General features: G+C 64.6%; 55 protein-coding genes, 1 tRNA gene, 1 pseudogene and 1 riboswitch (2 of these 58 only partly in view). Of the genes and pseudogenes, 35 read left to right on the top strand and 22 right to left on the bottom strand.

Annotated elements, in window-relative coordinates:
- On the bottom strand, positions 1–830 hold the 5' portion of the coding sequence (locus tag RPS27_RS12265) for a helix-turn-helix transcriptional regulator (RefSeq protein ID WP_211415534.1). 79 nt of this gene lie to the left of the window's left edge; only the first 830 of its 909 coding nucleotides appear in the window; it begins with the start codon at positions 828–830; its stop codon lies beyond the left edge, outside the window.
- Between the two features lie 137 nt (positions 831–967).
- On the opposite strand from RPS27_RS12265, the gene RPS27_RS12260 reads away from it, so the two are divergent.
- The 5 genes from RPS27_RS12260 to boxB all read left to right on the top strand — a co-directional run bounded on the left by RPS27_RS12260 (position 968) and on the right by boxB (position 7,375).
- On the top strand, positions 968–2,509 hold the full coding sequence (locus tag RPS27_RS12260) for a benzoate-CoA ligase family protein (RefSeq protein ID WP_212065067.1): 1,542 nt from the start codon (positions 968–970) through the stop codon (positions 2,507–2,509).
- A 95-nt stretch (positions 2,510–2,604) separates the two neighbouring features.
- Positions 2,605–3,423, top strand: a complete 819-nt coding sequence (locus RPS27_RS12255; protein ID WP_212065068.1) for an alpha/beta fold hydrolase — start codon at positions 2,605–2,607, stop codon at positions 3,421–3,423.
- Positions 3,424–3,441: 18 nt separating this feature from the next.
- The gene (locus RPS27_RS12250) at positions 3,442–3,966 is read left to right on the top strand and encodes a DUF309 domain-containing protein (protein WP_212065069.1); all 525 of its coding nucleotides are present in this window, start codon (positions 3,442–3,444) and stop codon (positions 3,964–3,966) included.
- Positions 3,967–4,084: 118 nt separating this feature from the next.
- Positions 4,085–5,773, top strand: coding sequence for a 2,3-epoxybenzoyl-CoA dihydrolase (gene boxC / locus RPS27_RS12245; RefSeq protein ID WP_212065070.1), 1,689 nt, complete (start codon positions 4,085–4,087; stop codon positions 5,771–5,773).
- A 150-nt stretch (positions 5,774–5,923) separates the two neighbouring features.
- Entirely contained in the window at positions 5,924–7,375 is a 1,452-nt protein-coding gene (gene boxB / locus RPS27_RS12240; RefSeq protein WP_212065071.1) for a benzoyl-CoA 2,3-epoxidase subunit BoxB, read from the top strand.
- A 76-nt stretch (positions 7,376–7,451) separates the two neighbouring features.
- Here boxB and RPS27_RS12235 read toward each other — a convergent pair whose 3' ends face one another.
- Positions 7,452–8,252, bottom strand: coding sequence for an SDR family NAD(P)-dependent oxidoreductase (locus tag RPS27_RS12235; protein WP_212065072.1), 801 nt, complete (start codon positions 8,250–8,252; stop codon positions 7,452–7,454).
- A 252-nt stretch (positions 8,253–8,504) separates the two neighbouring features.
- Positions 8,505–9,563, bottom strand: coding sequence for a polysaccharide deacetylase family protein (locus RPS27_RS12230; RefSeq protein ID WP_212065073.1), 1,059 nt, complete (start codon positions 9,561–9,563; stop codon positions 8,505–8,507).
- Positions 9,564–9,727: 164 nt separating this feature from the next.
- Between RPS27_RS12230 and RPS27_RS12225 the strand changes: the two genes are divergently transcribed.
- From RPS27_RS12225 to phoB, 13 genes are all read left to right on the top strand, one after another.
- On the top strand, positions 9,728–11,122 hold the full coding sequence (locus RPS27_RS12225) for an OmpA family protein (protein ID WP_211415541.1): 1,395 nt from the start codon (positions 9,728–9,730) through the stop codon (positions 11,120–11,122).
- Between the two features lie 2 nt (positions 11,123–11,124).
- The gene (locus tag RPS27_RS12220; RefSeq protein WP_194404881.1) at positions 11,125–11,421 is read left to right on the top strand and encodes a hypothetical protein; all 297 of its coding nucleotides are present in this window, start codon (positions 11,125–11,127) and stop codon (positions 11,419–11,421) included.
- 92 nt (positions 11,422–11,513) lie between these two features.
- Positions 11,514–12,104 (top strand): TetR/AcrR family transcriptional regulator, encoded by a 591-nt coding sequence (locus tag RPS27_RS12215; protein ID WP_211415542.1) that lies wholly within the window; start codon positions 11,514–11,516, stop codon positions 12,102–12,104.
- Positions 12,101–13,006 carry a haloalkane dehalogenase gene (locus RPS27_RS12210; RefSeq protein ID WP_212065074.1) on the top strand — a complete coding sequence of 302 codons (906 nt, stop codon included), beginning with the start codon at positions 12,101–12,103 and terminating at the stop codon, positions 13,004–13,006. Before RPS27_RS12215 ends, RPS27_RS12210 begins: the two co-directional genes overlap by 4 nt.
- A gap of 11 nt (positions 13,007–13,017) precedes the next feature.
- A complete protein-coding gene (locus RPS27_RS12205; protein ID WP_212065075.1) occupies positions 13,018–13,449 on the top strand; it encodes a GNAT family N-acetyltransferase in 432 nt (143 codons plus the stop codon).
- 425 nt (positions 13,450–13,874) lie between these two features.
- Positions 13,875–14,933, top strand: a complete 1,059-nt coding sequence (locus RPS27_RS12200) for a lysylphosphatidylglycerol synthase domain-containing protein (protein ID WP_194404877.1) — start codon at positions 13,875–13,877, stop codon at positions 14,931–14,933.
- A gap of 42 nt (positions 14,934–14,975) precedes the next feature.
- Positions 14,976–16,274 (top strand): ATP-binding protein, encoded by a 1,299-nt coding sequence (locus RPS27_RS12195; RefSeq protein ID WP_313754049.1) that lies wholly within the window; start codon positions 14,976–14,978, stop codon positions 16,272–16,274.
- Positions 16,275–16,419: 145 nt separating this feature from the next.
- Positions 16,420–17,433 (top strand): phosphate ABC transporter substrate-binding protein PstS, encoded by a 1,014-nt coding sequence (pstS, locus tag RPS27_RS12190; RefSeq protein WP_212065077.1) that lies wholly within the window; start codon positions 16,420–16,422, stop codon positions 17,431–17,433.
- Between the two features lie 170 nt (positions 17,434–17,603).
- A complete protein-coding gene (gene pstC / locus RPS27_RS12185; RefSeq protein WP_194408488.1) occupies positions 17,604–18,593 on the top strand; it encodes a phosphate ABC transporter permease subunit PstC in 990 nt (329 codons plus the stop codon).
- Positions 18,594–18,597: 4 nt separating this feature from the next.
- A complete protein-coding gene (gene pstA, locus RPS27_RS12180; RefSeq protein WP_194404874.1) occupies positions 18,598–19,443 on the top strand; it encodes a phosphate ABC transporter permease PstA in 846 nt (281 codons plus the stop codon).
- Positions 19,440–20,261: a phosphate ABC transporter ATP-binding protein PstB gene (gene pstB, locus RPS27_RS12175; RefSeq protein WP_211415548.1), complete on the top strand. Its 822-nt coding sequence runs from the start codon at positions 19,440–19,442 to the stop codon at positions 20,259–20,261. The genes pstA and pstB overlap by 4 nt, the downstream gene beginning before the upstream one ends.
- An 11-nt stretch (positions 20,262–20,272) precedes the next feature.
- On the top strand, positions 20,273–20,989 hold the full coding sequence (gene phoU / locus RPS27_RS12170; RefSeq protein WP_194404872.1) for a phosphate signaling complex protein PhoU: 717 nt from the start codon (positions 20,273–20,275) through the stop codon (positions 20,987–20,989).
- Positions 20,990–21,026: 37 nt separating this feature from the next.
- Entirely contained in the window at positions 21,027–21,734 is a 708-nt protein-coding gene (gene phoB / locus RPS27_RS12165) for a phosphate regulon transcriptional regulator PhoB (RefSeq protein ID WP_008143479.1), read from the top strand.
- Between the two features lie 72 nt (positions 21,735–21,806).
- Here the strand turns inward: phoB and RPS27_RS12160 are convergent, their stop codons facing one another.
- Positions 21,807–22,319, bottom strand: a complete 513-nt coding sequence (locus RPS27_RS12160; RefSeq protein WP_014491301.1) for a GcrA family cell cycle regulator — start codon at positions 22,317–22,319, stop codon at positions 21,807–21,809.
- 457 nt (positions 22,320–22,776) lie between these two features.
- Between RPS27_RS12160 and RPS27_RS12155 the strand changes: the two genes are divergently transcribed.
- The 3 genes from RPS27_RS12155 (at position 22,777) to RPS27_RS12145 (ending at position 26,088) form a co-directional block, all read left to right on the top strand.
- The gene (locus RPS27_RS12155) at positions 22,777–23,982 is read left to right on the top strand and encodes an aspartate aminotransferase family protein (RefSeq protein ID WP_211415549.1); all 1,206 of its coding nucleotides are present in this window, start codon (positions 22,777–22,779) and stop codon (positions 23,980–23,982) included.
- Positions 23,982–24,905 (top strand): ornithine carbamoyltransferase, encoded by a 924-nt coding sequence (gene argF, locus RPS27_RS12150; protein ID WP_194404870.1) that lies wholly within the window; start codon positions 23,982–23,984, stop codon positions 24,903–24,905. The genes RPS27_RS12155 and argF overlap by 1 nt, the downstream gene beginning before the upstream one ends.
- A 163-nt stretch (positions 24,906–25,068) precedes the next feature.
- On the top strand, positions 25,069–26,088 hold the full coding sequence (locus RPS27_RS12145) for an Hsp33 family molecular chaperone (protein WP_211415550.1): 1,020 nt from the start codon (positions 25,069–25,071) through the stop codon (positions 26,086–26,088).
- Between the two features lie 147 nt (positions 26,089–26,235).
- Here the strand turns inward: RPS27_RS12145 and apaG are convergent, their stop codons facing one another.
- A complete protein-coding gene (gene apaG, locus RPS27_RS12140) occupies positions 26,236–26,628 on the bottom strand; it encodes a Co2+/Mg2+ efflux protein ApaG (RefSeq protein WP_028138966.1) in 393 nt (130 codons plus the stop codon).
- Between the two features lie 236 nt (positions 26,629–26,864).
- On the opposite strand from apaG, the gene RPS27_RS12135 reads away from it, so the two are divergent.
- The 3 genes from RPS27_RS12135 to RPS27_RS12125 are packed head-to-tail and all read left to right on the top strand — an operon-like array spanning position 26,865 to position 29,911.
- Positions 26,865–28,130, top strand: coding sequence for an OpgC domain-containing protein (locus RPS27_RS12135; RefSeq protein ID WP_194404868.1), 1,266 nt, complete (start codon positions 26,865–26,867; stop codon positions 28,128–28,130).
- A complete protein-coding gene (locus RPS27_RS12130; protein ID WP_211415552.1) occupies positions 28,130–28,900 on the top strand; it encodes an SGNH/GDSL hydrolase family protein in 771 nt (256 codons plus the stop codon). The genes RPS27_RS12135 and RPS27_RS12130 overlap by 1 nt, the downstream gene beginning before the upstream one ends.
- A 12-nt stretch (positions 28,901–28,912) precedes the next feature.
- Positions 28,913–29,911, top strand: a complete 999-nt coding sequence (locus RPS27_RS12125; RefSeq protein WP_194404866.1) for an SGNH/GDSL hydrolase family protein — start codon at positions 28,913–28,915, stop codon at positions 29,909–29,911.
- 134 nt (positions 29,912–30,045) lie between these two features.
- Here the strand turns inward: RPS27_RS12125 and RPS27_RS12120 are convergent, their stop codons facing one another.
- Positions 30,046–31,233 (bottom strand): O-succinylhomoserine sulfhydrylase, encoded by a 1,188-nt coding sequence (locus RPS27_RS12120; protein ID WP_194408487.1) that lies wholly within the window; start codon positions 31,231–31,233, stop codon positions 30,046–30,048.
- Between the two features lie 74 nt (positions 31,234–31,307).
- Positions 31,308–31,387, bottom strand: a riboswitch (SAM riboswitch).
- Positions 31,388–31,467: 80 nt separating this feature from the next.
- Here RPS27_RS12120 and RPS27_RS12115 point away from each other — a divergent pair.
- The 4 genes and pseudogenes from RPS27_RS12115 (at position 31,468) to RPS27_RS12100 (ending at position 35,892) form a co-directional block, all read left to right on the top strand.
- Positions 31,468–32,604, top strand: a complete 1,137-nt coding sequence (locus tag RPS27_RS12115) for a 2'-deoxycytidine 5'-triphosphate deaminase (RefSeq protein ID WP_371746215.1) — start codon at positions 31,468–31,470, stop codon at positions 32,602–32,604.
- A gap of 106 nt (positions 32,605–32,710) precedes the next feature.
- Positions 32,711–33,127 carry a PAS domain S-box protein gene (locus RPS27_RS12110; protein ID WP_212065078.1) on the top strand — a complete coding sequence of 139 codons (417 nt, stop codon included), beginning with the start codon at positions 32,711–32,713 and terminating at the stop codon, positions 33,125–33,127.
- Positions 33,128–33,229: 102 nt separating this feature from the next.
- Positions 33,230–34,280: pseudogene (locus RPS27_RS12105) on the top strand (hypothetical protein).
- A gap of 166 nt (positions 34,281–34,446) precedes the next feature.
- On the top strand, positions 34,447–35,892 hold the full coding sequence (locus RPS27_RS12100; RefSeq protein ID WP_212065079.1) for an MATE family efflux transporter: 1,446 nt from the start codon (positions 34,447–34,449) through the stop codon (positions 35,890–35,892).
- Here the strand turns inward: RPS27_RS12100 and RPS27_RS12095 are convergent.
- The 6 genes from RPS27_RS12095 to RPS27_RS12070 all read right to left on the bottom strand — a co-directional run bounded on the left by RPS27_RS12095 (position 35,889) and on the right by RPS27_RS12070 (position 39,519).
- The gene (locus tag RPS27_RS12095) at positions 35,889–36,389 is read right to left on the bottom strand and encodes a hypothetical protein (protein ID WP_259217959.1); all 501 of its coding nucleotides are present in this window, start codon (positions 36,387–36,389) and stop codon (positions 35,889–35,891) included. The two genes, RPS27_RS12100 and RPS27_RS12095, sit on opposite strands and share 4 nt — an antisense overlap.
- A 113-nt stretch (positions 36,390–36,502) precedes the next feature.
- Positions 36,503–36,904 (bottom strand): SRPBCC family protein, encoded by a 402-nt coding sequence (locus tag RPS27_RS12090; protein ID WP_313754048.1) that lies wholly within the window; start codon positions 36,902–36,904, stop codon positions 36,503–36,505.
- A 146-nt stretch (positions 36,905–37,050) separates the two neighbouring features.
- The gene (locus RPS27_RS12085; protein WP_212065082.1) at positions 37,051–37,410 is read right to left on the bottom strand and encodes a VOC family protein; all 360 of its coding nucleotides are present in this window, start codon (positions 37,408–37,410) and stop codon (positions 37,051–37,053) included.
- Positions 37,411–37,514: 104 nt separating this feature from the next.
- The gene (locus RPS27_RS12080) at positions 37,515–37,874 is read right to left on the bottom strand and encodes a hypothetical protein (RefSeq protein ID WP_211415560.1); all 360 of its coding nucleotides are present in this window, start codon (positions 37,872–37,874) and stop codon (positions 37,515–37,517) included.
- Positions 37,875–38,004: 130 nt separating this feature from the next.
- On the bottom strand, positions 38,005–38,844 hold the full coding sequence (locus tag RPS27_RS12075; protein ID WP_212065083.1) for a helix-turn-helix transcriptional regulator: 840 nt from the start codon (positions 38,842–38,844) through the stop codon (positions 38,005–38,007).
- Between the two features lie 96 nt (positions 38,845–38,940).
- Positions 38,941–39,519, bottom strand: coding sequence for a methylated-DNA--[protein]-cysteine S-methyltransferase (locus tag RPS27_RS12070; RefSeq protein WP_212065084.1), 579 nt, complete (start codon positions 39,517–39,519; stop codon positions 38,941–38,943).
- Positions 39,520–39,693: 174 nt separating this feature from the next.
- Here RPS27_RS12070 and RPS27_RS12065 point away from each other — a divergent pair.
- Positions 39,694–39,767, top strand: a tRNA-Gly gene (locus RPS27_RS12065).
- A gap of 220 nt (positions 39,768–39,987) precedes the next feature.
- On the opposite strand, the gene RPS27_RS12060 is transcribed toward RPS27_RS12065, so the two are convergent.
- The 7 genes from RPS27_RS12060 to RPS27_RS12030 all read right to left on the bottom strand — a co-directional run bounded on the left by RPS27_RS12060 (position 39,988) and on the right by RPS27_RS12030 (position 44,033).
- Positions 39,988–40,164: a hypothetical protein gene (locus RPS27_RS12060; protein WP_313754047.1), complete on the bottom strand. Its 177-nt coding sequence runs from the start codon at positions 40,162–40,164 to the stop codon at positions 39,988–39,990.
- Positions 40,165–40,302: 138 nt separating this feature from the next.
- A complete protein-coding gene (locus RPS27_RS12055; protein WP_313754046.1) occupies positions 40,303–40,617 on the bottom strand; it encodes a hypothetical protein in 315 nt (104 codons plus the stop codon).
- 164 nt (positions 40,618–40,781) lie between these two features.
- Positions 40,782–41,399, bottom strand: coding sequence for a hypothetical protein (locus RPS27_RS12050; protein ID WP_313754045.1), 618 nt, complete (start codon positions 41,397–41,399; stop codon positions 40,782–40,784).
- A gap of 7 nt (positions 41,400–41,406) precedes the next feature.
- Entirely contained in the window at positions 41,407–41,757 is a 351-nt protein-coding gene (locus tag RPS27_RS12045) for a hypothetical protein (protein ID WP_313754044.1), read from the bottom strand.
- A 93-nt stretch (positions 41,758–41,850) separates the two neighbouring features.
- A complete protein-coding gene (locus RPS27_RS12040; RefSeq protein ID WP_313754043.1) occupies positions 41,851–41,982 on the bottom strand; it encodes a hypothetical protein in 132 nt (43 codons plus the stop codon).
- A 62-nt stretch (positions 41,983–42,044) separates the two neighbouring features.
- Positions 42,045–43,535 (bottom strand): Fic family protein, encoded by a 1,491-nt coding sequence (locus RPS27_RS12035; RefSeq protein ID WP_313754042.1) that lies wholly within the window; start codon positions 43,533–43,535, stop codon positions 42,045–42,047.
- 195 nt (positions 43,536–43,730) lie between these two features.
- The gene (locus tag RPS27_RS12030; protein ID WP_313754041.1) at positions 43,731–44,033 is read right to left on the bottom strand and encodes a hypothetical protein; all 303 of its coding nucleotides are present in this window, start codon (positions 44,031–44,033) and stop codon (positions 43,731–43,733) included.
- Positions 44,034–44,139: 106 nt separating this feature from the next.
- On the opposite strand from RPS27_RS12030, the gene RPS27_RS12025 reads away from it, so the two are divergent.
- The 6 genes from RPS27_RS12025 to RPS27_RS12000 all read left to right on the top strand — a co-directional run bounded on the left by RPS27_RS12025 (position 44,140) and on the right by RPS27_RS12000 (position 50,618).
- A complete protein-coding gene (locus tag RPS27_RS12025) occupies positions 44,140–44,355 on the top strand; it encodes a hypothetical protein (RefSeq protein ID WP_313754040.1) in 216 nt (71 codons plus the stop codon).
- A gap of 179 nt (positions 44,356–44,534) precedes the next feature.
- Entirely contained in the window at positions 44,535–45,068 is a 534-nt protein-coding gene (locus RPS27_RS12020; RefSeq protein WP_313754039.1) for a DUF3990 domain-containing protein, read from the top strand.
- The gene (locus RPS27_RS12015; protein WP_313754038.1) at positions 45,065–45,724 is read left to right on the top strand and encodes a hypothetical protein; all 660 of its coding nucleotides are present in this window, start codon (positions 45,065–45,067) and stop codon (positions 45,722–45,724) included. Before RPS27_RS12020 ends, RPS27_RS12015 begins: the two co-directional genes overlap by 4 nt.
- A gap of 181 nt (positions 45,725–45,905) precedes the next feature.
- Positions 45,906–47,252 (top strand): DUF4365 domain-containing protein, encoded by a 1,347-nt coding sequence (locus RPS27_RS12010; RefSeq protein ID WP_313754037.1) that lies wholly within the window; start codon positions 45,906–45,908, stop codon positions 47,250–47,252.
- On the top strand, positions 47,249–48,700 hold the full coding sequence (locus RPS27_RS12005; protein WP_313754036.1) for a hypothetical protein: 1,452 nt from the start codon (positions 47,249–47,251) through the stop codon (positions 48,698–48,700). Before RPS27_RS12010 ends, RPS27_RS12005 begins: the two co-directional genes overlap by 4 nt.
- 976 nt (positions 48,701–49,676) lie before the next feature.
- Positions 49,677–50,618, top strand: a complete 942-nt coding sequence (locus RPS27_RS12000) for an HNH endonuclease (RefSeq protein WP_313754035.1) — start codon at positions 49,677–49,679, stop codon at positions 50,616–50,618.
- Between the two features lie 117 nt (positions 50,619–50,735).
- Here the strand turns inward: RPS27_RS12000 and RPS27_RS11995 are convergent, their stop codons facing one another.
- The 3 genes from RPS27_RS11995 to RPS27_RS11985 all read right to left on the bottom strand — a co-directional run.
- A complete protein-coding gene (locus RPS27_RS11995) occupies positions 50,736–51,578 on the bottom strand; it encodes a hypothetical protein (RefSeq protein WP_313754034.1) in 843 nt (280 codons plus the stop codon).
- 276 nt (positions 51,579–51,854) lie between these two features.
- Positions 51,855–55,136: a UvrD-helicase domain-containing protein gene (locus tag RPS27_RS11990; RefSeq protein ID WP_313754033.1), complete on the bottom strand. Its 3,282-nt coding sequence runs from the start codon at positions 55,134–55,136 to the stop codon at positions 51,855–51,857.
- A protein-coding gene (locus tag RPS27_RS11985; protein ID WP_313754032.1) for a PD-(D/E)XK nuclease family protein crosses the window boundary here: on the bottom strand, positions 55,136–55,330 show its final stretch. The gene runs 2,448 nt beyond the window's last position; only the last 195 of its 2,643 coding nucleotides appear in the window; the start codon falls outside the window, past its right edge; the stop codon is at positions 55,136–55,138. Before RPS27_RS11985 ends, RPS27_RS11990 begins: the two co-directional genes overlap by 1 nt.

Here is a 55,330-nt window from a genome sequence, read left to right as displayed (position 1 = left end):
GCGGCCGCATCGACGGAAAGCCCCGCCGTATCCACCACCGCCGTCGCGCGCGAATACAGCGGCTCGCGGCTGAGCAAGATGTTGCGCAGCTCGGCCATGGCGGAGCGATCATCCGCCATCGGACGCAGATCGCCCTGGCGGCGGACGCGGGCCATGTGCTCTTCGGGCTCGGCCTTCAGCCAGATCGTGTAGAACGAGGTCAGGATCTGGTCGAAGGTCAGCGGCTCCGAGACGATGCCGCCGCCGGTTGCCAGCACCATCAGCTCGTTGCGCGCCAGCAGCTGCTGCAGCGCCGCCTGCTCCATGCGGCGAAAGCCTTCCTGGCCGTACAGCGCGATGATCTCGGCGACCGAGAGGCCGTTCTGCTGCTCGACCTCCTTGTTGAGCTCCACAAAACTCCAGCCCACCTTCTTCGCCAGCATCCGTCCGAGCGTCGACTTGCCGGCGCCGCGCAGGCCGATCAGCGCGATGCCGCAGAACGGCGCGCGGCGCGGCGCGGTTGCGCTGCCGCCTGCGAGCAAATCTTTCGCCTGCGCGATCTGCGCCGGCGTCGCCTTGCGCAGGAGATCGCGAAACATCTGCCAGTCCGGCGTCGGATCGGCTGACGGCAGCAGGTCTTCGAGATGCGCGCCCATCGCGTCGGAGACGCGGCGCAGCAGCACGATCGAGACATTGCCCTTGCCGCTTTCGAGCTGCGCGATGTAGCGCTCCGAGATTCCTGATACCTTGGCGAGCACCTTGCGCGACATGCCGCGCAACGCGCGCATGGTGCGCACGCGCTGGCCGAGTTGTTCGAGGAAGCGGGATTCGGCGTCGGGACTGTCGGTCATGAGCCTTCTTTAAAAGGTGTCTTCTTGAAGGTTGTCCTGCGGCGCAATTTAATGAAACATAATGCCTGCTAGCATTGACAGCAAGCCGCTGCGGTGTCTTTCTATGAATTATAATTCTAAATTCGGGGGAGAAGTCCGTGAGCGAGGGATCCTACAACGCGGTGACCTGGCTGCTCGACCGTAACGTCGCCGAAGGCCGGGGCGACAAGCTGGCCTTCGACGACACCGTCTCGCGGCTCACCTATGGCGAGCTCCAGCAGCAGACCTGCCGCGCCGCCAGCATGCTGCGCCGGCTCGGCGTCCGCCGCGAGGAGCGCGTGGCGATGATCATGCTGGATACGGTCGACTTTCCGGTCGTGTTCCTGGGTGCGATCCGCGCCGGCATCGTGCCGGTGCCGCTGAACACGCTGCTGACGGCGGATCAATACGCCTACATCCTCGCCGACTGCCGCGCCCGCGTGCTGTTCGTCTCCGAGGCGCTCTACCCCGTCATCAAGGACGTGGTCGGCCGCATGCCCGATCTCGAGCATGTCGTGGTCTCCGGCGCCAAGCAGAACGGCCACAAGCAGCTCGTGGAAGAGATCGCGGGCGAGAGCGATCAGTTCACCACGGCCGCGACGCATCCGGACGAGCCGGCATTCTGGCTCTACTCGTCGGGCTCGACCGGCATGCCCAAGGGCGTGCGCCACATCCATTCCAATCTGCAGGCGACCGCCGACACCTACGCAAAACAGGTGCTCGGCATCCGCGAGAGCGATGTGTGTCTCTCCGCGGCGAAGTTGTTTTTCGCCTATGGGCTCGGCAATGCGCTGACCTTCCCGATGTCGGTCGGCGCCAGCGTGATCCTCAACAGCGAGCGGCCGACGCCGGCGCGCATGTTCGATCTGATGAACCGCTACAACCCCTCGATCTTCTACGGCGTGCCGACCTTGTTCGCGGCGATGCTCAACGACGAGACCATGAAGAGCGAGCGTGGCGGCAAGGCGCTGCGCATCTGCACCTCCGCCGGCGAGGCGCTGCCGGAATCGGTCGGCCACAGCTGGAAGAAGCGCTTCGGCGTCGACATTCTCGACGGTGTCGGCTCGACCGAGCTCTTGCACATCTTTCTCTCGAACGCGCCCGGCGACATCAAATACGGCTCCTCCGGCAAGCCGGTGCCGGGCTATGCGGTGCGGCTGGTCAATGAAGCCGGGCAGAACGTCGCCGACGGCGAGGTCGGCGAGCTCCTGGTCGATGCGCCCTCCGCCGGCGAGGGCTACTGGAATCAGCGCCACAAGAGCCGCCGCACGTTCGAGGGACCCTGGACTCGCACCGGCGACAAATATGTCCGCGACGCCGACGGCCGCTACACCTTCTGCGGCCGCGCCGACGACATGTTCAAGGTCTCCGGCATCTGGGTCTCGCCGTTCGAGGTCGAGAGCGCGCTGATCACCCATCCCGCCGTGCTGGAAGCGGCTGTGGTGCCGGAAGCCGATCCGGAAGGCCTGTTGAAGCCGAAAGCCTTCGTCGTGCTGCGCCCCGGCGCGCCGACGGCAGAGCTGCAGGAGATGCTCAAGGAGCACGTCAAGCAGAAGATCGGCCCCTGGAAATATCCGCGCTGGATCGACGTGGTGGAGTCCTTGCCGAAGACGGCGACGGGCAAGATCCAGCGGTTCAAGCTGCGCGAAGGGGCGAATTGAAATCGCAGATGCCATGTCGGGCGGTCACCGCAAACTCCGCTGGACGACTGAGTGCGCCGAAGCGCCTTCTGCTCATTGCGAAGAAGAGTGACGCCATGACCAACCTTTCCCCCACCGGCTTCCTCAGCATCGACGGCGCCAGCCTCGAATATAAATGGCTCGCGCCGCAAGCCGCGGATGCACCCACCATCGTCATGCTGCATGAAGGCCTCGGCTCGGTCGGGCTCTGGGGCGATTTCCCGGAAAGACTTCAGCAAGCCACCGGCGCCGGCATCTTCGCCTATTCGCGCGCGGGCTATGGCCAGTCGAGCAAGGTCACGCTGCCGCGGCCGCTCGATTACATGCAGCGCGAGGCGCTCGACGTGTTGCCGAAAGTGCTCGACGCAATCGGCTTCAAGCGCGGCCTTCTGCTCGGCCATTCCGACGGCGCCTCGATCGCGGCGATCTATGCCGGTTCACACCAGGATCACCGCCTTCAGGGCGTCGCGCTGATCGCACCGCATTTCATCGTCGAGGACGTCTCGGTGACATCCATCGCGGCGATCAAGACGACGTTCGAGACCACCGACCTCAGGGCGAAACTGGCGCGCTGGCACAAGGACGTCGACAACGCCTTCTACGGCTGGAACGGCGCCTGGCTCGATCCGGAATTCCGCGGTTGGGACATCTCCGAATACCTCGCCTATATCCGCGTCCCCGTCCTGATCCTGCAGGGCGCGAACGACCAATATGGGACATTGCGCCAGCTCGAAATCGCCCGGGAAGAGTGCTATTGTCCGGTCGATATTAAAGTCATTTCAGAGGCGGGCCATTCCCCGCATCGTGAAGCGCCGGGGGCGACGCTTGACGCGATTGAGCAATTTGCAAAAGCGGCCCTGCGCGACGATCAGGGACTTCAGGTGCACGCCGCATGACCATGCGGAGGCACATCCATGAATGTGCCTTCACATGTGACCGGTCCGTTGCCATGGCCGCAATGGGCCCATGTGCCGGGCGAGCCCGGCGCGTCCGATGCCGATTCCGAGACGCTGGACATGGCCAAGGCGCTGGTGCCGTCGGCCTTCCGCGGCCACGTGCCGGCGCGGCATCCGGCGCTGCGCTACGGCCTCGCGCTCAACGACCGCGGCTATTTCTGGGAGGCGCAGGAGGTGCTCGAGGCGGTGTGGGCCGCGGCGCCCCAAGGCGGCCGCGAGCGCGTTCTGCTGCGCGCCTGCATCCACATCGCCAACGCGAATTTGCGGCTGCGCATGCAGAAGTCGCGTTCGGCGGCACGCCTGTTCGGCGATGCGCTGACGGAGCTGCGCAGCTTGAACTCGCGCAAGGCGGCCACGGGCGGCGACGGCTTCGTCGAGAGTTTTCCGGTCGTGGCGCTGATCGCGCAGCTGGCGGCCAAGCTCGACCGTCCAAGCCTCTCCAAGGCGGATTGGATCGCACTCGGAGCGACCGTGCGGTCTTAAACCCTCCATGAAACAAAATGCATGTGAGTCCCGTTAAGGGCTAGACGCGACCGAAAAGATGCACTATTGTGCATCTAACGCTACGGCGAAAATGCATAATCAAGCTCAGGGATGACCCATGGCCGGGGAAGATCGGCGCCTCGCAGGCGGCGCGACATTCATCGATTTCCAGACTGAACCGTCCCGCTACAAGCACTGGAAGCTGGCGGTCGATGGCGACGTCGCGACGCTGACCATGGACGTCGACGAGAATGGCGGCCTGTTCGAAGGCTATCTGCTCAAGCTCAACTCTTATGACCTCGGCGTCGACATCGAGCTGGCGGACGTGGTCCAGCGCCTGCGCTTCGAGCATCCCGAGGTGAAGGTCGTGGTGATGCGCTCGGCCAAGAACCGCGTGTTCTGCGCCGGCGCCAACATCCGCATGCTCGCGGGCTCCACGCATGCCCACAAGGTGAACTTCTGCAAGTTCACCAACGAGACCCGCAACGGCATGGAAGATTCGTCCGAGAATTCCGGCCAGCGCTTCATCACCGTGGTGAACGGCTCCGCCGCCGGTGGCGGCTATGAGCTGGCGCTCGCGACCGACCACATCATTCTCGCCGACGACGGCGCCTCTGCCGTCGCGCTGCCCGAGGTGCCGCTGCTCGCGGTGCTGCCGGGCACCGGCGGTCTCACCCGCGTCGTCGACAAGCGCAAGGTGCGTCGCGACCACGCCGACTTCTTCTGCACCATCGAGGAAGGCGTGAAGGGCAAGCGCGCCGTGCAGTGGCGCCTCGTCGACGAGATCGCGCCGAACTCCAAGCTCGAGGCCAGGATCGCCGAGCGTGCCAGGGAATTCGCGGGCCAATCCAAGCGCAAGGGCAGCGGCAAGGGTATCGCGTTGACGCCGCTCAAGCGCGTCATTGACGAAAACAGCATCCGTTACGGCTTCGTCACCGTCGACATCGACCGCGCCGCCCGCATCGCCACCGTCTCGATCAAGGCCTCCGAAGCCGCGCCGCCCGCCGACATCGACGGCATGATGGCGCAGGGCGCCTCGTTCTGGCCGCTGCAAGTGGCGCGCGAGCTCGACGATGCCATCCTGCATCTGCGCATCAACGAGCTCGAGATCGCCATGCTGGTGTTCAAGAGCCATGGCGACCGCGCTCATGTGCTCGCAGCCGATGCCTTCCTCGAAGCCAACAAGGCGCACTGGCTGGTCAACGAGATCAGGCACTACTGGAAGCGCGTGCTCAAGCGCATCGACGTCACCTCGCGCACGCTGGTGACGCTGGTCGAGCCGGGCTCCTGCTTTGCCGGCACGCTCGCCGAGCTCGTCTTCGCCGCCGACCGCTCCTACATGCTGATCGGCACGCGCCAGGGCGACAACCGTCCGCCGCCGTCGATCGAGCTCTCCGCGATGAATTTCGGCCCCTATCCGATGAGCCATGGCCTGACGCGGCTGCAATCGCGCTTCCAGGCCGATCCGTCCGACGTCGAGCGCGCGGAAGCCACGCTCGGCACCAGCCTCGACGCCGAACAGGCCGAGGAGCTCGGCCTCGTCACCTTCGCGCTCGACGACATCGACTGGGACGACGAGGTCCGCGTGTTCCTGGAGGAGCGCGCCAGCTTCTCGCCCGACAGCCTCACCGGCATGGAAGCAAGCCTGCGCTTCGTCGGCCCCGAGACCATGGAATCAAAGATCTTCGCGCGCCTCACGGCGTGGCAGAACTGGATCTTCCAGCGCCCCAACGCGGTCGGCGAGGAAGGCGCGCTGCGCCGCTACGGCAGCGGCCAGAAGCCGAAATTCGATATGACGCGGGTGTAACGACCTTCGTGTCCCGGGCGCGCTGCGGCACAAAGTGACGCTGCGCAGAACCGGGACCCATAGCGGACCAGACAATAGGTCCCGGCTCAGCAGTGCGGCACTTCGCGCCACACTGCGTCCGGGACACGAGACCGATCAAGGAGCACGGCCATGAACATGAACATCATGAACGTCGACTACTCGACCAAGATTCCCAACAACGTCAATCTCGCCGAAGACCGCCAGGTGCTCAAAGCGCTGGAAGGCTGGCATCCCGGCTACATGGACTGGTGGAGCGACATGGGGCCGGAAGGCTTCCAGGAATCGCTGGTTTACTTGCGCACCGCGTATTCGGTCGATCCGCGCGGTTGGGCCAAGTTCGACTATGTCCGCATGCCCGAATATCGCTGGGGCATTCTGCTTGCGCCGCAGGAAGAGAACCGCGTCGTTCCCTTCGGCGAGCATTATGGCGAGCCGGCCTGGCAGGAGGTCCCGGGCGAGCATCGCGCCATGCTGCGCCGCCTGATCGTGATCCAGGGCGACACCGAGCCGGCTTCGGTCGAGCAGCAGCGCCATCTCGGCAAGACCGCGCCCTCGCTCTACGACATGCGCAATCTGTTCCAGGTCAACGTCGAGGAAGGCCGCCATCTCTGGGCGATGGTCTATCTGCTGCAGAAATATTTCGGCCGCGACGGCCGCGAAGAAGCCGATGATCTCTTGCGTCGTCGCTCCGGCGACGCCGACGCGCCGCGCATGCTGGGCGCCTTCAACGAGGCGACGCCGGACTGGCTGTCCTTCTTCATGTTCACCTACTTCACCGACCGCGACGGCAAGATGCAGCTGCATTCGCTGGCGCAGTCCGGCTTCGATCCGCTGTCGCGCACCTGCCGCTTCATGCTGACCGAAGAAGCGCACCACATGTTCGTCGGCGAGACCGGCATCACCCGCGTCGTGCAGCGCACGTGCGATGCGATGCGCGAGGCCGGCATCACCGATCCCACCGACATCGCGAAGGTTCGCGCGCTCGGGGTGATCGACCTGCCGACCATCCAGAAGAAGCTGAACCTGCACTACACGCTGTCGCTCGATCTCTTCGGCTCGGAAGTCTCGACCAACGCGGCCAATGCCTTCAACGCCGGCATCAAGGGCCGCTATCACGAGACCCAGATCGAAGACGATCATCAGCTCAAGAACTCCACCTATCCGGTGCTCAAGCTGATCGACGGCGAGATCAAGCTGGTCGACGAGCCCGCGCTGACCGCGCTCAACATGCGCCTGCGCGACGATTACAGCCAGGACTGCGTCAAGGGCATGCTGCGCTGGAACAAGGTGATCTCGACCTCGGGGTATCAGTTCCAGCTCAAGCTGCCCAACGTCGCCTTCCACCGCCACATCGGCGAGTTCAAGGACGTGCATGCGACGCCCGACGGCATTTTGATCGACGACGCCACCTGGGCCAAGCGCAAGGACGAGTGGCTGCCCTCGACCGCCGACGGCGACTTCATCACCTCGCTGATGCAGCCCGTCACCGAGCAAGGCAAGTACGCCTCCTGGATCTCGCCGCCGAAAGTCGGCATCGACAACAAGCCGGGCGATTTCGAGTACGTGAAGATCGAGTCGTGAGGAGCGGCGAATGGTGAATGGCGAGTAGCGAATAGAGAACGAGTGTCTATTCGCTACTCGCCATTCGCATTCAAGCCTACCCCGCGATCTCCAGCCCCGCATTCGCATACACCACGCCGCCGTCGACCGCGATGGTGTTGCCGACCACGTAATCGCCGGCGCGCGAGGCGAGATAGATCGCCACCCCCGCCATGTCCTCGTCGCTTCCGATGCGCCGCGCCGGGATGCGCTTGGCGACTTCGTCGGCATGGTCGCGCGCGGCGCGGTTCATGTCCGACTTGAAGGCGCCCGGCGCGATCGCGGTGACGTTGATGTTGTCCTTGATCAGCTTGGTCGCCATGCGCCGCGTCAAATGGATCACCGCGGCCTTGCTGGCGGCGTAGGAATAGGTCTCGCTCGGATTGACGAAGATGCCGTCGACCGAGGCAATATTGATCACCTTCGCCGGACGTTCCGCGCTTGCGGCCGCGCGCAGCGGCTTCGCCAGCGCCTTGGTCAGGAAGAACAGCGACTTGACGTTGAGGTCCATCACCTTGTCCCAGCCGCTTTCGGGGAATTCGTCGAATTCCGCGCCCCAGGCCGCGCCCGCATTGTTGACGAGGATGTCGAGCTTCGGCTCCAGCTTGATGATCTCGGAGGCGAGCCTCTCGCAGCCCTCGATGGTGGAGATGTCGATCGGCAACGCGATGCATTCGCCGTCATATTGCGCGGTGAGCTCCTTTGCGGTCGCCTCGCACGGTCCGGCCTTGCGCGCGGTGATGTAGACCTTTGCGGCGCCGGCGCTGAGAAATCCCGCCGCGATCATCTTGCCGATGCCGCGCGAGCCGCCGGTCACCAGCGCGACGCGGCCTTTGAGCGAAAATAGGTCGTTGAACATGAGGCCTCCCTTGGTTTGGCGCTGTTTTGGGCGGGGAGGAGAGGGGAGTCAAGGAAGGGGCTGATGATATGCGAGTGTGGCGGGAAGGCGCTTCGACTCACTCGATGTCGTCCCCGCGCACGCGGGGACCCATAACCCCAGGGAGCAGTTTGCGAAGATTCGTCGATCGGGACTGCGACCAACCGAGATCGATAAATTCCGCGGTATGGGTCCCTGCTTTCGCAGGGACGACGGCGGGGGATTGGAGCGCGCCTACGCCGCCGCGATGCGGCGGAAGCCGTTCCACATCGCGGTCGCGGCGCCCGAGGTCAGCACCGGCAGGATGCGAGCGTCCTGGTAGTTGCCGTTGAGCGAGACGCGCGGCAGCGCCGTCATCTGGCCGGCATTTTCGGCGAACAGCATGCCGGGCCGCGTCGTCACCGCGGTCTTGAAGCCGGCCGTCGCGGCCAGGCCGAATTCGCGCGTGCCCGCGGCCTCGCGGTCACCATAGGGATAAGCGAGATGCAGCACGGGGCGCTCGAGCGCCTCTTCGATCCGCGCGCGGCTGGTGGCCAGCTCCTGTGCGGCGATGTCTTCCGCCTGCTTGGCGAGATTGCAATGGCTGACGCTATGCGCGCCGATCGTGACCAGCGGATCGGCTGCAAATGTCTTCAGCTCGGTCCAGGACAGGCAGAGGCTGCGGCACAGCGCGGCCATGTCGACGCCGTATGCCGTGCAGAGCGCCTCGATCTCTCGCTTGAGGTCATGCTCGCCCGGCAGCGCGCGCAGCCAGTCGTGCAGGCGGTCGTACGCGGCCTGCTTGGCCGCGGGCGTCGTCGCATCGAGCCGCAGTGCAGAATGGCCGATCTTGACGTCGATCTGCTCGGCCTTGGCGATCACGGCCTCCAGCGCCTCCCACCACAGCCGTCCGGTCCCTTCGGCAAAATCGCTCGCGACATAGACCGTCAGCGGTGCGTTGAATTCGCGCAGCACGGGCAGCCCATGGTCCAGATTGTCGCGATAGCCGTCGTCGAAGGTGAAGGCGGCGAAGCGGCGGTCGAACCGGCCCTGCACCAGCCGCTCATGCAGCTCGTCCATGGTGACGATGTCGATGTCGCGCGAGCGCAAATGGCACAGCGTCGCGCGCAGGAATTCGGGGGTGACCTCGAGATGCCGGTTCGGCTGGAACGCGGCCTCGCTGGCCGGCCGCACGTGGTGCAGCATGAAAATAGCGCCGACGCCCGACAAAAGCGGGCGCAAGAGGTGGTGCGCCCCGCTGAAGTAAAGTGCTCCCAGCCCGGCGCGGATGACGTTGTTACGCAGTTGTTTCATGACCGGCTGGCGGACTCTGGCATTCCGCTTTCAACTTACGGAAGAACCCTTGAAGAAAAAGTTATTCCGATTGTCCGACCCGTGCCCCCGGCAGGGCGCCATTTCCGGTTTGACAGCCTGCCAAGGGTTTGTTTTGTCTCCGTTTCCAGAGTTCGGGTCGTCGAATGCAGAAGCTTTTCAGGTGGGCCAGCAAATGGTGGCCGGGGTTGATTCCCCTGGCCGTCATGTGGGGATTTGCGGCCTGGAATAATACCTTACCGGTCGAAGCCGACCTCTCGGCCCGCAGCTCGGCCGCGCTGAAAGGGACCGTTCTGGACAAGACCCGGATCGCGGTCGACGGTCGCGACGTCAGCCTGGTCGCCGACGCCTTCTCCGAGGAGGGGCGCCGCGATGCCGTGACGGCGGTCGAAACCGTCCCCGGCGTGCGCCTGGTCGACGACCGGACTCGCCTTGTTCCCGAAGCCCAGCCGTTCGTCTGGAACGCCGAGCGCGACGTGGTGCGGGTGACGCTGTCGGGCTCCGCGCCCCTGCCGGCGATCAAGGGCCGACTGACCGAGGCAGCCCGCAAGGAGGTCGGCGGCGCCGAGGTGGCCGACCAGATGGGCCTGGCGCGCGGCGCGCCGCCGCGCTTCGAAGCGGCCGCGATGCTGCTACTGGACCAGATCGGCAAGCTCAAGGACGGCAAGATCACGATCACCGACACCAAGGTCAATCTGTCGGGCATGGCGCGCGAGCTCGGCGGCCGTGAAGCGATCGCAGCCGCGCTGAAGAACCTGCCCGAGGGCTTCTCTGTCGCCGCCAACGACGTCAAGGCGCCGCCCTACATCTTCCAGGCCTACAAGGACCCGGTCGCCGCAACCGTGACGTTGACCGGCTACGTCCCCGACAACACCATCCACGCGGCGATCGCGACCAGTGCCGCGCGAAAATTCTTCACCGAAAAGGTCGTCGACAATCTCAAGGCCAGCCTCGGCGCGCCCGGCTCGTTCAACACCGCCGTGGTCGCAGCGCTCGGCGCGCTGTCACGACTGTCGACCGGCACGCTCGTTGTGTCCGATCGCGAGGTGAAGCTGTCGGGCGATGCCCTCTACGAGGGGGCCGCCAACGACATTCGTGCAGGCCTCGGCAAGGACTTCCCGAAGAACTGGCAATACAAGCCGGAGATCACCGTGAAGCCCGCGGCAGGGCCGGTCGACGGCACCGTGTGCCAGCAATTGTTCACGGACCTGCTGGCCAAGGGCAAGATCCGCTTCGCGCCCAAGCGTGCCGACATCGATCCGGATTCCGCCGCCATCCTCGATCATCTGATCGAGACGGCGCTGCGCTGCCCCACAACGAATGTCGAGGTCGCCGGACACACCGATGCGGATGGCGAGGACGGCTTCAACCGGGCTCTCTCGGAGAAGCGCGCGCAGGCGGTGATCGACTATCTGGTCAAGGCCGGCCTGCCCGCCAGCCGCTTCACCGCGGTCGGCCATGGCAGCACGCAGCCCGTTGCCGGCAACGACACCGACGACGGCAAGGCGCAGAACCGCCGCATCGAATTTCTGGTGAGGTGACGATGCCCTATCTCGTCTCGTTCCATCTGGGTTGGCTAATCGGCTCGGTGCTGCTCGGCTTCTGCATGGGCTGGATCTCGGTGGTCCAGCGCGGCAACGGCACATCGAAGGTGACCGCGCGCTGGCTCGCCGCGCTCGCCGCGGCCCTGGTCGCGGCTTCGCTCGCCCATGTCGTCCCCGGCCGCTTCGGCTATTGGCTCGACCTCGGCCTGATCATGTTCGCCTGCTACCTCGTCGGCTGCACCATCGGCGCCTGGCTGCGCGACCGCGTGGTGGCGCGCAGCATGCGGGCCGGCTAACCGCCGCCCCAGGTTCGCCCTCCGATCGGCACGCCACGAAGCACGCGAAAGACCGCGCTTGACAATAATACGTACGTACGTATTATTTCGTCATGCCCAAGCCTTCGCTGAAAGACGCCATCCTCGACGCCGGCCTCAAGGTCATGTTCCGGACCGGCTATCACGGCACCAGCGTGCGTGATGTCACCGCAGCGGCGGGTGCCCCGCAGGGCTCCTTCACCAATCATTTTCGCTCCAAGGAGGCGTTCGCCTCGGAGGTGCTGGATCGCTATTTCGAGATCACGAAGGGATTGGTGGCGGAGGCTCTGGATGACGCCTCGCTGACGCCGCGGGCGCGGCTCAAGCGCTATCTCGACATCATCACCGGACGGCTCGAGGCCGACGGTTTTGGCCGCGGCTGCCTGATCGGCGATCTCAGCCTCGAGGCGGCCGGCAGCAGCGAGATACTGCGCACCCGTCTTTCCGAGATATTTGCCGAGTGGCGCCTGCCCTTCGCGGCCTGCATCAGCGAGGCGCAGCGCAGCGGCGAGATCGCTTCCGAATTCGAGCCTGAGGAGCTTGCCGACTTCCTGCTCGCCTCCTGGCAGGGCGCGATCCTGCGCATGAAGGTCGACCGCACGCCCCAGGCGCTCGAGCGTTTCAAGACCATCGCCTTCAAAACCGTCTTCAAGGAGTCGACATGAGCCAGCAAGCCGAGATCCAGATCCGCACCGTCGCCGTGCTGGGGAGCACGATGGCATATCGTGAGGCGGGCCCGAAGGACGCGCCGGTCGCGCTCTTCCTTCACGGCAATCCGACATCGTCGCATATCTGGCGAAACATCCTGCCGTTGGTGTCCCCCGTGGCGCGTTGCATCGCGCCCGACCTGATCGGCTTCGGCCAGTCCGGCAAGCCCGATATCGCCTACCGCTTCTTCGACCACGTTCGTTATCTCGACGCGCTGATCGAGCAGCTCGGCATCGCCTCGGCCTATCTCATTGCGCAGGATTGGGGCACGGCGCTGGCATTTCATCTCGCCGCGCGCCGGCCGGCCTTCGTGCGCGGCCTCGCCTTCATGGAGTTCATCCGGCCGATGCCGACCTGGCAGGATTTCCACCAGGTCGATGCCGCGCGCGAGACGTTCCGCAAATTCAGGACGCCGGGCGAGGGCGAGGCCATGATCCTGGAGGCCAACGCCTTCGTCGAACGCGTGCTGCCCGGCGGCATCATGCGCACATTGAGCGAAGACGAGATGGCGCCGTACCGCACGCCGTTTCCGACGCCGGAGAGCCGCCGTCCCGTGCTTGCGTTCCCTCGGGAATTGCCGATCGCCGGCGAGCCCGCCGATGTCGGTCAGGCGCTGCAATCGGCGCATGCGTCGCTGAAAACGTCCACATATCCGAAGCTGCTGTTCGCAGGCGAGCCGGGGGCCGTCGTCGCTCCAAGATTTGCCGAGACGTTCGCAGCCTCGCTGCAGCACTGCGCGCTCGTCCGCCTCGGGCCCGGTCGGCACTACCTCCAGGAGGATCACCCCGACGCGATCGGCCGCTCAATTGCCGGCTGGATCGCCGGCATCGAAGCAGTACGTCCCCAGCTTGCGGCCTGACGGAGGACTTGATGTCGATTGTCTGGGCTGACGACCTCGCCGGGATCGACTGGGACGAGCTCTCCGAGCTCTATCGCATTGCCCCGCTCGGCAACAAGAAGCCGGGCGATCTTGCGCTGGTGTTCGGCAACAGCATCTTTCGCGCCTTCGCCAGGGAGGGTGGCCGCCTCGTAGCCGCAGGGCGCGTGCTGGCCGACGGCCGCGACTGCGCCTATCTCTGTGATATCGCCGTGCACCCGGACTTTCAGGGGCGGGGTCTCGGCCGCGACATCATCGAGCGTCTGCTTGCGCATTGCCGCGGCCATCGCAAGATCATCCTCTATGCCGTGCCGGGCAAGGAGGGGTTTTACGAACGCCTGGGCTTCAGGCGGATGACCACGGCCATGGCGATCTTCGAGGATCAGGCCGCAGCCCATGGCCGCGGCTATTTGACCGCGCCTTGAGGCTGGGCACGGGAGGCCGCGACCTTCCGGCGCATCGGACAACCCGTGAACGAGGCCGGGATTGCCCCCTCTTTCAACAGGGGGGCGCCGTCCATAGATTGATTTCGGCTTAAGGCGTGACGGAACAATGTGCGGCCGAAATCATCAAAACTTCATGGCGTCTGCGCAGGATTGCCAGGGAGATTCGCGTCAAGCCTTGCCGCCGAAGGCGCCAAACCGTGCATCAGGAGCCCATAACCCTGCCTAAAATATTGAAGGCACGTGTTTTTGTTCGAATTGGCGAATTCCACTCCGCCCGAAAACGCGCTAGTGGAGGGGCGGGGGGCATGCGCGATGCCGGAGCCGGCGGCGAGGGGTCGTCGTGTGCCTGTGCGCCGTCCTGTCCGCCGGCCGTTCTGGCCGCTGAAGCGTTGTTCGAGGTCTAGATGCTGGAAGCCATACGCAGGGCGATATCGTTTCTGCGCGAGAAGCAAATCCTGCATAAGCTTGGCGTTGTGATCAGCGTCGCGGTCATCGGCATCGCTTGCTATGTGCTCTACCACATGCTGCGCGGCATCGATTTCAACGAGGTCCTCGAAGCGATCAAGAGCACCGAGCCGAGCCAGATTGCGATGGCGGCGCTGTTCGTCGCCGCGGGCTATTTCACGCTGACCTTCTACGATCTGTTCGCCGTGCGCGCGATCGGCCACGCCCATGTGCCCTATCGCATCAACGCGCTTGCGGCCTTCACCAGCTATTCCATCGGCCACAATGTCGGCGCGTCCGTCTTCACCGGCGGCGCGGTGCGCTATCGCATCTATTCGGCCTACGGGCTGAACGCGATCGACGTCGCCAAGATCTGCTTCCTCGCCGGCCTGACCTTCTGGCTCGGCAATGCTGCCGTGCTCGGCCTCGGCATCTCCTATCATCCCGAGGCCGCCGCCTCGATCGATCAGCTGCCGCCATGGCTGAACCGGACGCTGGCGCTGGCGATCATCGCGGGGCTGGTCGGCTACGTGGTCTGGGTCTGGACCCAGCCGCGCGTGGTCGGCCGCGGGCCCTGGACCGTGGTGCTGCCGGGCGGCCCACTGACACTGCTGCAGATCGCGATCGGCATCATCGATCTCGGCTTCTGCGCGCTCGCAATGTACGTGCTGGTCCCGGACGAGCCCAATCTCGGCTTCGTGGTGGTCGCGGTGATCTTCGTCTCGGCCACCCTGCTCGGCTTCGCCAGCCATTCGCCCGGCGGGCTCGGCGTGTTCGACGCCGCCATGCTGGTCGGCCTCTGGCAGATGGACCGCGAGGAGCTGCTTGGCGGCATGCTGCTGTTCCGCGTCCTCTATTATCTCTCGCCCTTCGTCATCTCTGTAATCTTGCTGACGTTTCGCGAAGTTATCATCGGCGCACGATCGAAGCGCCTGCAGCAGGCGGCGCTCAAGCTCGACCCCGGTCCGGCGCGTGAAGCCGCTTACGTGAGAGAGCGTAGCGACGGCGCCAAATCTTAGGACCAGAGTCCAGGACAGGCCCTTTAGGAGAAGTCCGCCCCGATGGCGATCGACGCCCCATCTTCTCCCTCCACCCAGCCATGGTCCGACCGGCTGCGGCACTCGACGATCATCCTGATCGCCGCGGCGCTGGCGCTGTCCGTCATCGTCTCGCTCGGCGAATTGTCGGCGCTGCACGCCGCGATCGTGTTCCTGTGCATCGCCGCCGCTGCGCTGATCCCGTGGCGCCTGCATGATCCCGCCGCGTCCCGCGACGACGTCAGGCGCATCAACCCGGTCGAGAGCGCGGCGGTGGCCGCGGTCGTCGCGGGCATGCCGGATCCGGCGGTGCTGCTCGACCGCGCCGGCCGCGTCATCCACCTCAATGCCGCCGCCGCCCAGCTCGCGCCGGCGCTGCGCCGGAACGAGCTTGCTCAGTTCGCGCTGCGCTCGCCGGAGATCATCACGGCGCTGAGAGAGGCGATCGCGACCTCCGAGCCGCGGCGCGCGACCTATCTCGACCATGTCCCGGTCGATCGCTGGTTGGAGCTCACGATCACGCCGGTGCCGGTGCCGACCAGCTTCGGCGGCACCGATAAATGCATGCTGATGACCTTCCACGACCAGACGCCGCTGCGCCGGGTCGAGGAGATGCGCGCCGACTTCGTCGCCAATGCCAGCCACGAGCTGCGCACGCCGCTGGCCGCGCTGTCGGGCTTCATCGACACGCTGCAGGGCCAGGCCAAGGACGATCCCAAGGCGCGCGAGCGCTTCCTCGGCATCATGCACAACCAGGCCACCCGCATGGCGCGCCTGATCGACGATCTGTTGTCGCTGTCGCGGGTCGAGCTGTCGGCCCATGTCCGCCCCGACACCCTGGTCGATCTCTTGCCGATCATCCGCCAGGTCGCCGACGGGCTCGAGCCGCTGGCGCGCGAGCGCCAGGTCGAGGTCGAGATTCATCTGCCGGATGGGCCGGTGATGATCGCGGGCGACCGCGAGGAGTTGCTCCGCCTGTTCGAGAATTTGATCGAGAACGCGCTCAAATACGGCGCCTCCGGCGGACGCGTCATCGTGTCGCTGACCTCCGCCGCGGCCACTGACGGAACTCAGGAAATCCGGATCACGGTGCGCGATTTCGGGCCCGGCATCGCGCCCGAGCACCTGCCGCGGCTGACCGAGCGGTTCTACCGGGTGGACGTCGGCGACAGCCGCTTGCAGGGTGGAACCGGACTCGGATTATCGCTGGTGAAACATATCCTTAACCGCCATCGCGGCCGGCTTTTCATCGAAAGCGTGCCCAAACAGGGCGCCACTTTCACCGCCTGTTTTCCCCAGATCAAGACTCCCGGATCGACCTGAAACGCGAGCGATTTCAGTTGCTTGCTGGTGTCATCCGACTGTCACGAAACCTTCGTAAAAGCACAGCCGACCGCTCCTAAAGGGGGCGGCGCGGGGAGCGCGATCGGGCGCGGATGGCGCTTCGCTCCCCCCAATGGAGACCAGCATGAATTTCCTCAGAACGATCGTCGCTGCCGGCATGGTCGCCGCATCGACGACGGCGGCGCTTGCCGCCGATATCACCGGTGCCGGTGCGACGTTCCCGTTCCCGATCTATTCGAAGTGGGCTGACGCCTACAAGAAAGAGACCGGCAACGGCTTGAACTACCAGTCGATCGGTTCCGGCGGCGGCATCAAGCAGATCCAGGCCAAGACCGTGACCTTCGGCGCCAGCGATGCGCCGCTCAAGGCCGAGCAGCTCGAAAAGGACGGCCTCGTGCAGTGGCCGATGGTGATGGGCGCCATCGTTCCCGTGGTCAACCTCGAGGGTGTGAAGCCGGGCGAGCTGGTGTTCGACGGCGAGACGCTGGCCAACATCTATCTCGGCAAGATCACCAAATGGGACGACGCCGCGATCAAGAAGCTCAATCCGAGCGCGAAGCTGCCCTCGGAAGCCATCACCGTCGTCCGCCGCTCGGACGGTTCGGGCACCACCTTCAACTTCACCAACTATCTCTCCAAGGCCAGCGCGGACTGGAAGAGCAAGGTCGGCGAAGGCACCGCGGTCGAGTGGCCGGTCGGCGTTGGCGCCAAGGGCAATGAAGGCGTGTCGGGCAACATCAGCCAGACCAAGAACTCGATCGGCTATGTCGAGTACGCCTACGCCAAGCAGAACAAGCTGACCTACACCGGTCTCGTCAACAAGGCCGGCAAGCCGGTGCAGCCCACCGTCGAAGCCTTCCAGGCGGCCGCCTCCAACGCCGACTGGGCCAAGGCGCCCGGCTATTACGTCATCCTGACCGACCAGCCCGGCGAGAAGTCCTGGCCGATCACCGCGGCGACCTTCATCCTCATGCACAAGTCCGCGACCGACAAGGCGGCCTCGCAGGAAGCCATCAAGTTCTTCCGCTGGGCCTTCAAGAACGGCGGCAAGGCGGCTGAAGAGCTCGACTACATCCCGATGCCGGACAGCGTCGTCCAGCTGATCGAGAAGACCTGGGCTGCCGAGATCAAGAGCTAAGCGCTCTCCTCTCGTGTCCCGGACGCGCTGCAACGTGAAACGTTGCGGCGCAGAGCCGGGACCCACAAACGCTAGGCCCCGGATCAGCGGCGCACCGCATCCGGGGCACGGCACCAAAAACACCAAGAACAAGCGTATATAGACGGATGCAGGGGATCGGCGTGGCAGAAATGGCCGTTCAGAGCGATGTAATCGACGACGCCGGACCGTATGACCGCGCCAAGGCCTTGAGCGCGTTCAAGCTCGGCGACGTCACCTTCTACTGGATCACGCGGCTGTCCGCGATCTCGGTGCTGCTCATTCTCGGCGGCATCATCATCTCGCTGATCGTCGGCGCGTTCCCGGCGATCAAGGAGTACGGCCTCTCCTTCCTGTGGACGCAGCGCTGGGCGCCGTCCGCCGATCCGCCGGTGCTCGGTGCGCTCGGGCCGATGTACGGCACGCTGGTCACCTCCTTCATCGCGATGCTGATCGCCATTCCCGTCGGCCTCGGCATCGCCATCTTCCTCACCGAGCTCTGCCCGCAATGGCTGCGCCGCCCGATCGGCATGGCGATCGAACTGCTCGCCGGAATCCCGTCGATCATCTACGGCATGTGGGGCTTCTTCGTGCTGGGGCCGTTCCTGGCCAACACCTTCCAGCCCTTCATGATCAGGATCTTCGACGGCGTCCCTGTGCTGGGCGCGATCTTCGCAGGTCCCCCGTCCTATCTCAGCCTGTTCAACGCCGCGCTGATCCTCGCCATCATGGTGCTGCCCTTCATCACCTCGATTTCGGTCGACGTGTTCAAGACGGTGCCGCCGGTCCTCAAGGAAGCCGCCTACGGCGTCGGCTGCACCACCTGGGAAGTCGTCCGCAGCGTGGTGATCCCCTACACCCGCGTCGGCGTCATCGGCGGCGTCATGCTGGCGCTGGGCCGCGCGCTCGGCGAGACCATGGCGGTGACCTTCATCATCGGCAACTCGTTTCGTATCTCGTCGTCGATCTTCGCCCCGGGCACCACGATCTCGGCGGCGATCGCCTCCGAATTCGCCGAGAGCGACGGCCTGCATCAGTCCGGCCTGATCCTGCTCGGCCTCTTGCTGTTCGTGCTGACGTTCTTCGTGCTTGCGGCGGCGCGGCTGATGCTGATGCGGCTGGAAAAGAAGGCGGGGAACTAGCGCCATGAATCCGATCTATTCACGCCGCCGCCGCAAGGATTTCATCATCCGCGGTCTTTGCTTCGCGGCCGCCGCCTTCGGCGTCACTTGGCTCGCGCTGATCCTGATCACGCTGCTCTACAACGGCGTGGCGGGCCTGAACGTTCAGCTCTTCACCGCAGACACGCCGCCGCCCGGCTCGACCGAGGGCGGCCTGCGCAACGCCATCGTCGGCTCGATCATCATGACCGTGCTCGGCGTCGGCATCGGCGCGCCGCTCGGCCTGTTCGCCGGCACCTATCTCGCCGAGTACGGCCGCAACGACAAGTTGACCTCGGTGATCCGCTTCATCAACGACATCCTGCTCTCGGCGCCCTCGATCATCATCGGCCTGTTCATCTACGGCGCGGTGGTGGTGCCGATGCGCGGCTTCTCGGCGATCGCGGGCGCGCTGGCGCTTGCCGTGATCGTGATCCCGGTCGTGGTGCGCACCACCGAGGACATGCTGCTGCTGGTGCCGAACCCGCTGCGTGAAGCCGCCAGCGCGCTCGGCCTGCCGCGCTCGCTGGTGATCAAGCGGATCGCCTATCGCGCGGCGCGCTCCGGCCTCATCACCGGCGTGCTGCTGGCCACCGCGCGCGTCGCCGGCGAGACGGCGCCGCTGCTGTTCACCGCGCTGTCGAACCAGTTCTTCAGTCTCGGCCTGGACAAGACGATGGCGAACCTTCCAGTCACCATCAACAACTTCGTGCAGAGCCCCTACGCCTATTGGAAGCAGCTCGCCTGGAGCGGCGCCCTGCTGATCACCCTGACCGTGCTTGCCCTGAACATTGGCGCCCGCATCATCGGCGCCGAGAGGACTGCAAAATGAGTGAAATCTCTGTTTCCGTCAGCGCGCCGAGCGTTCACCCCGGCTCGCAGCCGCTGCCCGAGGCGCCAGCCAAGGTCACCGCGCGCAACCTGAATTTCTACTACGGTGAGCACCACGCGCTGAAGAACATCAATCTGACGCTCGGCGCCAATCGCGTCACGGCCTTCATCGGCCCGTCGGGCTGCGGCAAGTCCACGCTGCTGCGCATCTTCAACCGGATGTACGACCTCTATCCGGGACAGCGCGCCACCGGCCAGCTGTTGCTCGACCACACCAACATCCTCGATCCCAAGCTCGACCTCAACCTGCTGCGCGCCCGGGTCGGCATGGTATTCCAGAAGCCGACGCCGTTCCCGATGACGATCTACGAGAACATCGCCTTCGGCATCCGCCTCTACGAGAAGATCTCGAAGTCCGAGATGGACGACCGGGTCGAGAAGGCGCTGCGCGGCGGCGCGCTGTGGAACGAGGTCAAGGACAAGCTCAACGCCTCCGGCCTGTCGCTGTCCGGCGGCCAGCAGCAGCGCCTGTGCATCGCCCGCACCGTCGCGGTGCGGCCTGAAGTGATCCTGTTCGACGAGCCCTGCTCGGCGCTCGACCCGATCTCGACCGCCAAGGTCGAGGAGCTGATCCAGGAATTGTCCGAGAACTACACGATCGCGATCGTCACCCACAACATGCAGCAGGCGGCGCGCGTCTCCGACAAGACCGCCTTCATGTATCTCGGCGAGCTGATCGAGTTCGACGACACCAGCAAGATCTTCACGTCGCCGAGCGATCGGCGCACGCAGGATTACATCACCGGCCGGTTCGGCTGAGGAGACGCAACATGGGTTCTGAACATACCGCAAAGGCTTTCGACACCGACCTCCAGGAGCTCACCCGCCTGGTCGCCGAGATGGGCGGAATCGCCGAGCGCATGATCGTCGATTCCGTCGGCGCGCTGATCCGCCGCGACGTCGCGCTCGGCCAGCGCGTCGTCACCATCGACGCCGATCTCGACGCGCTGCAGAAGCGCATCGAGGAGCGCGCCGTGCTCACCATCGCCCGCCGCCAGCCGATGGCGGTGGATCTGCGCGAGATCGTCGGCGCCATGCGCGTTGCGACCGACCTCGAGCGCATCGGCGATCTCGCCAAGAACATGGGCAAGCGCGTCGCCGCGCTGGAGACCGACTTCCATCCGCTCAAGCTGTTCCGCGGCCTCGAGCACATGACCGACCTCGTGCAGCAGCAGGTCAAGTCGGTGCTGGATGCCTATGCCGCGCATGATCTGCCGGCGGCGATGGCCGTGTGGAAGGGCGACGAGGAAGTCGACGCGATCTGCACCTCGCTGTTCCGCGAGCTCCTCACCTACATGATGGAGGATCCGCGCAACATCTCGTTCTGCATCCATCTGATGTTCTGCGCCAAGAACATCGAGCGGATCGGCGACCACGCCACCAACATCGCCGAGACCGTGTTCTACATGATCGAGGGCCAGGCGATCACCGACAAGCGGCCGAAGGGCGACATGACGACTTTCGCCACGACGGTCCCGAATACCTGAAGACTTGATATCCGAAGACCTAAGGAGCGACGACACCATGGGCGCACGCATTATGGTGGTTGAGGACGAGGAAGCTCTCACCGAGCTTCTGCGTTACAACCTCGAAGGCGACGGCTATGACGTCGAGACGGTGATGCGCGGCGACGACGCCGACACCCGCCTCAAAGAGCACATTCCCGATCTGATCGTGCTCGACTGGATGCTGCCGGGCCTCTCGGGCATCGAGCTGTGCCGGCGCCTGCGCACCCGGCCCGAGACCAAGCAACTGCCGATCATCATGCTCACCGCGCGCGGCGAGGAGAGCGAGCGGGTGCGCGGCCTTGCGACCGGCGCCGACGACTACATCGTCAAGCCGTTCTCGGTGCCGGAGCTCTTGGCGCGCGTGAAGGGCCTGCTCAGGCGCGCCAGTCCCGAGCGGCTCGCGACCGTGCTGGCCTATGGCGACATCGAGCTGGATCGCGACAAGCGCCGCGTGGCGCGCTCGGGCCGCCCGATCGATCTCGGCCCGACCGAATATCGGCTTCTGGAGTTCTTCCTGGAGCATCCCGGCCGCGTGTTCTCGCGCGAGCAGCTGCTCGACAGCGTCTGGGGCCGCGACATCTACATCGACGAGCGTACCGTCGACGTCCATATCGGTCGCCTGCGCAAGCTGCTCAATCTCGGCCGCGAGCAGGACCCGATCCGCACCGTCCGCGGCGCCGGCTATGCGCTGGATGATCGCTTTGCGAAGGCGGAGCAGACGTAGGACCTGCTTCCGTAATCCAACAAAAAGCGCGCCAGCTGGCGCGCTTTTTCGTCTCGATGCCTGAGACCGTGTTTACCGCGGGCCCGGCTTCGCCGGTGCGCGCCGGCGATCCGCTGCCGGCTGATACGCCACGCGCGAATGCTGGGCGCAGTAGGGCAGGCCGGACAGCGCCTTGCCGCCGCAGAAGAAGAAATCCGGGCTCGAGGGATCGCCGACCGGCCAGTGGCAGGTCGCCTCGTTGAGCTCGAGCAGCGACAGCCGCTGGCTCATCGGCACCACGTTGTCGTAGGTGACCGGTTCGGCCTCGACTTCGACCTCGAAGGCCTGCGCCAGTGCGGTGTTGCCGCGCGCAATGGGGCGGGTCACCCGCATCATGTGCTGCGCCGGGCGTGCCTTGCGCGGCCGCGGCGCGGCCGACGAAGGGCTCTTGGCGCGGCCGGACAGGCCGAGCCTGTGCACTTTGCCGATCACGGCATTGCGGGTCACATTGCCGAGCTCTGCTGCGATCTGGCTGGCCGACAATCCGGCCTCCCAGAGCTTTTTCAGCTGCTCGACGCGATCGTCGGACCAGGTCAAAACCGTCATTGCACCCTTTCCCTCGCTGCACTTCTGCCATCCTGGCGGTCCGTGCGGCGAATGCCTAAGCCTCAAAAACCCGTGCCGTCAGAATCCCTTAAGGCTCGCCGGGCGCGCTACTCGCGCCCGAACGTTTACGCCGGTACATGAGGACTCTTGGGATCAGAACTGCTGCACGAGATGTCGTATCTGACAGCCCAAACGCTACAATATGGCGTGACTCACGCGCAAGAGTCCGCCGACTCGCTTCCACATGTTCCGTGGTGTAAAACCCGCAAAATCGCCACCGCAAGACTACGGAATCTGCGTTTCCCGAGGCTTTCGGGCGGCATTGACACCCGTTTCACCAGGCCTAAGATAGTCCCGCGTGCCGCCCTTAAAAGGCGGCACGTTTCGTTTTCCGGGCCGGTCAATGGTGCGTTGCGCAATGCACGCCTCACACCGTCCGCAACATCAAGTGACCGTCATGACTAACAGCGTAGCCCCGCATTTGCTCCCCGTTTTCGCCAGGGCCAACCTCGGTTTTGAGCGCGGCGAAGGCTGCTGGCTGATCGCGACCAATGGCGATCGCTATCTCGATTTCACCTCGGGCGTCGCTGTGAACGCGCTTGGCCACGCCCATCCCGCGCTGGTCAAGGCGTTGCAGGAGCAGGCGACGAAGCTGTGGCACATGTCGAACCTGTTCCAGAGCCCGGACGGCGAGAAGCTCGCCGCGCGCCTGTGCAACGAGAGCTTTGCGGACTTCGTGTTCTTCTGCAATTCCGGCGCCGAGGCGCTGGAGGGCGTGATCAAGCTGGTCCGCCATCATCACTTCTCCAAGGGCCATCCGGAACGTTATCGCATCATCACCTTCGAAGGCGCCTTCCACGGCCGCACGCTGGCGACCTTGGCTGCGACCGGTTCTGCAAAATATCTCGAAGGCTTTGGACCGCCGATGGACGGCTTCGACCAGGTGCCGCATGGCGACCTCGAAGCCGTCAAGAAGGCGATCGGCCCCAACACCGCCGGCATCCTGATCGAGCCGATCCAGGGCGAGGGCGGCGTGCGCTCGGCACCGCCCAATTTCCTCAAGGCGCTGCGCCAGCTTTGCGACGAGAAGGGCCTGCTGCTCGCCTTCGACGAGGTGCAGACCGGCATGGGCCGCAGCGGCGATCTGTTCGCCTATCGGCGTACCGGCGTGACGCCTGACGTGATGTCGCTGGCCAAGGCGCTCGGCGGCGGCTTCCCGATCGGCGCGGTGCTGGCGACCGCGGATGCGGCGGCCGGCATGGGGCCGGGCTCCCACGGCTCGACCTTCGGCGGCAATCCGCTGGCGATCTCCGCGGCCAACGCCGTGCTCGACGTCATGCTCAAGCCAGGCTTCTTCGACCACGTGCAGAAGATGTCGCTGCTGCTCAAGCAGAAGCTCGCCTCAGTGATCGACCGTCACCCCGACATCGTCAGCGAAGTGCGCGGCGAGGGCCTCCTGATCGGCATCAAGGCCGTCGTGCCCTCGGGCGATCTCGTGGCCGCCTTGCGCGACGAGAAGCTGCTGACCGTCGGCGCCGGCGACAATGTCGTGCGCTTCCTGCCGCCCCTGATCGTCACCGAAGCCGAGATCGAGGACAGCGTCACCAGGCTCGAGCGTGCCTGCTCCGCATTGGCGGCCGGCCAGACCAAGCGGGCAAGCTGATGAGCAAGTCCCCGAAGCATTTCCTCGACATCAACGAGCTCCCGCTGTCGGAGCTCAAGCGCATGCTCGCGGCGTCAAGCGCCATGAAGGCGAAGCAGAAGGCGCAGCAGCCGGTGCGGCCGCTCGAAGGCAAGACGCTGGCGATGATCTTCGAGCGCCCCTCGACGCGGACGCGGGTGTCGTTCGACGTCGCCATGCGCCAGCTCGGCGGCGAGCCCATCATGCTCACCGGCGCCGAGATGCAGCTCGGCCGCGGCGAGACCATCGCCGACACCGCGCGCGTGCTGTCGCGCTATGTCGACGCCATCATGATCCGCATCCTCAACCACGATGCGCTGCTGGAGCTCGCGGCCAACGCCACCGTGCCCGTCATCAACGGCCTGACGCGGCGCTCGCATCCCTGCCAGGTGATGGCCGACCTCATGACCTATGAGGAGCATCGCGGCCCGATCGAGGGCAAGACGGTGGCCTGGACCGGTGACGACAACAACGTGCTGGCGTCCTGGGCGCATGCCGCCGAGCGCTTCAAGTTCCAGCTCAATGTCGCGACGCCCCCGGAGCTCGCGCCGAAAAAGGCGATGCGCGACTTTATCAAGTCGACTGGCGCGCCGATCATGCTCGGCACCGATCCCGAGGCCGCCGTGAAGGGCGCCGACTGCGTCGTCACCGACACCTGGGTGTCGATGGGCGACAAGGAAGGCGAGCATCGCCACAACGTGCTCAAGCCCTATCAGGTCAATGGCAAGCTGATGTCGCTGGCCAAGCCGGATGCGCTGTTCATGCACTGCCTGCCCGCCCATCGCGGCGAGGAGGTCACCGATGAGGTGATCGACGGCCCGCAATCGGTCGTGTTCGACGAGGCCGAAAACCGCCTGCACGCGCAGAAGGGCATTCTGGCCTGGTGCTTTGACGCGGTGAAGTAGCTTCTTGTAGCTCGGATGGAGCGCAGCGAAATCCGGGTTCTCAACGCGCGGAAAGATCTCCCGGATTACGCTGCGCTCCATCCGGGCTACGCGAGCCGTCGTTCCGTGAGGAATGCGGGCATGCCTCTTTCAATTTGCATCGACCGACCCCAGATAATGCGCCATGGTTTCCCAATCCCCTGACATGAAAACCGGGTCCGAAGGTCCGGTTCGCGCGCCATCTTCGATTCCGATCGATGACGCCGTGCTGCCCTACGAGGTCGATGCGCTCGACGTACGCGGCCGCCTTGTGCGGCTAGGCCCGGCGCTCGACGACATTCTCACCAAGCACGATTATCCCGCGCCCGTGGGCAAGCTGCTGGGCGAGGCCATCGTGCTGACGACGCTGCTCGGCTCGGCGCTGAAATTCGAGGGCCGCTTCATCCTGCAGGCGCAGACCGACGGTCCGGTGTCGTTCCTGGTGGTGGACTATCAGGCGCCGGATCGCCTGCGCGCCTATGCGCGCTTCGATGCCGCGCGCCTTGGGGAAGCCCAGAAATCTGGCATGGATTCCGGTGCGCTGCTCGGCCGCGGTCATCTCGCCATGACCATCGATCAGGGCCCTGACATGAGCCGCTACCAGGGTCTGGTCGCGCTCGACGGCGGCACCCTGGAAGACGCCGCCCATGAATATTTCCTGCGCTCCGAGCAGATCCCGACGCGCGTGCGCCTCGCGGTCGGCGAGGAGTGGCGCTCCGCCGATGGCGGCAAGCATCGCTGGCGCGCCGGCGGCATGCTGATGCAGTTTCTGCCGAAGGCGCCGGAGCGCGCGCGGCAGGCCGATCTGCATCCCGGCGATGCTCCTGACGGCATCGAGGTGCATGCCGTCGCCGAGGACGATGCCTGGGTCGAGGCACGCTCGCTGATCGAGACCGTCGAGGACGTCGAGCTGATCGATCCCGAGCTCTCCGGCGAGCGGCTGCTGTTCCGCTTGTTCCACGAGCGCGGCGTGCGCGTGTTCAATCCGATGGTTCTCAAGGCGCAGTGCTCCTGCTCGCGCGATGCGGTCGCTTCGATGCTCCAGAGCTTCTCGCCGGATGATCGTGCTGCGATGGTCAAGGACGACAAGGTGGTCGTGACCTGCGAGTTCTGCAGCTCGGTGTATCAGTTCACCCCGCACGAAGCGGGCGTGGAAGACGCGTAGCGAGCTCTCCTAGGGTGGGCAAAGGCACATTTGCGCCGTGCCCACGAGCTCTCTCGGTTGCGAACGATACGTGGGCACGCCTTCGCTCTTCGAGCTACGGCGGACAAGTCGCTTTGCCCACCCTGCGGCACCTGCGAGACCGGCCCCTTAGTTCAACACCCGCTTGCTGTCCGGGCTGTCCAGCGAAAACGCCGGCACGTCGATCTCGAAGCGTTCGCCGCTTTCGCTGACCATCTGGTAGCGGCCGGTCATGAAGCCGGAGGCGGTCGAGAGCGGGACGCCCGAGGTGTATTCGAAGCGCTCGCCGGGGGCCAGGATCGGCTGCTCGCCGACCACGCCCTCGCCCTTCACCTCCTGCTGGCGGCCGGAGGCATCGGTGATGATCCAGTGCCGCGTCTTGAGCTGCACGGTCTCCTCGCCCGAATTGGTGATGACGATCGTGTAGGACCAGAAATAGCGGGAGCGGTCGGCCGACGACTGCTCCGGAACAAAGTTCGGCTCGACGGTCACTTCGATGTGGCGGGTCACGGCGCGGTACATGGCTGCCACCATACCGAAATCGGGCGCCGGAACCAAACGCCGCGGCCGGGTTTGGCGACATCGTCCCGCCAGAATTCGAAGGGAATGACACCCCTAAGGGAAACCCCCGCAGGACATCCCCTTGGAGGGAAACACCTTCGGGAGACCCCCATGTGATCCGGCCGCTTTGCGAGAGTTCGACCGGACCGGTACACTCCTTCATACGTCGCGATTTGCGGAAGGGTTTTTGCGCCCCGATGACCATTGCCGACCAAGTAACGGGATCGACGATCGCGGGAACCGCCAAGCCTGCAGACAGTAGGCCTGCGGAGGCGAAGCCGCGCCTGCGGGCGCCGGCCATCACGCTGCCCGCAATCGGCGAGCGCGAGCTCCGGCTCGACCTGTTCCGCGGGCTCGCGCTGTGGCTGATCTTCATCGACCATCTGCCGCCCAGCCTTTTGACCTGGTTCACGATCCGCAATTACGGCTTCAGCGACGCCACCGAGATCTTCATCTTCATCTCCGGCTACACCGCCGCCTTCGTCTATGGAAGGGCGATGCTGGAGAGCGGTTTCGTCATCGCCACCGCGCGCATCCTGCGCCGGGTCTGGCAGATCTACGTCGCCCACGTCTTCCTGTTCACGATCTTCCTCGCCGAAATCTCCTATGTCGCGACCAGCTTCGAGAACCCGCTCTACACCGAAGAGATGGGCATCATGGATTTCCTCAAGCAGCCCGACGTCACCATCGTGCAGGCGCTGCTGCTGCGTTTCCGCCCCGTCAACATGGACGTGCTGCCGCTCTACATCGTGCTGATGATGGCGCTGCCGCTGATCCTGTGGTCGATGAAATGGCGGCCCGACGTCACGCTCGGCCTCTCGGTCGTGCTCTACGCGGTGACCTGGGAGTATGACCTTTACCTGTCGGCCTATCCGAACGGCTTCTGGGCCTTCAACCCCTTCGCCTGGCAATTGTTGTTCGTGTTCGGTGCATGGTGCGCGCTCGGAGGTGCGCGACGCATGTCCCGTATCCTGGCCTCGCCGGTGACGATGTGGATCTCGATCGCCTATCTCGTCGCGGCGTTCTACGTGACGCTGACCTGGTACGTGCCGCAGCTCTCCCAGTTCATGCCGAAGCGGATCGAGCAGTGGATGTACCCGATCGACAAGACCGATCTCGACGTGCTGCGCTTCACGCATTTCCTGGCGCTGGCGGCGCTCACCGTGCGCTTCCTACCCCGGGATTGGCCGGGCTTGAAATCGCGCTGGCTACGACCATTGATTCTATGCGGGCAGCACTCCCTCGAGATTTTCTGCCTCGGCGTCTTCTTGGCCTTTGCCGGCCATTTCATTCTCGCCGAAGTCTCCGGCGGGGCAGCCATGCATGCGCTGATTAGTCTCTCCGGGGTGCTGATCATGTGGGGCGTGGCCTGGGTGATTTCGTGGTACAAGCGCGTGGCTGACAAGAGCGGTGCGAAAACCAAAAACGCCGTCGGCAACGCCGATCTGGCGGGAGGGGGCTGATGAAGGCGAAGGTTCTCCTGAGCCTGATCCTGCTATGCGGTAGCCTCGCCGCGCCTGTGGCGCGCGCGGGCGATGCTGCGCCTGCCGTACCTGCCGCGTGCGAATTGCCGTCCTATTTGCTGACCAGCGAAAGTCAGCTTCCCAAGGTCGCCGACGCCGTCAAGGCCGGCAAGCCGCTCGAGATCCTGGTCATCGGCAGCCGTTCGACCACGATTCCGTCCTCGGAGAGCAGCTCCTATCCCGCGCGCATGGAGGCGATCCTCAAGGACAAGCTGCCGGCGTCGGAGGTGGTGCACGTCTCCGTAGAAATACAGAGCAAGAAGACGGCCGAGGAGACCGCCTCGACCTTCGTTAAGCTGATGGAAGCAAAAACGCCTACTTTGGTGGTCTGGCAGACCGGGACCGTGGACGCCATCCGATCCATCGATCCCGATGAATTCCGCAGCGCCGTGACCTCTGGGGTTGTTGCGTTGCAAAAGGCAGGGACCGACGTCGTCTTGATGAATTTGCAGTACAGCCCGCGCACCGAAACGATGATCTCGGCCCAACCATTTCTCGATAATATGCGCGTGGTGGCCCAGGAGCATGATATTCCGCTGTTCGACCGTTTCGCGATCATGCGGCAGTGGAATGACCAGGGTCAATTCGACCTGTTCAGCCCGTCCCGCGGGCCCGAGCTGGCGAAACAGGTTCATGATTGCCTCGGCCGGGCGTTGGCACAGTTCGTGATCGACGCTGCCCATCTGGAGCCGGCCCAGCAGCAAAATTGAGGTCTAGCGTTAATGAGTTCTCTTCGCCCTTTTTGTCTGACGGCATGGCTGACCGCGCCTGCGGCAGCAGCGCTGCTGTTGCTGGCGCCGGCCTCGCAATCGCATGCGCAGACCGCACAGGCGACGCCCGCGCCAGTGCAATCGGCTGATCCCGCTCCCACCTCGCCCTCGCAGACCACCGTTGCGGTGACCTCACCGGAGCAGCGCGGCGTCACGTCGCGCGCCATCGACAAGGTGAAGCAGGTCGCCAAATCCGCCGCCGATATTTTCAGCCGCGTGCCTTGCCTGCCGCCCAAAGACGCGAACAAGGGCGGCGCGAAGGCGATGGGCTCGCTGCCGCATGTCGCGGGCAAGCTCGTTGCGGGCAAGCCCGTCCTCATCGTCGCGTTCGGCTCGTCGTCGACCGCAGGCTTCGGCGCCAGCTCGCCGGAGTTCAACTATCCGAACCGGCTCGCCGCGCAGCTGCGCCGGCACTATCCGACCGCGGACATCACCGTCGTCAATGCCGGCGTCGGCGGCGAGGACGCGCCCGAGATGATGAAGCGCCTCCAGACGCAGGTGATCGACGTGCATCCGGATCTCGTGATCTGGCAGGTCGGCACCAACGCAGTGCTGCGCAATCTCGATCCCGGCGAGACCGCAAAACTGGTCGAGGACGGCATCAGCCGCATCCAGGCCGCGGGCGGCGCCGACATCGTGCTGGTCGATCCGCAATATTCGCCCGCCGTCAACCAGCGCAAGGAGAGTGCCGGCAAGATGGTGCACCTGCTCGGCAAGGTCGCCGAGCTGCGTCACGTCGGCATCTTTCCGCGCTTCGAGGTGATGCGCGACTGGCACGAGAACCAATCGATCCCGGTCGAGAGCTTCGTCATCGCCGACGGCCTGCACATGAACGATTGGGGCTATGCCTGCTTCGCGCAGCTGCTCGGCGACGACATCATCCGCTCCGTCGGCCAGATCAGGCTCGGCGTGAACGTGCCGGCGGACGTGCGGACGTACCGGCCGATGTGAAAAGACGGCGCGTAGGGCGGGGTTAGCCCTGCAGATGCGCGAAGCGCATCTGCTCGGCGTAACCCGCCATTGTCTGTCTGTGCGGAAACGGAAGCGGCGGGTTACGCCTTCGGCCAACCCGCCCTACCAAGCGATCACGCCTTCTCCAGCGCCGCCGTCAGATCCTCGATCAGATCGTCCGGATGCTCCAGGCCTGCCGAGAAGCGGATGAAACCTTCGCCGATGCCGAGCGCGGCGCGGTCTTCCGGTTTCAGGCGCTGATGCGTCGTGGTGGCCGGATGCGTGACGAGGCTCTTGGCGTCGCCGAGATTGTTCGAGATCCGCGCAAGCTTCAGCTCGTTGAGCACGCGGAACGCGGCAGCCTTGCCGCCCTTGACCTCGAAGCCGACCAGCGTCGAGCCGCCGCGCATCTGCTTTTTCACCAGCGCCGCCTGCGGATGATCGGCGCGTCCGGGATAGACCAGCCGTGCGATCTTCGGATGGCTCGCCAGCACCTCGGCGATGCGCGAGGCGGTATCGGTCTGCGCGCGCACGCGCACGCCCAGCGTCTCCAGACCCTTGAGCAGGACCCAGGCGTTGAACGGCGAGATCGACGGCCCGGTCTGGCGCATGAAATTGTGGATGTGTTCCGCGATGAAGGCTTCCGAGGACAGGATGATGCCGCCGAGGCAGCGGCCCTGGCCGTCGATATGCTTGGTCGCGGAATAGACCACCACGTCGGCGCCGAGCGCGAGCGGGCTCTGCCAAATCGGCGTTGCGAACACGTTGTCGACCACGAGCCGCGCGCCGCCCTTGTGCGCGATCTCGGCGATCCCGGGAATGTCGAGCACATCCAGCGTCGGATTGGTCGGGCTCTCCAGGAAGAACGTCTTGGTGTTCGGTCGCAATGCGCGCTGCCACTGGTCGAGGTCGAGCCCGTCGACCAGCGTGGTCTCGATGCCATAGCGCGGCAACAGGTCCTGCACGACGTAGAGGCACGAGCCGAACAGCGCCCGTGAGGCCACCACGTGATCGCCGGCCTTGAGCGGCGCAAGGATCGCGGTCGTCACCGCGGCCATGCCTGTCGCCGCCGAGCGGGCGGCTTCGGCGCCCTCGAGCTCGATCATGCGGCGCTCGAACATTGCGATGGTGGGATTGGAGTAGCGCGAATAGATGAAGCCCGGATCCTCGCCCTTGAACCGCGCCTCGCACTCCTCGGCGCTGTTGTAGACGTAGCCCTGGGTCAGGAACAGCGACTCCGACGTCTCGCCATATTGCGAGCGCAGGGTGCCGGAATGGACCAGGCGAGTTTCGGGGCGGTAAGCAGCAGGCGACTTCGACATAGGACCCTCCGACATGACCGTCTCGTCGAAGACGGTCACAAAAAAACCGGCCTGGATATCTCCACGGGCCGGGATCACAGAGGTCCCCGGCCTGTTTAGCGACTTATTTAACGTGGCTGCAAGCCGGCCGGCTCAAATCACCACGGGATAAGTGATGCTCATATTCCGCAATGCCCTTTCCGTCAAGGCGTCCATCGGATAGCCGTAAAAGACTTGTATTTCCGGCATGTCCGGATGCAATTGACCCCTGATGAGGACCCCCGGTTGACGTTCACGGTCGCGCCCGACGCCAATGGTATCCTGCCCGACCGCATGATCGCGGCGATGGCGGAGGCGGGGCTCATCCTGCCCGCCTATGATTTCGTCGAGAGCCAGATCCAGCCGGCGAGCCTCGATCTGCGCCTCGGCGACATCGCCTATCGCGTCCGCGCCAGCTTCCTGCCCGGTCCCGGCTCAACCGTCGCCGAGCGCATCGACGAATTGAAGCTGCACGAGTTCAGCCTCGCCGACGGTGCGGTGCTGGAGACCAACTGCGTCTACATCGTGCCGCTGCTGGAAAGCCTCGCGCTGCCGCCGGAGATCGTCGCGGCCGCGAACCCCAAGAGCTCGACCGGCCGGCTCGACGTCTTCACCCGCGTGATCGCCGACGGCACCCGCCGCTTCGACATGATCGGCGCCGGCTATCACGGTCCGCTCTATGCCGAGATCAGCCCGAAGACGTTTCCGGTGCTGGTCCGCGAGGGCTCGCGCCTCAGCCAGGTGCGCTTCCGCACCGGCGATGCCATCCTCAACGCCGACGAGCTCGACGGCCTGCACGCCACTGAGCGCCTCGTCGATGTCGACGATGCCGATCTGTCGGGCGGTGTCGCCGTCTCCGTCGACCTCTCCGGCGAGAAGGCGAGCGGCTTCGTCGGCTACCGCGCCAAGCGGCACACCGGCGTCGTCGACGTCGATCGCCGCTCCGGCTACGCGGTGGAAGATTTCTGGGAGCCGATCTCGGCCCGTCCCGACGGCAGCCTGATCCTCGATCCCGGCGAGTTCTACATCCTGGCGTCGAAGGAAGCCGTGCAGGTGCCGCCGGACTACGCCGCGGAGATGGTGCCGTTCGATCCGCTGGTCGGCGAATTCCGCGTGCATTATGCCGGATTCTTCGATCCCGGCTTCGGCTATGCCGGCGCCGGTGGGCTGGGCTCGCGCGCCGTGCTGGAGGTGCGCTCGCGCGAAGTGCCGTTCATCCTCGAGCACGGCCAGATCGTCGGCCGCCTCGTCTACGAGAAGATGCTGGCCCGCCCCGACGCGATGTACGGCCAGCGCATCGGCTCCAATTACCAGGCCCAGGGCCTCAAACTATCGAAGCATTTCCGGGTGTAGCGCGATCCTGTAGCCCCGGCTGGAGCGCAAGCGTCATCCGGGACAGTCTCACTTGTGGCACGATCCCGGATTGCGCTCCGCTCCATGCGGGCTACGAGGTGACGAGATGAGCAATCCATCCGAACTCGACGCAAAGATTGCCGAGAACGTCGCGGACGCGCTGATCTATTCGGATCGGTCCGGCACGATCATGCGGTGGAACGGTGCAGCGACGGCCCTGTTCGGCTTCACCGCCGCGGAAGCGCTCGGCCAGAATCTCGACCTGATCATTCCCGAACATCTGCGCGCCGCGCACTGGAAAGGTTTCGAGGCCGCGCTCGCGAGCGGCAGCATGAAGCTTGCGGGCAAGCCGACGCTGACCCGCGCGCTGCACAAGAGCGGACGCAAGCTCTACATCGAGATGACGTTCGCATTGGTGCGGGATTCCGGCGGCAACGTGCTGGGATCGGTGGCGATGGCGCGCGACGTCACCGAACGGGTCGAGCGTGAGCGCGCAGCCAAGGCGCCGCCGCAAACTTCGTGATGCGGAATTGGCGGGCGCGCGCAGGGCGCCCTGCGCGCGCGTCATGTTGCCTGCCGTAGGGTGCGGTGACACACTCGATCGAAATCATGATCGGGAGTGAACATGGCCGCCGTCTCAGACGCCGCGCAGGAAGCCCAATGGAAGCGCTGGCGCGCGGTTGCCGAGCTCTATCACGCCTACTTCACCGGGCTCATCCTCACCGTCGTCACGCGGCGGCACGGCTGATGCGGCCGAGTTCGTTTTCCGCGTGTTTCGTCGCCAGCAGCAGGAGCGCTTCCTGCCGGGCCTGAAGAAGCTCGGGATCGATCATCTGCCGCCGGCGGTCGCGGCCGCGCAGTATCACTACCTCTCCAACTGGATCGGCGGCGTGCATGTCGAGTACATGTATGAGAGCGACGCCAAGGCCTGGATCCGCTATCCGCCGCCGCGCTGGATCTGGAAGGGCACCGCGATGTGCGGCGTGCCGGGCGAGGTGTCCCGCGCGATGCTGCGCGGCTGGCACGCCAACAATGGTGCGGCCCTCGGAGATCTCAGGCTCGGTTTCGTCTGCACCAAGCAGAGTGTCGACGGCCAGGACGGGCTGGAGGGCTACTACCATCAATACGATCACCCGCTCGAGCTGGACCAGCGGCTCGTGTTCGCGCGTCACCTGGAAGCGCCCTTGTTCGATGCGAAGACTGCGCCGGCGCTTCCCGTGGCGAGCTGGCCGAAGCCGCGTTTGGAGAAGGCCTATCGCAACTACGCGATGGAATATGTCCGCACCGCCGCGCCCGTGATGGTGCAGCTGTTCGGTCCCGAAGATGCCGGCTATCTGCTGCACCTCACCGGCAAGTTGATCGGCATGCAATATTTCGACGAGGTCGCGGCCGCGCTGGCCATAGGCCGCGGCGGGGCGAGTGAATTCGCCTCGTTCCTGAACGCGCTGTTTGCTGCGCAGGACGACACGGCTGAGAGTACGACGTCTGAAGGCAGCTTCGAAATCCGCCAGCAAAGCTGGAAGCTGATGGACGACGTCTCGGACTATCATCCCGCTTGCGCTGCGGTGCTGGAGGGATTGTTCGAAGGCCTGGCTGCGGGATGCGGGCGGCATATCGGCGTGCATGTGCGCCCGGCGGCGGGCGGTCGTCCGCCGCTGGTCTGGACGATCGATTAGGTCCATCTATTGAAATACGCCGCCGCAGGGCACGCCTGCATCCGGCGCAGGAGGAATCGCTCCGTGCCGTGCTAACAAGGGCGCACCGCGCCCTGTGCGCGAACAAATTTATTGGCACACCTGTTCATTGCCGCGCCGCAAAGGGCGCCCGTGCCCCGGAGAGGATATGTCCGACATCGCCGAAATCCCGGTCGATGAGCAAGAGCGCCCGCTGCCGCCGCCGCCGCGGCCGGTGCGAAGCGCGCTGACCGACGGGCCGATCCTGCGCACGCTGCTTGGCCTTGCCTGGCCCAACGCGATCGCGCTCTCGGCCGGCACCTGCACGGTGATCGCCGAGACCTCCTATATCGGCCGGCTCGGCGTCGAGGCGCTGGCGGCGATGGCCCTGGTGTTCCCGACCATCATCCTGACCATGACCATGTCGGGCGGCGCCATGGGCGGCGCGGTGGCCTCCGCCATTGCACGCGCGCTCGGCGCGGGCGACCGCGAACGCGCCAGCACGCTGGCTGCGCATGCGATGTTGATCGGCATCAGCTTCGGCCTCGTCTTCATGCTTGGCATGCTGATCTTCGGGCCCAAAGTGCTGGAAATGCTTGGCGGCCGCGGCGACGTGCTGACGCATGCGATCGCCTACACGCAGGTGTTTTTCGGCGGCGCCGTGCTGCCCTGGCTGCTCAACACCATGGCCGGCGTGTTGCGCGGCACCGGCAACATGAAGCTGCCGTCGTTCCTGATCCTCAACTCCGCGGCCTGGCAGATCGTGCTCGGCGGCACGCTCGGCCTCGGACTCGGGCCGGTACCGCAGTTCGGCATGCGCGGCGTCGCGGCCGGCGCGCTGATCGCCTACACCATGAACATCTGCATCATGGGCTGGTACCTGTTCTCCGGGCGCGCGCGAGTCACGCCGAAGCTGCGCGGCCTGCGCATTCAATGGACGATGTTTTTCGACATCCTGAAAGTCGGCGCCATCGCCTGCTTCTCGCCGCTGCAATCGGTGCTGACGATCTCGATCTTCACCCACATGCTGGCGAAGTTCGGCACCACGATCCTCGCCGGCTACGGCATCGGCGCGCGGCTGGAATTCTTGCTGACCTCGATCGCGTTTTCGTTCGGCATCGCCTGCGTGCCGATGGTCGGGATGGCGATCGGCGCAGGCAATATCGCGCGCGCCCGGCGCATCGCCTGGATCGCCAGCGCGGCCGCCTTCGTGGCCGTCGGCGCACCGGCCTGCCTCGTCGCGATGTTCCCCGACCTCTGGATCAACATCTTCACCGACAGCGCGGCCGTGCGCGCGGCGAGCCACCAATATCTCGCGACGGTCGGACCGTTCTACGCCTTTTTCGGCATCGCCACGGTCATGTACTTCTCCTCGCAAGGCGCGGCCAAGGTGATCGGCCCGGTGCTGGCGCAGACGGCGCGGCTGGTCTACATCTCCGGAGCCGGCTGGTGGCTGTCGACCCATGACGCCACCGCGCAGAGCTTCTTCTGGCTGGCCGCGAGTTCGATGGTCGTGCTCGGCCTGCTCTCGTCCTCCAGTGTCCTGCTGACGCGCTGGGGACCGCGCGCGAGCAAGTCCTCGATCAGGCCTGCTTTGTCCGGCGCCGCAGACTAGCGGCGCTTGTGGCGGCGATGGCCGCTGCCGCCGACATTGGCAAGCCGCATCAATTGCGGGATCATCGCCATCATGTCGCCGCCACCGGAACCGCCGAGCATGCCCATGATGTCGCCACCCCCGCCGAAGCCGGCCGGCATGGCGCCGCCGCCCATCGGCGTGTAGCCGCCGTAATTGGGCGCGCCGAAGCCGCCGCCAAAATTGCCGGCGGGCAGGCCGCCCAGGCCTCCGCCGCCCATCATGCCACCGAGCCCGCCGCCTCCGTTCTCCATCATGCGGCTCATCATCGGGCCCATGGTTTGCATCATCATGGCGAAGCGGCGCTTGCCCATCTTCGCCTTCATCATCTCCAGCATCGGGGCCATCTGGGTCATCATGTCCTCGCCGCCGGCGCCGCCGCCAAACCCTGCGAGCTGCGCCCTTGCCGGCGTGCTCGCGACGGAAAACAGCAGCAGCACGGCGGCCGCCTGGCAGATCACCTTGTCCGCACCTCTCATGGCATGCTCCTCGCGTGCGCAGCGCCGCCGGGAGAGCGGAGCCAACCGGACGCACGCGGGCATGATTGGGGGCGGCGAGGGCGGAGCTCTGTGAAAAAGCTCACAGAGCGCGGTCAGGCCGCGGCAGGCGGAAACGCCTTCTGGATGGCCATGACGGCATCCCTGGTCTGTCCTTGAACGTAAGGTGCAAGCTCGTTCGGCAGCATGTCGATGATCCAGAGGAGCCGACACCTCGTCTCGCCGTCAGCGATCACCAGCACCGAGGCGCTGTAATGCTTCAGCCGTTCGTTGCTGATGGCATAGACGAGACGCCGCCGCGCGTCGTCGCAATCGACCAGCACTTCGCGGGCCACCGAACCGTTGGCGAAGGTGACGATGCGCGCATCGCCGTCGAGCGTGCAGGCCGTGACGAAGCCGGGCGCCAGCCGCTCAGGCAGCGCACCGAAGTCGCGCACCGCGTCCCAGACATCGTGCGCGGGGGCGGAGAGGGGGATGTCGTTGTGGATGGAGGCCATAGGGATTCCCGTTGTTGGGGTCATTCCGGGGCGCGCGGAGCGCGAACCTGGAGTCTCGAGATTCCCCGGTGCGCAATTGCGCACCTGAGGTCTGGTGCTTCGCGCCATCCCGGAATGATGGCGCATGTGGCACCTCAGGTCGCGCCTCACGTACAAACCGCCTCGACATTATTGCCGTCGGGGTCGATCAAAAACGCCGCGTAATAGGTCGGACTGTAATCCTTGCGTGGTCCGGCGCCGCCATTGTCGCGGCCGCCGCTCTTCAGCCCTTCGCTGTGGAACGCCTTGACTGCGTCATGGCTCCCGGCGCGAAACGCGATGTGCGCGCCGTCCGCTTTGCGGCCGTTGTTGAGGTGCAGCCACAGCGCCGGCGCGCCCTGCGGCCCGAAGCCGGCGTAGCCCTCGCCGCTCGAGCACAGGACGTAGCCGAGCGGCGCCAGCACCGCGGTGTAGAAGCGCGTCGCGGCGTCGAGATCGGCAACGCGAAGTCCGATGTGGTCGTACATGGTCGTCTCCATTTGCAATGCGCGCCGCAAACGGCGCGCGGCCGAGACGAATCTAGTCGGCATAAGGCGGACGACACTTGGAGAATCTTGCGCTCGGCATCCGGCTAGCTCGCCCGCGCCTCCGATTGCCACCGGATCACGCGTTTCAGGTGATGGACCTGAACCCACATGTTGGTTCCGATCACACTGACCGTTGCGACGATCAGCGCCGTCAACTTTTGCGGGTCATGCAGGGCGAGAGCGAGCAGGAACGCGGAGAACGCCGTCGTGACGCCGAAGCTGAACCAGAGCCCGATGAAGCGTGGCGCAAACCAGGCCGGCCGACCATCGGTGCCCCACTGCATCGGAATCCTGCGCGACGTGATCTGACGGCCGTAGTAGATGGCGCAGCCGGCGATGAAGGCGAGGCCGACGGCAAGCGCGACCAATGTGGCCGCAATCACGTCATTCGGAGCATTGTTCATCTGCCGGCTCGCCGCACTGAAAGAGCGCCTGTTCGCTCTGTGGTTGTAGTACCGCGCGGCGTGCCATAAGCCCAGTGCGACGCGGCCGTCTGGTCAACAGACTGTTACCCCGCAGGGTGGCGGACCTGTCTCAGTTGAGGACGAGGCGTTGGGCGAAGATGCTGCGCGCGCCCTTCGAGGCCTGGCGGAATTTGGTCGGCGAGACCCCGGCAGCGCGATGGAAGGTGCGGACGAAGTTGGAGAGATCGCCGAAGCCGACGTCATAGGCGATTTCGGTGACCGCGATGCCGTCGTCAGCAAGCAGCCGCGCCGCGTGCCGCAGCCGCGAGCGCACCAGATATTGATGCGGCGTGACGCCGAGCACGCTGGAGAACAGCCGCAGGAAATGGAACGGGCTGAGGCCCGCCTGCTTGGCGGCCTGTTCGAGATCGACCTCGTCATGCGAATTGTCGTCGATCCACAGCGCGGCCTCGACGGCGCGGCGGCGGTCACGCGCATTGGGCGTGGCCGGCTTGCGCGGCTTGCCCGAGATGACATCGACGAAGCGGCCGGCCAGGATCTGGCCGACTTCATCGAGGCCAATGTCGCTGTTGCCATCTGCAGCCGTCTGAGCGAGCTCGCCCAGCACCATCAATTCGGGCAGCGGTGGAGTGGCACCAATCCGCCAGATCTCGCGCCGCCCGTGCAGGGCATCCACCATGTCCTCGCTGAAGAAGAATCCCAGGCAGACATCGCCGCTGACATGCTCGTGCGTGCAGGTGTATTCCTCGCCGGGCGCGCCGACCAGCATCGAGCCCGCCACCAGCTCGAAGAAGCCGGCGCGGCACCGGCAGCCGAAGCTGCCCGAGCGGACATAGGCGATGGAATGCCCGGTGCGGCATTCGGCAAAGGGCGTGTCGTCCGGTCCCGCGTCGCAGCGGAACTCGCAGACCGTGATCGATTGTGTCGTCAGCAGCGAGGTCGCGTCCATGCCGCCTATCTAGGCATGATCCGGACAAGTGTGTAGCGGTTGTCCGACAAGATCATGCCTAAAAAATCAAAGCTAAGGTGCGATCGAGATCGCGCCTTAGCCAGGCGCGCGCGGCGGAGCAACGGGCAGCAGCACTTCGAACAGCGTCTTGCTGGCGAGGGGATGGGCGCCCTCCAGCGCCAGCAGCCGCCGCTTGGAGATCACCCCGCCATAGGGCGAAAGCCGGTCGGCGTAATTGCCGGCCTCCAGCACCCGGTGGCAGGGCACGATCAGCATGTAGGGATTTTTCGCGATCGCCTGCGCCACAGAATGCCCGGCGCCCGAAGCGCCCAGCGCCTTGGCGACCTCGTGATAGGTCCGCGTCTCGCCGCGCGGAATCGAGCAGGCGAACTCGTAGACCCGCCGGTTGAAGCCGGACACGCCGCCGGCATCCAGGCTGACCTCGGAAAAATCGGGATCGCCGCCTTGCAGCAGGGCTGTGATGCCCTCGATCGCAAGCTCGGCATTTTCGGATGCCCGCTGCTCGCGCGCCTCGGGATGGGCCTGGAAGATGCGGCGGCGGGTGTCGATCTCCCGCGCCTCCGGCAATTGCACGGCGACGACGCCAGTGCCGCTCCAGATGATGCCGCAGCGGCCTATGGCCGTGTCGAATATCGAATAGCCACGCCCCACCATGCACACGCCCCACTCAGTGCACGTCTCTCCCCAGACATCCAATCATAACACCGCCACAATCCGGCGCACCTGGAATCTTGCCAAAACGTTAAGAAGCGTCCGGTCGGCTGCGCCAAACCGCTTGGCGAGGCGCGCCGTCTCGGCTAATCAAGAGGCGCGCGGCCTCGCGCATCCGCGGGCGTAGTTCAATGGTAGAACGGCAGCTTCCCAAGCTGCATACGAGGGTTCGATTCCCTTCGCCCGCTCCAATCACCTTTTTCCTATAAAATAAGACCATTCCGAGCATTTTTCGCTCCGAATTTCCGTCGTTTCCAAAAATCCTGTACAACCCGCGTACAACAATCAGGCCGAAAATCCGGCACCGGCAGGTCCGACGGGCCGATGATCATCGCGGCGATGATCGTCGACGTAGCGCCGGCATCGGCATCATCATGCTGGTGCTGATGATGCCGACCATGATCGCCGCGGCTACGCAGCCGCTTTGAACGAGATGTTGAAGTAGGCGTTTGGCGACCCGGCATGGGTCCGCTCGGCGGAGAAGTCCAACGCCAGAGCCGCGGCGATCAGCATGCCGTTCGCGACGTAGTCTCCCGCCTCGCGCTCGGCGTCGTGCTTCAGCCCGTAGCTGCTGCGCGTGCGGTTCATCGACTTGCGCCGGCCGAACTTCGAGAGGAACTCGGCGGCTCGGATGAACTCATCGACGCCGTGCTTGCCGAGTATCTCCGTCGCGGTTCTCCAGGAAACGTGCCTCGGCCTCCTCGGCGGTCTCGTTGCGGCCACGCGTCACGCGGTACCCGAAGCTGCTGAGCTCGGGCGCGAGATCCATCGCCTTCCGGAGACCGGCTGCGCGAACGCCCGCATCAGCGTGCCGCCCGGCGCGTCGAAGGAATGCTGGCGCAGGTAGTCGCGAAAGGCGCCTTCGTCCGGAACGGTCCCCGCCGGCGCCGTTGCGAGCGCCGCGCGCATCGACGCGTTCGTGGTCCAGCCCAGGCCGCGCGCGAGCGCCTCGACGCGGTGGGACGACTTGACGCCGGGGAGCGATGCCCGAAGGGCATCCTTCATGCGTTCGATATCGTTGAGACTGACGATCGACTTCATCTGACAATCCTCGGTTACGGGCACACGGGTCGCCGATTAAGCCAAGTGCCGCGGTCCGAAAGGATCGGGATGGTCGATGTGGAAGCCGTTTGACCCGGCGACAGGTCGAAGGTGGCGAGCCCGTTCCGAATATAGCGATCGCCGTGAGTCGCCGCAACAATCCGCTACGGTTTCTTTTGCTGCGAGGCCTGCGACACGGCACCATCCTTCTTCGCGACGCGGACAGTGAAGGCGTTGCCAGTCGTCGGCACCGTGAACATGACGACGTAGGCGTCGCTGTCGGTCTCAATCTTGTCGAAGTGGATCCTGTCGGAGGTGAGGCCCGTCTCCTTCGCGACGAAGCCGGCAGCAGTCGTGAGCGCACCGTCGGGCGTCGTCGCGGGCGCGAACAAGCGATTGACCGCGAACGTGACCGTACCCGCCAGTGCCAGCGAAAGCGCGATGATCACGACGCGCGCATGACCGCGCACGCCCTTCGAATACTTGTCCACGTCATCGGGGTTCTGAGGAACCTTCGCGGTGACTGTCAGCAGATTTGCATAGGCCGAGAGCCCCATGACGGCGAACGCCACGACGAAGAGCAGGCCGGCGCCGGCGAGCACCAACACCCACTTGGAGAGCGTGTCGCTCGGAACGCGCGATGGGTCGGTGAAGAGGGCCGCCACGCCGCCGATACCGGCAAGGCCCAGCGTGAGCGTCTGCTTGAGGAACTCGAAGCGACCGGAGTTCGCGTCGATCGTGTCCTTGATCGTCGTGGGGGGCGGAGGCGCTGCACCGTTCATGGTCGGCTCAGATCGGCCAGCAGGTGCAACCCGAAAGGCTTTGCCACAGCCCCATGTTCTGGAGGACGAACACGCCGCCGATCGTCCGCTTGGACGTCTCGACCTTGGCGCGGTTGTCGGCCTTCTTCGCGAGATCGAACAGAAACGTGGGTAGGGCGCCCATGACCTGACGGACTATGGGAGCTCTATCAACGGCCACGGCGAAATCTCCGAGGCCGAGCGTATCCACGTGGACTGCTTTGAGGCCCTCCTTGAGGATGGTCTTCGCCTGCGGGCTCAGGCTCCAGCCCGACTTCCTTTCGAAGTCCGCAAAGATCGTCTCAAGCGGGTCGGGAGCGGTCGACTCGATCATGACCATGTATCACCTCAAAGGTCGAGCTGGGCTGGAATGCAACCAAAAGGGTACCATACGCCGGCCAGGTGACAATCGTATCCGCGCCCGCCGGCGACGTCACGGTTCGATGAACGCCCGCCGCCCGCGGACCACGCCCTGCCGGCCCTTGACCAAATCGAACCAGCGCTTGAGATGCGCATGCAGGCGCGGGACCGATACACGCGCGACGCCGACGGCGGGGCGGAGCATCGTCGTGGATCCATCGTCGTGGCGTTCGGACGGGCCGTGCGTGTACCGATGTGTGCGCCAGTCTAGGCTTCGTCGAATTCCGCCAGCGCTTCCGCGATGGCTTCTTCGAGCATCGTGATCTCGTCGTCGGACAGTTCGGGGAACTGCTCGCGCTTTTTCTTCGACAGCTTTCCGCCGTTCTGCATGCAGAGGCGCACGAACAGCGACGCGCGCCTGTTCGGCATGTCGATCCGGTCGGTCACCGCGGTGTACGCCCGGTCGAACTTCTCGACGAACTCGACCTCCTCCTTGAGGTCGGTGGCGATCGTCTCCGCGAGCTTGTCGTAGAGGTATTCGACGAAGCGGGTCGCGTCGAAGTATCGGTACAAGTGCGCGGTCTCGTTCAGTACCTCGACCTCCTGCTTCGGCGTCATCCTATACTTGACGTGCGCGAGCACCGGGTTCGAGTAGCTTTCGAGAACCGCGTCGTATTCCTTCATGTTGCGCAGGATCGCCGCCGAGACCGGGAAGATGATTCCTTGCGGAGTGTAGTGCTGCGACGACAGCACGTGATGGATGAGGAAGCGATGGATGCGGCCGTTGCCGTCGTCGAACGGATGGATGAAGACGAACGTGAAGGCGATCAGCGCCGCCGCGGTGACGGGCTCGGCGTCCTTCTTCAGGCGCGCGGTCATCTTCATCCAGTCCGCCATCATCGGCTTCACGTCCTCCGGTCTTGGGCAGACGAAGTGCACTTTCTCGCGGTGCGAGCCTAGGGTCTCGCCGATGAAGTTCTGGAAGTCGCGGACGTCTTTGGCGGCGTATCTCGGGTCGACGATCTCGTTTTGGAGAGCGACGAGACCCTTCTCGTCGGTTGGGTCAAACTTCTCGCCCTGTTCGAGCGCGGCGATGAAGCGCCGCGCTTTCTCCGGCGTCGGCTTTTCGTGCTCGATCTCGAAGGAGGATTTCGTCTCCTTCGTGTACAGGTACTGCACGGCCCGCATCATCGTCTCCGCGGGCACCTTCTCCGTGTACGCCTTCGCGACCTCGTCGAGCTTCTCGGCGATGCGTTGGCGGATCTTCGCGGTCCGCCGGACGGTGAGGTAGAAGCCCGGCACGCCGAGGAGATTGTCCGTCACCTTGTGCCTGCGGGACCGCACGCCATTCGCGACGACGTGGAGTTCGGGATCCAGCGCGTCGACGTAGGTCACCGCGCCGGCGTCTTCGACGTCGAGCGTCTCGCCAGTCAGCGTCTCACAGAGAAACCACGCGCGTCGCGCGACGGCGCCGGTCGGCTCGGACTTGACCCATGTCTCGATGTCCTGCTTCGGTATCGCCCTGAATGCCGCCGCCAGCACGCCCATGTCCAGCGGTTCGTGGCGCAGCGCGAACTTGAGATGCTCGATCGCGGTGTCTTCCGGGACGTACCGAGGAGGAAACTGTTCGATCAGCGCGTCCTGCCCTTCGATGGTCCGGCGGTTGCCGCGGACGGCCGTCGAGCGGACGTGGGGTTTCGGTACGTCGAGCTCCAGCATCTCATGGAGGCGGAGTTGGCCTAGGCTCTGTTCCTGCAATTGGGCCTCCTCGTTCAAAATAGGGCTCCCGGGCGGAAAATCGCTTAGGAAGCCGGCGAAACGTTCAAGATGCGGCGAGTTCGCGGTAGAACGTTCAGGTTTCCGGAAAATCGTTCAGAAATAGGGCCGTTCGCAGAAAATCGATCAAAAAAGCGTTCGTCGACCGCGAAAATGACCTCGAATACGGAAAAACGTTCAGCCGTGTGGCGAAACGTTCAAAACGGAGACCACTTGCAGAAAATCGTTCAATAAGGCTTCCGGCAAGCCGTGGGAACACCCTAACTGCGGAAAATCGTTCAGTCGCGCGGCAAAACGTTCAGGAATGGAGTATTTCGCAGAAAATCGTTCAGGGGCATCTTCGTAGGCCGAAAAACCCATCGGAAGCAGAAAAACGCTCAGCTGCGCGGCGAAACGTTCAAAAATGGGGGTGATTGCTAAAAATCGTTCAAAAAAGACCTCAAATGACCCTTCCGAAGACCCATCTGGCTCGGCCCGCATGAACCGCGCGCGAAGAGGGGGATCGGTGTCCTTAGCCGGACGTGCCCGCCGTTCGTCTCTACGCCGCCCGCGCTGCTTGCGGGTCTCGCTGCGCGCGACGACCGAGATGCCCGCCCGGATGCAGCCATTCGAGCGCGACGCTGCGTCCTCAAGCGACGGGCTGGCCGCCGTCGACGAGAAGCCGCATCGTCAACGTCGCGGTGTGCCAACCGCTGACGGAGAGGCGCCGAACAGCGTGCCCTTTGCGAACTCGCCGACGGAAGAGGCGGACGCCCTCCTTGCTGGTGGGGTGGTCATCGACGTCTCCATCGGTACATCGTGACCGGGATCATGCCTTCGCCGGCGCCGCCGAGGATGGCCGTCGGCCTGTCTCCGGAGAGGGCGCCGCGGCCGATGAACAGGCACGCCACAACGCACCGCACGCCCTCGGCGGCGAGGCCACTCTTGTCGGGTTCCGTTCGCAACTCTAGGCTTGCGACCGTAGGGCGGGGGATAGCTAGGGTGGCGTGGGCGAACGACGACATGGTCCTTTATCACGGCTGCAGCGACCGCTCGCTCCGGCCGGCCAACCCGAACGGAATCAGTCCCGGCGGCGGGCCGCATAACATCTCGCCCTCGGTCGGCGCGGCCAGGCCCGATTTCGGACCCGGCTTCTACACCACGACGTGGCTGCATCAGGCCAGGAATTGGGCCAACACGCGCGTCAGGCGCCAGCGCGCCGGCAAGGCCGTCGTGCTGAGGATGCTGGTCGGCCGCAATCGTTTCGCGAACCTGCAAACGCTTGTGTTTCCGAGCGACCGCGACCGCTTCTACGATTTCGTCGCCTATTGCAGGGCGGGAGGGATCCCCCATGCGCCGCGGGTCCATCGAGGCGGACCCTACGATGTCGTCACGGGGCCTGTGACGGCGGCGCCGCAGACCTTAGCTATAGATCAAGCCGATCAGGTATCGTTTCATACGGCAGTCGGAATACTTGCGATCTCGCAGGTCACGATCTTCGAAGTCGGCAACCCGCTGCTCAACGTAATGCCATGACCGTTCTCGATCCCGATCGTCCGGAAGATCTTGCGGCAGCCGAAGCCGCCTACTGGTCCGCCGTGCGGTTCACGGTCGGCCGGGTTTTCGGTGCCGACCCCGCCCTTGCGGACGAGTATCGGCGCGATCTGTCGGAGGCGCCGCCGTTGGAGCGGGCTCTTGCGCTTCACGATCATCCCCTCGACGTGGCCGCCGCGCTGACGGGGAGACCCGTGACGATTGAACGGATGAGTGCATACGATCTGGTATTCCCAGCGTATCGGATCGATAAGTTTCTCCCCTTCGACGACCGGCCCGCGCACGTCGAACGAGCCGGCGAGATCCTGTCGTCCGCACCACGCGACGACCGCGCTCCCATGGTGCCAGTGGCGACCCTGAACAAGTTCATGGGCGAGTTGGGATATCAACGTCTGGCCGTATTCGCCGGCGTCGCGTCCTACGTCCTCGAACGCAAGGCGTGGAAACGCCCTTTGCCGCGGCGTCTCGACATGGAAACGCTGCCCGGTCTGACCGCCGATCGGGAGCAGGTGTATGGTTTGGATCGCGCCCTGAATGTCCTCAATGGTCTGCAGGAATATGCCCGTCGGAGAAAGCCGACGAGCAGCATAATTTTCAGGATCGAAAAGATGAAAGCTCGCTTGCAGCGTCAGGCCTAGGGGAGACCGTGCCGGCGCAAGATGACCATCGCCAGCGATTTCCCGACTCTCTCCGTTGGCATCATACCATCGAGGCGCGCTGCCGATCGAAGCGGATCGCCGATCGCGAACAACCGACGAATGAGTGTACGACAGGTGTCGGCCGATGGACAGGAATCGCTTCCCGCGCCAACATAAGGCCATGAAGAAGATCGGGAAAAGCGACGTCATCGGGCAGCAGGGAATGTCTCTCATCGAGGGGATCGTCCTTTCGATGGGGTTCATGTTCTATCCGACCGGCGGCGTCGAAGCCGGCATAGACGGCTTCATCGAGTTGCGCGACGCTGAGACGGGCGAGGTCGGCAACCTCCTCCTGCAGGTGCAAGGCAAGGCGACCGAGCGCGAACGCCTGCAAGGCGAGACCGAGGAGACGTTCGAATTCCCGTGTGCCGACGCTGACATCGAATACTGGACCAAAGGCACGGCGCCCGTCCTGCTGATCGTCGTGGCTCTGAAGACGCGGAACGCCTACTGGAAGTCGCTGAAGGAGTGGTTCTCGGACCCGGAGCGACGCAAGTCGCGCAAGGTCGTCTTCGACAAGAAAAAGGACGAATTTACCCGCGAAGCCAAGGCCGCCCTGATCTCGGTCGCGACGGCGGTCCGTCCCGGGGCCTCGGGCCCGAGCGTCAAGAAGAGCGAGCAGATCCTAGCGAACCTGCTGGAGGTCAAGTTCGCACCCCGGTTGTTCTGGGCGCCGACGTCACACGCAACGGACAAGTCGTTCGGCGGAGCGCTCGGCGAGATCACGAAGCCGTCCCGCGGCGAATGGATCGTCCGTTCGAAGTCAGTGCTGTCTTTTCATCCCCTGGACGAACATCCGTGGAAGAAGCTTTGCGACTGGGAGGCGATGGAGGAGTTCGACAGCACAGAGTGGGCGAACAGCGAAGACGAGGACCGGCAGCGCGACTTCGTGGCTCTTCTCAACAGAGCCATCGGAGAGTTCGTCAGGCCGGAGTTGTATAAGGATCGCGAGAGCGGCGTGTTCTTCTTCCGCAAGCCGAAGGATAGGGACATCCTGAACTACGCCTATCGCAGCTTGCAGAACACCACCACACGCCGCGTGGTTGGACCATACGGCAGGAAGAAAAGCGATCCGAAAAAATTTGCCTATTGGCGGCACTCGGCCTTTCTGCACCGCTTCGTCCGGCTCGCCGGCAAATGGTACGTCGAAATTACGCCGACCTATCACTTCACGTACAACGGACAGGACACGGACGCCTACGCCGGCGAACGGCTGAAGAAGATTAAGGAGATAGAAAACAACGCGGCTGTCATGGGACAGTTCGTCATGTGGCGTGATTTTCTAACGACGCACGGTGCGGAAGATCTGTTGACGAAGACATACCCGTTCCTTTCGTTCGATACTATCGACGCCCTCGAACTGGACGTCGGGGTGCCGGATGACCTCTGGAAGTCGCAGGAGACCGATCCGTCGTCTCCGCTGTTCGAATACGCTCTCGCGGGCGAGACGATCGAGAACGTCACGTGAGGCTTACCCATCTCACCGAACCGGACTTGGAGTTCGGACACGCGTTCCGTCACACCGACATTCGTTTCGGCATCATGGACTACGGACCGCTGGATTTTGGGATGGACGGCGCGCCCAAGCGGATAAAGATGGGCATCATCGGCAGTGCGGAGACGGTCGAAGGAACGGCGCGCTGGATCGAAAAATGCGCGAAGGGATTCGCGGCCAAGCAGAGCCGGCAACCGAACCTTTTTCCGCCGTTCCCTGGGGTCGATTTCGAGACCACGTTCAGATGCGAGTTCGTCACGTCCGACGAGATTCAGCGCGTCCTGCCCGGGCGCGAGATCGCGCGCCTCGTCGCGATCCCGGGTCAACGGGAGGTCACGCAGGCGATTGTAGAAACGATCACCAACGAGATTGCGGCCTTGGCGGAGCGCATGGTGAAGCCGGACGTCGTGCTGATCGCGTTACCAGTCGAGATCATCGAGCGGACTTACAACGCTCGCGACGCGGTAGGGGGCGCCGACGACGACGAGACGGAAGCCGGAACGGCGCTCGATTTCCGTGGCATGCTCAAGGCGTCGTGCATGCGCCTGAGGCTGCCGATCCAGTTACTCTGGCCGACGACCTATGACCCATCGATCAAGATTTCGCGGAAGCTGAAGGAGGCCAGCGAACGCCGAACGCAGGACCAGGCGACGATCGCCTGGAATCTGCTGACCGCGGCGTACTACAAGGCGGGTGGTCTGCCTTGGCGGCTGGCGCGCGACGCGCGTCAGCTCCGGACGTCGTTTGTCGGGTTGAGTTTCTATCGTTCGGTGGACGGCGAGCAGGTGCATACTAGCACCGCCCAGATGTTCGACGAGCGCGGCGAGGGACTGATCCTGCGGGGCGGCCGTATGGTCGAAAGCGAGGAGGACCGTCGGCCGCACCTGACCGCGATCGACGCCTACGAATTGCTGAAGGGTTCTTTGAAGGTCTTCCGGGATCAGCACGGACACTGGCCCGCCCGCGTGGTCCTGCACAAAACTTCGAAATTCGACCGTAACGAACTGGACGGCTTCCACAAGGCGATCGACGAGCGCGACATCGATTATGCCGACTTCGTCTGGATCCAGAAGTCGCTGACCCGCCTCTATCGGCTTGGGGTTTACCCGCCGCTGCGGGGGACGTTGCTGCGCTTCGACAAAGACCAGGCGCTTCTCTACACCCGTGGAAGCGTCAACTACTTCCGGACCTATCCCGGCATGTACGTGCCGCGGCCCCTGCAGTTGCGCTGTCAGGTCCAGGGCCAGCCATTGCAGCACGTGGCGGAGGAGACGCTCGCGCTCACGAAGATGAATTGGAACAACACGCAGTTCGACAACGGCATGCCGATCACGATCGCCGCCGCGAAGCATGTAGGGGAGGTGTTGAAATACGTGCCCGAGGGGCAGGAGATCGCGCCGAGATACAGCTACTACATGTGACAGGCGCCGCCGCTTGGCCTGTTTGCGTGCGCAGCCGTCCGGGCCGACCCTACGCTTCGTGGGGTGGCCGGGTAGCCTCGTTCGACGCGCGTGGGGTGTGCGTCCGGGGGCATCGCCGCCGAGCCGGAGCCGACCATCACGCCGCAATCTGCCTTTCCATCGGAGCAAGGATTCCAAGGATTCGATATCCGACCGCCGTCGTGCCGGCAGCGTAGAGGCCGATGGCGAGGACCGCGGCCGCGGTCGATCGCGCGCGGGCGGATCGGTCGGAATATGATCCCTTGGAGCGTTGTGCTTCGGCGGGGGTCGGCGGCAGCCGGAAAAAGGGACTTTGCGCGACCGTCAGAGACGGAATCGGCAAAACCGAAAGTAGAATAATATTCTCTTTGTGCGCCTTTCAGCGCCCGGAGGGATTTTGCCCCCGGCGAGGTGGGGGCTCCGAGGAAGCCGGCGCAAGCGGCGAGGAGGTCGCCGAGGTGGGGGCCCCCCGGGGGCCACTGTGGGGAATTTAGAGGCGGATTAAATCCCCATCGGTCCCGCACCGTCCCCTTCGTTCCCTAATTAGTCCTGTGGTCGAGTTCCGGGCTGGTTAGGCAAGGCGCTGGCGGGAAAGGCCATTTTTTGGGGGTAGAAAACCAGGAAGTGCCTCGCACGCGCGCGCGGTTAAAGGTGGATTGCCGCTGGTCGGGGCAGGCCGGGTTCGGACGCACGACCTCCTTCTCACTTTCGGACCCACCTTCGCTGCGGGAAGCCCGAACCTGGCGATAAGTTCGCATGCGGCCCAGGACTTCGGTATTGCGGTCTCCAACGGCCGCCGCGTAGTTCCGACGCCTTAGCGGCGCCGACGTCGGCGTTTCGCCGAGTTCGTGGAAAGCATCGTCATGACGCGCGACACTTCGCGAGCGTCGAAGGCTTCGCCGCCTTTGAAGTCGGCTGACGGCCTGGTACGATGCCAACCTTGGGGATTCCAGCGGGAATGGCAGGCGGATCGAACGACGAGCTCATCAGGATGTCCGCATTTGCGGCGCTCGATCGGCTCATGGTCGGACGGACGGTGCTTCCATGGAGCGCAATTGAGACTGGATTCGCGGCGCCGGGGTTCGATCACCTCCTACGGTTTGCCGGCCGGGCGAAGGGGATATTCAAACCCAAGGAAATGACCGGCATTCTCTCGGTGAGAACCGTCATGCCGCGCAAGGGCAGAAAGGTTTGGTACAAAGATCAGCATGACGGCCGTGATGCACTGTACTCCGGCGATTCGACGGTCCGGTACAGCTTCAGGGGCGAAGACCCGACGTCATCGGACAATCTGCTGCTCAGGGATGCAGTGGAAAAGCGCAGCCCGATAATCTATTTCGTCGCCATCGCGCCTGCCGTTTACGTGCCGCTATACCCCGCTTTCGTCGTCGACTGGTATCCAGAGAGGCTGGAGGCAGATCTGGGTTTCGCGCCGATGACGATTGCCGGAAGGACCGCAACACTTCCATCGAGCACGATCGAACGGCGCTATCGGCTGGCCGAGGTGAAGCAACGGGTGCACCAGGCGGAGTTCAGGGAAGCCGTGCTCGATGCGTACGGATCGCGCTGCGTCATTACCGGGATCCCTGTCCGCGAGCTTCTCGATGCTTCTCACATCGTGCCTGATGCGGACCAGAATTGGGGGCAGCCCTGGATTCCGAACGGCATTCCGCTGAGCAAGATTCACCATGCCGCCTACGACGCGAATCTGATCGGTATCGATCCAGACGGCTTCGTTCACGTTTCGCAGCGGCTATCGACCGATTGCAGAGACCTGGACGTGGTCAAGGCGATCGACGCAATGAGAGGAGCGCGGATTCGCGCACCTCGGTCCGACGAGGATCGTCCAGACCGCGATCGACTGGCTTTGCGGTTCGAACAATACTGTGCCGCAAACTGACTTTCCGATCTGGATTGCCGCTTGGGACGTGGTCGCTTAGAGCGGCACAAGGCGGGTGCCGGCCTTGTATGCGATCGACATCGTCGCGGAGCCGTAAGAGTTCAGGACGAAGCCGCACTACCTCTTGGGACCCACGAGCACATGGATGGCATGGTGATTGCCGGTCGCGGACGTGTATGGCACCTCGCCGGCATCAATTCCGACCGATTTCAAACCTTCGATCAATGCTTCGGCCACCGGCTTGAGGGCGGCTTGATGTCCAGGGTGCAGCTCGATCTCGACGTTCTGAGCCAGCGCCGATCCCGCGAGCGGGCGGCTCGTACGCTGTATGGCCGACGCGCCGGGCAGCGGCGACCAGTCGATCTGTCGCCAGCCGGCAACGTGAAGCGCCTCTTCGATGTCCCACAGGATATCCCCAATCTCCCGTTCGAAATGGCTCATGGCCGTATCGAATTCGGTCCCCGCGAACGGTCTCAGCCGGTCGGCAAGCTGCGTCTTGTTCGGTCCGATGACGTGCCGTCTGGTCTTTCTGAACTCGAGGAGCTCCTGCTCCGCCGCGGAGGCCCGATCCAGTGCGGCGGCGAGCTTCCCGCGGTTCTCGTCCTCCGCTTCCCTGGAAGCGATGATGGTCCAGCGAATGCAGAAGAACTCGATTAGAAGACCTAGCCCGATGAGTACATTTGCCGCGATGGAGCTCCAGAATTTCCGATCGGGATGATAATCGTAATAGGATAAAACGATTATCTCGATGATGATTCCGATCAGGATTCCGAGTGTCGCACCCGCCGACCACTTCTCGTAGGTCTCCAGGCGGTCGTGCGGCGACTTTTGCGTCGTATTGACGTTCGACATGAACTGGTCCCGTATGCGCGGCAGGATCGCGAATATAGCGATCATGGGCCACGCCGCCAGCGTCTGCGCGAAGGATAAAACCGAACCGCTCGTGGCGATCGAGGTCATGTCCCCGACTTCGCAGCGACGGGACTGCGACGTCAAGCGCGCCTTCTACCTAGCAATGCCGGCGATCCAGCACGTCGTCATGGTCGGCACTCTTAACATGGCCATCTGGCACGACGCCCGGATCGAGGGCGGATACTGTCAGACGATGCTTCGAAGCCGGGCCACGTGCCAGATCTGATGGCGATCGGGGCCGCGGTCAGGCTCGACATCTACGCCAGCGGCGCTCTCGAACAAGCATCCCGCAATGACCGAGGGCTATGATCCTGGCCTCGGCGGTCAACCGGCGAGACCGACCCAGTCGACATGACCGGTCGTCATGTACACGATGGCGCCCCGGGTCGATCCGATTGCCCGAAGGTAATGAGCGAGTTGCCGCCGATAGGTCGAGAACTCGGCCTCCTTGGGATCGACGTCGCTCTTCCAGTCGAAGACGACCGTGCCTTCATCGTCGGGGGCGATCGCATCGGCTCGGCCGCCGACCAGATCGTCGGGACCGGCCGCCGTGCCGTAGACCGGCACCTCCGCCACGAGCCTTCCGCGATATCTCTCGACGTCCGGCAGTCGCAGCGTCCGCAGTGCGGTCGAAGCGAGCTCCCGTACGTCGATCGCGGCGTGCGTCGGAGCCATTGAAGACAATTGATCGAATAGTTCGTTGGACCGGGCCGTGGCGGCTTCCAAGTTTTCCTCCAACTCGCCGGAGATGAGCTCCTCCATCAATTTATGGAGAAGGATGCCCCGGATGCGGCCTCCTTCGACCGTCGTCTCGGCGCGTGGCAGTTCTTCGCCGGTCTCGAAGGACAGTTCGTCCGTGATGACGTCGGGATCGCCGTCGCTGGGCTTGAGCCAACGGACGCGGGGCGCGGCTTCGATGCGCGATCGCTCTTCCGCGAAGATCTGCGCGGTTTGCCCGTTCGTCACCGGAACGCGCGAGGCGACGGGCGTGCGGGGGAGACGGCCGATGTCGAGTTCGGGAACGGTATCTAATTTGAAGTCGAGAAGCTTCGCCCAGGAAGCGTCGTTGCTCCATGAGAAGTCTGGAATGACCAGGAGCTCCATCGCCCGGGTGCATGCGACGTAAAGTAGCCGCACGTTCTCGTCCCTTTTCTCCGCCTCTTCCGTCCGTAGCGCGTCGCCTAGTCCCGGCGGCACCACCTGGCCCAGCGCCCAATGCAGGCTTTCGTCCCCTCTCCGGTGAACAAACGCCTCCGCCCGCCGCGGCATGGACGAGCGGTTGATCGGAATCACGACCGGCCACTCCAGACCTTTCGACGAATGCACGGTGACGATCTCGATCGACTGTCCGTCGGCCTCCATCATGCCTTCCGCCGCCGCCGATCCGCTCGACCATTCGTCGTCGATGTCCCTGGCGAACTGGACGAAGCCGCGGACGTCGTAGCTTCGTGCCCGTTCGACGAAACCGTCCACGTTCGCGAGCGCGCGCGCCGCTTGGTCGCCGCTGCGGGCGGCGACGATGGCGCGGATGCGCAGACGCTCGATTGCCTCGGCGAGAACGAAGGCGGGCGCCGTCGCGTTGATGCGGCGGCGCAGGTCAGTCAGAACGGTCAGCACTTCCCGTGCGACCGGATTCCGTACCACCGCCGGATCGGTCCGGAGAGACAGACCTGCGACCCGGCCGCCGTCTGTCGGAAGATCGGCAGTGATGTCCAGCAACTCCTGCTCGGTCAGGCCTACGAGCGGACCGCGCATGAGTGCTCCGAGCGCCAGCGTGTCGCGGGTGTCCGCCAAGGCACGGATCAGTGCCACTAAATCCTGCGCTTCCTGCCGCTTGTAGAGGTTCTTGCCCGCCTGCGAGGCGAAGGGCAGTCCCGCCTCCTCGAGAGCGCGTTCGTATCGCCAGAGGTCCGTGGACACCGGTGCGAGCAGAGCGATGTCGCCCGGACGAAGGCGCCTGGTCTCGCCGTCGTTGAGCTTGATCTCGACGTTGCCGATGAGGCGCGCGCATACTTCGGCCACGGCCTGGGCTTCCTCGTCGCGGGCACTGTCAACCCTCGTCAACGGGGGAAGCTCCACCGAAACCTTCGCCACGCACGGCAAGCCGTGCTCGCTGGTCGCCCTCGTGGTCTGCAAGGCCACGTAACCGGCCTGCTGCGACGTCAGCCGCTCCTCGAAGCACCTGTTCACGTGGTCCAAAATCTGGCCGCGGGACCGGAAGTTCGCGGTTACCCTCAGGATATTGTCGGGGAATTGCGCCTCGATCGTCTCGCGGACCTTGAGATACGTCGCCAGATCCGCACCGCGGAAAGAATAGATGGCCTGCTTCGGATCGCCGACGACGAAGAGGTGGCCTGGCCTGAGCGATCGCGCGTGCCAAGCGCGGTCGTCATCCGCAGTTCCGCACAATAGGAAGATGATCTCCGCCTGCACGGGATCGGTGTCCTGGAATTCGTCCACCAGAAGCCAGGTGAAGCGCTCCGCGGCGGTCGTCCGGACGGAAGGATGGTCGCGCAGCGCGTCGCGGCACGTAAACAAAAGGTCGTCGAAATCGAGGACGGCGGCCCGCCGTTTGAACGTCTCGTACTCCGTCATCACTTCGTCGAGCTCGGCCGAGAAGATCCAGATGATGGCCGTCGCGATCCGTCCCATCAGCTTGCGGTAGGCCTCGCGGCATCGGCCGAAATGCTCTTCGGCCTGGTTGGCCAATCGCTCGCCGTCCGCGCCGCCGGCCTTCCGCCATAGCGTCCGGCGTCTGTATTCCCGAAGATCGGACGTATCCTTGCGCATGATTGGCAGCCACGCGGGATGCGCGAGCTCCAGCAGGCCTTCGAAGTCGGGCATCGGATCGAAGCCTCCCCGAAAGTGGGAGACCAACGTCTCGAGCGCGACGATGTCCGGATCGGCCTCCGGGGGCACGTTGACCTGGTCGCACCAGCGCCGGAATTCGCGCACGCTCTCCGCGAACTCGACGTCTGCCTGCGCATCGAGATCGGCGGGCAACGGCCGCGCTCCCCGATGGCGTCGGCGGAATTTGGCAAAGCTGCGCAGCAGTCCTTCTGCGTCCATCGGATCACGCCGAGCAACCGACGCGATCGGATCCCCGGCCGCCGGCGCGGTCCGGTCGAGCCTGCCGAGCCACCACCTGTCGAAGATCGCGTCGAACGCGAAGTCGGCCTGATCGCCGTCCAGGACATCCGCGCCGGGATCGATCGCCGCTTCGACGGAATACGTCTTCAGCAGGTCGTGGCAGAACGAATGAATCGTTCCGCAGGTCAATTCGTCGAGGCGCTTCGCCGCGGCACGTAGCATCGCGGTCTGGGCGGCGTCGGGACCCGATGGCAGGGCCGGCCGGAGCTCGTCCGGAATCCGGCCCTCGAGTATGCGATGGAGGTAGGAAGCGATGCGCTGACGCAGTTCGCCCGCCGCGAGCTCGGTGAACGTGATGGCCGCGATCGACCCCGGATCGACCCCGCGCGCGAGCAGCATCACCACGCGACCGGCGAGCAGGGACGTCTTTCCCGTGCCTGCTGCGGCTTCTACCAAAAGGCAGGACTCCAGATCGGTCAACGCCCTGAGACGTTCGGCTCCGTCGACCATCTCCATCACGGAGCGCTCCAATATCGCGAAATTGCCGCGTTGATCTCGTTGCTTGCGGCCAGCTTGCGCCTTTCGTAGCCGGGCGAGGCCGGGAGCGCCAATCGAAGTTCGTTCGACCTGTCGAACGAAAGCCGGCCCGAGGTGACGACGCCCTTGCGCATCATCGAGACCGCGACGTTTACGAAGGCGGCGATTTGCTC

The sequence above is a fragment of the Bradyrhizobium sp. WYCCWR 12699 genome (genome assembly GCF_032144035.1).
In the GTDB taxonomy this organism is placed as follows: domain Bacteria; phylum Pseudomonadota; class Alphaproteobacteria; order Rhizobiales; family Xanthobacteraceae; genus Bradyrhizobium.
This window is presented reverse-complemented; position numbering and strand designations above follow the sequence as displayed.

Bases quoted from the DNA above. Each gene is read 5' to 3' on its own strand.
- RPS27_RS12255 (WP_212065068.1), top strand. From the start codon at position 2,605: ATGACCAACCTTTCCCCCACCGGCTTCCTCAGCATCGACGGCGCCAGC.
- RPS27_RS12250 (WP_212065069.1), top strand. From the start codon at position 3,442: ATGAATGTGCCTTCACATGTGACCGGTCCGTTGCCATGGCCGCAATGG.
- boxC (WP_212065070.1), top strand. From the start codon at position 4,085: ATGGCCGGGGAAGATCGGCGCCTCGCAGGCGGCGCGACATTCATCGAT.
- boxB (WP_212065071.1), top strand. From the start codon at position 5,924: ATGAACATGAACATCATGAACGTCGACTACTCGACCAAGATTCCCAAC.
- RPS27_RS12235 (WP_212065072.1), bottom strand. From the start codon at position 8,252: ATGTTCAACGACCTATTTTCGCTCAAAGGCCGCGTCGCGCTGGTGACC.
- RPS27_RS12230 (WP_212065073.1), bottom strand. From the start codon at position 9,563: ATGAAACAACTGCGTAACAACGTCATCCGCGCCGGGCTGGGAGCACTT.
- RPS27_RS12225 (WP_211415541.1), top strand. From the start codon at position 9,728: ATGCAGAAGCTTTTCAGGTGGGCCAGCAAATGGTGGCCGGGGTTGATT.
- RPS27_RS12220 (WP_194404881.1), top strand. From the start codon at position 11,125: ATGCCCTATCTCGTCTCGTTCCATCTGGGTTGGCTAATCGGCTCGGTG.
- RPS27_RS12215 (WP_211415542.1), top strand. From the start codon at position 11,514: ATGCCCAAGCCTTCGCTGAAAGACGCCATCCTCGACGCCGGCCTCAAG.
- RPS27_RS12210 (WP_212065074.1), top strand. From the start codon at position 12,101: ATGAGCCAGCAAGCCGAGATCCAGATCCGCACCGTCGCCGTGCTGGGG.
- RPS27_RS12205 (WP_212065075.1), top strand. From the start codon at position 13,018: ATGTCGATTGTCTGGGCTGACGACCTCGCCGGGATCGACTGGGACGAG.
- RPS27_RS12200 (WP_194404877.1), top strand. From the start codon at position 13,875: ATGCTGGAAGCCATACGCAGGGCGATATCGTTTCTGCGCGAGAAGCAA.
- RPS27_RS12195 (WP_313754049.1), top strand. From the start codon at position 14,976: ATGGCGATCGACGCCCCATCTTCTCCCTCCACCCAGCCATGGTCCGAC.
- pstS (WP_212065077.1), top strand. From the start codon at position 16,420: ATGAATTTCCTCAGAACGATCGTCGCTGCCGGCATGGTCGCCGCATCG.
- pstC (WP_194408488.1), top strand. From the start codon at position 17,604: ATGGCCGTTCAGAGCGATGTAATCGACGACGCCGGACCGTATGACCGC.
- pstA (WP_194404874.1), top strand. From the start codon at position 18,598: ATGAATCCGATCTATTCACGCCGCCGCCGCAAGGATTTCATCATCCGC.
- pstB (WP_211415548.1), top strand. From the start codon at position 19,440: ATGAGTGAAATCTCTGTTTCCGTCAGCGCGCCGAGCGTTCACCCCGGC.
- phoU (WP_194404872.1), top strand. From the start codon at position 20,273: ATGGGTTCTGAACATACCGCAAAGGCTTTCGACACCGACCTCCAGGAG.
- phoB (WP_008143479.1), top strand. From the start codon at position 21,027: ATGGGCGCACGCATTATGGTGGTTGAGGACGAGGAAGCTCTCACCGAG.
- RPS27_RS12160 (WP_014491301.1), bottom strand. From the start codon at position 22,319: ATGACGGTTTTGACCTGGTCCGACGATCGCGTCGAGCAGCTGAAAAAG.
- RPS27_RS12155 (WP_211415549.1), top strand. From the start codon at position 22,777: ATGACTAACAGCGTAGCCCCGCATTTGCTCCCCGTTTTCGCCAGGGCC.
- argF (WP_194404870.1), top strand. From the start codon at position 23,982: ATGAGCAAGTCCCCGAAGCATTTCCTCGACATCAACGAGCTCCCGCTG.
- RPS27_RS12145 (WP_211415550.1), top strand. From the start codon at position 25,069: ATGGTTTCCCAATCCCCTGACATGAAAACCGGGTCCGAAGGTCCGGTT.
- apaG (WP_028138966.1), bottom strand. From the start codon at position 26,628: ATGTACCGCGCCGTGACCCGCCACATCGAAGTGACCGTCGAGCCGAAC.
- RPS27_RS12135 (WP_194404868.1), top strand. From the start codon at position 26,865: ATGACCATTGCCGACCAAGTAACGGGATCGACGATCGCGGGAACCGCC.
- RPS27_RS12130 (WP_211415552.1), top strand. From the start codon at position 28,130: ATGAAGGCGAAGGTTCTCCTGAGCCTGATCCTGCTATGCGGTAGCCTC.
- RPS27_RS12125 (WP_194404866.1), top strand. From the start codon at position 28,913: ATGAGTTCTCTTCGCCCTTTTTGTCTGACGGCATGGCTGACCGCGCCT.
- RPS27_RS12120 (WP_194408487.1), bottom strand. From the start codon at position 31,233: ATGTCGAAGTCGCCTGCTGCTTACCGCCCCGAAACTCGCCTGGTCCAT.
- RPS27_RS12115 (WP_371746215.1), top strand. From the start codon at position 31,468: ATGCAATTGACCCCTGATGAGGACCCCCGGTTGACGTTCACGGTCGCG.
- RPS27_RS12110 (WP_212065078.1), top strand. From the start codon at position 32,711: ATGAGCAATCCATCCGAACTCGACGCAAAGATTGCCGAGAACGTCGCG.
- RPS27_RS12100 (WP_212065079.1), top strand. From the start codon at position 34,447: ATGTCCGACATCGCCGAAATCCCGGTCGATGAGCAAGAGCGCCCGCTG.
- RPS27_RS12095 (WP_259217959.1), bottom strand. From the start codon at position 36,389: ATGAGAGGTGCGGACAAGGTGATCTGCCAGGCGGCCGCCGTGCTGCTG.
- RPS27_RS12090 (WP_313754048.1), bottom strand. From the start codon at position 36,904: ATGGCCTCCATCCACAACGACATCCCCCTCTCCGCCCCCGCGCACGAT.
- RPS27_RS12085 (WP_212065082.1), bottom strand. From the start codon at position 37,410: ATGTACGACCACATCGGACTTCGCGTTGCCGATCTCGACGCCGCGACG.
- RPS27_RS12080 (WP_211415560.1), bottom strand. From the start codon at position 37,874: ATGAACAATGCTCCGAATGACGTGATTGCGGCCACATTGGTCGCGCTT.
- RPS27_RS12075 (WP_212065083.1), bottom strand. From the start codon at position 38,844: ATGGACGCGACCTCGCTGCTGACGACACAATCGATCACGGTCTGCGAG.
- RPS27_RS12070 (WP_212065084.1), bottom strand. From the start codon at position 39,519: ATGGTGGGGCGTGGCTATTCGATATTCGACACGGCCATAGGCCGCTGC.
- RPS27_RS12060 (WP_313754047.1), bottom strand. From the start codon at position 40,164: ATGAACCGCACGCGCAGCAGCTACGGGCTGAAGCACGACGCCGAGCGC.
- RPS27_RS12055 (WP_313754046.1), bottom strand. From the start codon at position 40,617: ATGAAGTCGATCGTCAGTCTCAACGATATCGAACGCATGAAGGATGCC.
- RPS27_RS12050 (WP_313754045.1), bottom strand. From the start codon at position 41,399: ATGAACGGTGCAGCGCCTCCGCCCCCCACGACGATCAAGGACACGATC.
- RPS27_RS12045 (WP_313754044.1), bottom strand. From the start codon at position 41,757: ATGGTCATGATCGAGTCGACCGCTCCCGACCCGCTTGAGACGATCTTT.
- RPS27_RS12040 (WP_313754043.1), bottom strand. From the start codon at position 41,982: ATGCTCCGCCCCGCCGTCGGCGTCGCGCGTGTATCGGTCCCGCGCCTG.
- RPS27_RS12030 (WP_313754041.1), bottom strand. From the start codon at position 44,033: ATGCGGGCCGAGCCAGATGGGTCTTCGGAAGGGTCATTTGAGGTCTTT.
- RPS27_RS12025 (WP_313754040.1), top strand. From the start codon at position 44,140: ATGCCCGCCCGGATGCAGCCATTCGAGCGCGACGCTGCGTCCTCAAGC.
- RPS27_RS12015 (WP_313754038.1), top strand. From the start codon at position 45,065: ATGACCGTTCTCGATCCCGATCGTCCGGAAGATCTTGCGGCAGCCGAA.
- RPS27_RS12010 (WP_313754037.1), top strand. From the start codon at position 45,906: ATGAAGAAGATCGGGAAAAGCGACGTCATCGGGCAGCAGGGAATGTCT.
- RPS27_RS12000 (WP_313754035.1), top strand. From the start codon at position 49,677: ATGGCAGGCGGATCGAACGACGAGCTCATCAGGATGTCCGCATTTGCG.
- RPS27_RS11995 (WP_313754034.1), bottom strand. From the start codon at position 51,578: ATGACCTCGATCGCCACGAGCGGTTCGGTTTTATCCTTCGCGCAGACG.
- RPS27_RS11990 (WP_313754033.1), bottom strand. From the start codon at position 55,136: ATGGAGATGGTCGACGGAGCCGAACGTCTCAGGGCGTTGACCGATCTG.